The sequence below is a fragment of the Microcystis flos-aquae FACHB-1344 genome (genome assembly GCF_014698375.1).
Taxonomy (GTDB): domain Bacteria; phylum Cyanobacteriota; class Cyanobacteriia; order Cyanobacteriales; family Microcystaceae; genus Microcystis; species Microcystis aeruginosa.
In genome coordinates this window covers 57,672-115,342 of record NZ_JACJSW010000216.1, presented here as the reverse complement: position 1 = coordinate 115,342, position 57,671 = coordinate 57,672, and the positions used below count along the sequence as shown (strand labels likewise).

Genomic DNA, 57,671 nt, shown 5'->3' with positions numbered 1-57,671 from the left:
ACCACTGACTTCTGCGAGGCGATCGCCCATGCGCGCTAATGCCCAAAAACCACCAAAGGGAGGCAGTGCGACCAAACTAGCGGCGCCGACGAGATAACAAATACCAGAAACGGGACGACGGGACCATAAACCCCCGTATTGGCTTAAATCTTGGCTGATATTATTCCAAATGATGTTACCCACCACCATGACTAACAGGGACATAGCGATCGCATAAGTAAAGAGTAACACTAAAGCGGTTTCCGTTTGTCCGGTGGCCACAGCGATAAAAATCAGCCCCATGTAGGCGCTGACGGAATAGGAGAGGGAGCGCTTGACATCGATCTGTGCGATCGCAATTAACCCCGCACCGATGGCAGTAACAGAGCCAACAATGATCATTACTTGCAAGGTTAAGGGCGATAATTGCAGCACCGGCTCTAATTTCACCAATAACCAAGCGCCGGTGGAAACGACGACCGTATTCCGCAGAATTGTCGCTGGCATCGGTCCTTCCATCGCCTCATCTAGCCATAAATGCAGGGGAAATTGAGCGCATTTGCCCATCGGACCTGCAATCAATGCCAAACAGAGTAAATTAGCCACATTGGGGTTTAAATTGGCTGTAGCCGCCCATTCTGCCAATTGGTCAAAGTTCCAGGTTCCCGCCAGGGGTAAAAGGGCCACCACTCCCATCAACAGGATTAAATCGCCAATCCGTTTGGTCAGAAAAGCGTCCCGCGCCCCTGTCACTACCAGAGATTGATTGAACCAGAAACCAATCAGCAGATAAGTGCCGAGAGTCAGAACTTCTAGCACACAATAGCTGAAAAATAGCGAATTACAGATAACTAGGGCGCACATACCCCCTTCAAAGAGAGCGACGAGAGAATAAAACCTTGCCCAACCCCAATCCATTTCTAGATAGGCGATCGCATATACCTGCGCGGCGAGGTTTAAGCCAGTAATTAGCAGTAAAGCCCCGATATTAACGGCCGAAATCTGCACATCTAAAGATATGCTTAAATCTGCGGCATTTAGCCAATTAAATGCTATAGATTGGGGCGGACGACCCCAAACGGCGATTAAAGCAAAAAGGCTATGCAAAAAAGCCCAGCAGGTCATGATCAAGTTCAGATAACCGGCCGGTCGCGGGCCGGTTTGCCGGATAATACCGGGAGACCAGGGTAGAGCGAGAAGTGCGCCCGCAAAGGCATAAAGAGGTACCAACCAGATAGTCTGGCTGAAGGACTCGAACATATAACCACCTCAAGAAGAAAAATGATCCTGAATTAAAGTTTAAGGTTTAATGGCTCACTAATAAGCTGTCACCATTTTTTAACGAGGCATTAATCGGGATAGTTTGACTAGCTTCCAGCAGGTATTTTAAAAAAGCATCGGCAATCACGGAAAGTTGTTTTCCGGCCAGGTAACAAACGTACCAATTGCGCTGAATTGGAAACTGTTCCACGTCGAGGATGGCTAATTCGCCGTTTTCCCCTTCCGAGATGAGAGTATGCTTAGATAGTACCGATATTCCCAAACCCCCAGAAATAGCCTGTTTAATCGCCTCGTTACTGCCTAATTCCAAGCGCACCCTAACTTTAATATCGTGGAGATTAAATAATTTTTGTACCGCTTGGCGGGTTCCAGATCCCGATTCGCGCATAATAAAAGGTTGCTGGTTGAGGCACTCAAGGGGCAGATTTTTCTTACCCACCAATGGATGATCTCGTCGCGCCACCACCACTAGGGGATTTTCGAGGAAAGACTGAGAACAAAGTTCCACTTCTTCCGGTGGTTGACTGAGAATATAGAGGTCATCCTCGTTGTTTAACATTCGCTCTTGCAGTTTCTGATGATTAGTCACTTGCAGGGCGATGTCAATACCGGGATACTGTTGACAGAATGCCCCCAGTAATCGCGGTACAAAGTATTTAGCGGTAGTAATCACGCCTAAAGTTAGCTTTCCCTGTCTAGTTCCCTTAATATCGGCCACTTTCATTTGAAAGTTGTCCAATTTCTTAAAAATCTCTTGACAGGTGAACAGTAATTCCTGACCCGCTTCGGTTAAAAATAAACGTTTGCCGATTTGCTCGAATAGCGGTAAACCCACGGCTTTTGTGAGTTGTTTGACTTGGGTTGAGACGGTAGGTTGAGTGATAAATAACTCCTCGGCCGCCTTGGTAAAGCTACTGTGTCGAGCGGTAGCCTCGAAAACCCTTAACTGGTGCAGGGTTGCCTGTATCAAGTTCTTATCCCCTTCTCAATAACAACTATTTGTCACCATCAATCCTAACGCTTTTATAGATTCTAGTCAATTAACTTTTTGATAAATATAGACTTTAATAGATATAACCGCCGCTTAAGACCTTTTGTCAGCTATCAGCTTTTTTCTCCCTTCTCCCCTCCTCCCCACTCCCCCATTACCCCATCTCCCCCACTCCCCAATTCATAATTCATAATTCATAATTTATAATTCATAATTTAATTTCAGCTTTTATTATCGATCAAAATCTTGCTATAGTTGGGTTTCATGCTTCAACCCAACCTACGTTCATCTTATATTTAATTCCACCCACCCAATTAAGATATTTTAATTTCAGCTTTTATTATCGATCAAAATCTTGCTATAATCAGAAAACAACCATCTATTAAAAATAAAAGACAATGGTTAGTTATCTTGATATTGACGACGATCTTCTTTTCCCCGATAGCGATGGTCAACCGATGGCAGATAATACCGAACAATATGAGTGGATTGTCAAAATTAAGGAGAATTTAGAGATTATCTTTGCCGATGACCCTAGGGTGTTTATTGCCGGAGATTTACTCTGGTATCCTCTGCGTTCTACTTTGGTTTCACCGGTTGCTCCCGATGTGATGGTAGCTTTTGGCCGTCCCAAAGGACGAAGGGGTTCCTATCGTCAATGGCAGGAAGAAAATATCGCTCCTCAAGTGGTTTTTGAAATTCTATCACCGAAGAATACAAAAGCAGAGATGAGTCGAAAATTAGAGTTTTATGACACATATAGTGTAGAAGAATACTATTTATATAACCCGATGCGCTGTCGTTTACAAGGATGGCAAAGACAGGGAAAAACTTTAAGAGAAATTATCCCCATCAATGACTGGATAAGTCCCCGTTTAGGTGTGCGTTTTATCTGGAATAAATCTAGTTTAGAATTGTATCGTCCTGATGGAGAGAAATTTTTAACAACTGTTGAGTTAGAGTCTCAAATGCGTCAAGAAAAGAAACGTGCCGATAAAGAAAAGAAACGTGCCGATAAAGAAAAGAAACGTGCGGATCGACTAGCGGAACGCTTACAGGCGTTAGGATTAAGTTTAGAAGAAGAATAATACCATTTTTCTTTATTCGTAGCAGGCATGACCATCTCTGTCGTTACTTTGGAAAAATGGTATTTAGATCAGGTTTTTTTCATAAGTTATTAGTAAACAGTAATCAGTGAAATGATTACTGTTTACTGATAGCTAAAAAAATCTTTAAACTTCTAATAAATTTTCTAGGCGATCGAGAACGATATCGGTGATACACTTAATCCGGTATAAACAGGCTTTAGTATCTGTGGAGTTGAAAGTGCCATTTTCCCAATATTTGTTACTACCGGCACCACCCCCACAAACCCCAAAATAATCGCATTTTTGCCGACACAAATCGACTCCACCGCGCATATCAGCGTAAATTTGTTGAAATTTCTCGGTTTCACAGATAGATTCTAGGGAATCGCTCAAAACATTACCAAAGATAAAATCACCGTAGGGTTGGGTTTTAATCGATAGTAATTCCGGATCAAAGGTGGAAAAATTACCTTGATTATCAAAATTGACAATCATAAAAGGTCGATTCATATCGGTATTTTCTAAGCGTTCATCGGCATAAATCAAACTACAGATCGATTCAAATTCCCGCAGCTTAAATTCTCCTTGTTTGGCCGTGACTAACTCCCAAAATCTGGCAATAAACTGGCGATAACGTTGTTCAATACCTAATTTATCTAAGGAAGATTGTGAATGAATACCCTCGGTTTCTTCCATATTAAAAGCCACATCGGTAAGGCCATGATCCCAAAAAAAGTTAAAAATTTCGTCGGGATAGTCGAGGGAATCTTCTGTTAAAACAGCGATGATACTGACATCAATTTCATGTTTTTGTAAGAAAGAAATCCCCCGCATTGTAGCAGCATGACTGCCAGTTCCCTTGCGGTTTTGCCGGTGGATATCGTGAATAAAGGCCGGTCCATCAAGACTGACTCCCACATAAACATCATGCTTTTTAAATAATTGACACCAAGCATCGTTAATATAAGTGGCGTTAGTTTGTACTGAATGACGAAAACAGTAACCCTGCTGATTATATTTCTCGCTAACTTCCGCAATTTTGGCGAAAGCACTTTCATAAAAACTGATGGGAACTGCTAAGGGTTCGCCGGCGTGCCAGCAAATGGTAAAATCATCTTGGAGAAAACGACTACTAAAAACCCTCTGAAAAATCGGCTCGATTAAATCTAAGGATAAGGTATTTTTTAAGTGGCGATCGGGTAAATAACAGTAATCACAATTGAGATTACAAAAAGAAGTCGGCTGCACGACTACTAAAGTAATTGGACCACAATCCGACCAATCTATATTTGTGTTTTTTTCCATCATTCTATTTTTAAAATTCTCCCTTAAATATGATAACCGATAACCGATTCTGGCAATTGTATCTTAATTCTACCTATACTATTTCCTATTCCCTCAATAATAAATAATATAATTGACCGGGAGTATTAATTAAACCGGCTCGCTCGCCCGCATTTTTTCCTGTTCCCATAAAAATATCGACCCTCCCAGTACCTTTAATCGCGCTGCCAGTATCTTGATCGAGAACATAGCGACTAACTAATTTTTGATTAAGATTTCCCTGGGGAATTTCTGTCTCAATTACAGCTAAAGCACCAGGGGGAAAAATACTTTTATCTGTAGCGATCGATCTTTCTGGTAAAACCGGAACTCCAAGACTACCAGTGGCAGGTGTGCCGTGGGTTTCTCGAAAGAAAATAAACCGATTATTGCGGGGAATATAATTCTTTAATTGCTCGGGATTATTTCTGAGAAAATCCAAAACCATTGGTAAGGTTAAACCCTCAGCAGGAAAAATACCATCGGCAATCATTTCTTTTCCCAGACTTGTGTAGGGATGCTCGGTATTGCCATCAAAACCGATGCTCATAATTTGACCATTAGGTAAACGTAATTTTGCCGAACCTTGCACATGAACTAAATAAGCTTCTAAGCGATCTTTTAACCAGACTAATTCGTATCCCGCTAGACGGCTATTTTCCGCCAGTAAACCATCTTTTCCCTCTAATTCTACCCTAGCCGGATGGGGTTTAGACCAGCGAGAAAAGTTAGCAGGTCGGCGATAGAGAGGATATTTATACTCGGCGTTTTTTTGCCGACTTGCTTGATAAATTGGCTCAAAATAACCAGTAAACTTAACATTTCCCTGGCTATCATTACCCAAAGAACGATACCAAATAAATTCTTTTTTAACTGCCTTTTGTAGAGCTGCTGGAGTGGGAGAATTATGCACTAATTGACGAAAACGTACTAAGGAACGCTGCACTCGCTGACGAGTTATTTCTGGAATAGGATAGTTTTGATAGGCGCGGATTGCTGCCGAGCTATTCAGATAACGTAAACTATGATTGATCGCTTGTAGGAGGGTTTTTTTGTCCGTTAGCAGTCGTTCATCGTATCCCGTAGATGTTCCTAATTCTGAGATTTCAAAACGTTCTAGGGGCAAATTTGCGGGGGTGAGGGCAATTAATCCCAAGCTGAGGGGGATGAGTGTCAAAAGGTGTTTCATGGTGATAGGAGTGGGCAGCTATTGACGCGATTAACAATCAAGAAGGATCAATGAAAAAAGTTGTTTCTTATTTATATCATGAGGATAATTGTTGTCGATAAATTTTAATTTGTTCCAAGCGAGGGCCGACCTTAGAAATAATGGTAAATTCTAAATTTTGGTAATATAATTGTTCTCCCACCTTCGGTATTTTTTGCCAATGATGGAGGACAAAACCAGCTAGGGTTTGGTATTCATCGGCCAAGGGTAAACTTAAATTTAATGCTTTGTTCACGTCCTCTAAATTCATTTGTGCTTGTACGAGAAAAGTCGATTCATCGAGGAGTTGATATTTTACTGTTCCCGATTCATCACTAGGGGAAAAAGTTCCCAGAATCTCGCCGATTAAATCTTTCAGGGTTAATAAACCGGCTGTTCTGCCAAATTCATCCACAATGATAACCATCTTTAAGAATGATTCCTGCATCACTGTCAGTAATTCATTTAAAGGGGTAGTTTCGGGGAAAAAACGCACAGGTTTTAACCAAGATTTAATCGGGGTTGTTAAATTTAACTGACCTTCGGCAAGGGGTAAAGCTAAATCTTTAAAATCGATCAGACCACGGATATCATCACCGGAATCTCCTTCCACAGGATAACAAGAATAGCCACTGTTAACTACTTGGAGCAATAATTCCTCAAAAGTTGCGGTCGAGGAAATAGCTATTAAACGGTTATGGGGAACCATGATTTCCGCGGCAGTGATTTCGCTAAACTGGAAAACATTATTTAAAATTTTCCTTTCCGCTGCTTCTAATCCCGTTAATTCCCCTTCCATGCTGATAATTAATTGTAATTCCTCGGAAGTTACCCGACTAGAACGCTGTAGATCCACTTCGGGGATACGGGTTAAAACCAATAAAAAACGAGTTGATTGATTAAGAATACCGATAAAAGGCTTAAAAATCCGGGAAATAACGCCAATAGGTGCCGCTAATAACCGCGCCATCGGTTCGGCATAAATTAAAGCTAGGGATTTGGGATAAAGTTCCCCAAAAACTATCTGGAGATAGGCCACGATTAAAAAAGCTAGACAAAGAGAGAAACCATGGGAGAGCAGATTTTGCCAGTTTAAAGAAAAGGGTAAAAAACTTAGTAATTTCCTCACAAAAACGGTCATGGTACTCTCCCCGATCCAACCTAAAGCTAAACTAGAAAGGGTGATGCCTAATTGGGTAGTGGAAAGTAAGCGATCGAGACTTCTTTGTAGAGATTGGACCGTCTGCGCTGGCACATCTCCCGCAGCCACTAGCTGACTGATGCGGGTACGACGGACAGACACGAGCGAAAATTCGGCCGCTACGAAAAAAGCATTGAGGACGATTAGTAAAAAGACTAAAATTAAACGAGTCAATAAATCCTGATTATCCATAGCGAAAAGGCAAAATTCGCCTTTTTTAAAGCCTATCCTTTGGTTTCATCCTTTGATTGCGGTTGGTTTTTCTGTTGTTGCATATAAACTCTCACTCTTTTCAGCACCTCTTCTTCTTTCACGGGGATAAAAGTTTGATTGCGACCATAACTGGTGCGATCGTTGGTAAACTTTTTAGCGGGGTTGATATCCGGTTGACTGACTCCTTTTAGGGAGGCGATTCCCAATTGATAGGCTACCCAACCGCTACCGAAGCCGGCGGCTAACATGGCTACCATCAAAAGGAGTCCTAACTGCAAGGAGGTGCTGATTGAAAATTTTTTCATCTTGGTGGGGCTGGATTTTCACGTTCGGAGTGATTACCGATCTATAATGAGTTAATAGTATAACCCAGGGTTGGCCGAGCGGTTGAGGCAACGAACTCATAATTCGTGCTAGGCAGGTTCAACTCCTGCACCCTGGATAGTTTTGATGGCTTCAGGCGATCAGCTTTGACTGCACTAGAGTAGGCGGCGGTGACAGATTACCTGACCATTTTCAGCTGCTTTGAGAACAGAAGTACAATAATTAATTTTATCCTTTTCATTTTTCAGGAAAGCTAAAAAAACACAAGAATCCCAGTAGTGTAGCTTTTTTGTTGGACGAATCACTTACTTCCTCCCCAAATTCCGATCATTTCCTCAATGGTAGGTAAATCTTTTTCCTGAGGAAAAAGATCAATTGACTCAACTTTAATATCGATTTTTTCCCCATCTTCTCTAGAGGTAACTATCCCCGATACAGAGACTCTTTTTTCTAGATATTCTTTGATATTATCAAGTAACTTTGTTTCAAAGTAACATTTAACACTCTTATTAGTCAATAAATTGTAAACTCTAAAAATAGGTTGACGACTTACATCAATAGCTTTAAGCACACCTTCTACAGTACCAAAACTTTGATATTTTCCCCCGATAATTTCATCAACATTAGCAATCAAAGCTTGATTCAAGTCGATACACCTCGAATCAAAGCCCAATTGCACCATAAATTCATCTCTTTTTTTCAATATTGCTAATGATCGCGCACTTTCTAAAGCTCGATCAGAAAAATAATTAGGGCGAATCGGATGTTCTAAAATTGTTACTATTCCCCTTTCTACAGTCTTAATAACTTCAGAAATTTGACTAGGTGTAATCTGATCTTGAGGCATTCCTTCTAAAGTAAGATGAATGCTGCCACTATGAATTTGAGAGATTCTCCAATTTATCAGGTGGCGATTTTTGTTAGCAAGGGTTTTATCTACTTCATGGAGTAGTATTGCTAATTGTTCTTGAGCCTTGATAAATTTATCAAAAGACAACAGTGAGCCTTCTATATCTAATGTTAGGCTCTTGATTGTTTCCTTCGATATAGGGCTTTCCCCTTTAGTCATGGCTCTAGGAATCGTGATAATTATCTCAAGTGTAAAGGTTTTGGCTAACTACTAAAGCTTCCTACTTTACATTTTTACATGAACTAAGCCTAAAGCCTAAACTATGTTAACCTATAACCACACAAAAAAAACCGCTTGCCCGGGCTTTTTCCACAAAACCAAAGTTTTAATTAACCTAACAACGCTTTTGCCTTCGCTACCACGTTATCCACGGTAAAACCGAACTTCTCTGACATTCCTAGATAAAATATCGTAATTTTGTTAAAATAATCTCAAAGAAAAGCCTCTAAAATCAAAGGTAATGTCCAAAATCGCTAAAAAACTTAGTAATTCTCCTTTTCGTTATCCTGGCGGTAAATTTTATGCCCGTAAGCTAATCTTAGCTTGTCTTCCTAGTCACCATAAATATTGTGAACCTTTTGCGGGGGGAGCATCTATATTCTTTGCTAAGGAAAGTGTAGCAGAGAATATTCTCAATGACAAAGATGAGGAATTAATGAACTGTTATCGACATATCAAAGATCATCTTGATAGTCTAATTGAATTATTAAAAGATCTAAACGCTACCAAAGAATTACACAATTATTATAAAAATGAATTTCAACCAGCCAATGACCTAGAAAGAGCCATGCGTTGGTATTATCTAAATAGAACTTCCTACTCAGGAATTATGAAACTTGAAAATTGTTATTGGGGCTATGGTGATAAGTATTCTATGCGTCCTGAAAATTGGCCTTCTCACCTAAAAACCACTTCGGAAAAACTGCAAAATGTCAATTTATCTTGTTTAGATTTTGAAGATTTAATCAATCAATTACCCGATGATTACTTTTTATTTGTCGATCCTCCTTACTTTCAAGCAGATCAAAATAAATTCTATTCCTGCTTCTTCAGTCTAGAAGATCATGAAAGGTTATGTAAGACGTTGAAAAAACATCAACATCGATTTAAATTTCTTTTGACTTATGATAATTGCTCCGAAATTAGAGAAATGTATGATTGGTGTATTTCTTTACAAGATAATGAATGGAATTACACTATTAATCGAACTGATGATCAAAAAAATGGTTTAAAATTAGAACATGGTTATCAGAGTGAAAGACGCAAGGGCAAGGAGGTATTTATTGCTAATTATGATCTTGAGAAACCTGCAAGATTTACACCTCTACAATTAAGTTTATTCGATGTATCTTGATTCCTAATTTTAATCAAGTAAATCCTCTATTTTTTTGATCGGGAGCCATGGTTGTAGAGGTTCAGCCGTATTAACATCAAAGAAAATTTTGGGATAATTAGGGATGAAATTACAGTTTTGATCCTGGCATTTATGGCGAGAACAATTGATATTATTGGTTTGATTTGCTGTTAAATCTTTACTTCTGGCAACGTACATTTTTAAAAGGGCTTCTTCTTGATTATTAATATTAATTTTGCTTAAAAATATTTGCTCTTTTGGTGTGGGATTCCAAACAAATAGTCCTGTTTCTAAATTGGTCTGAAAAAAAGCATTGGCAAGAGATGTAATCACTAAATCAAAATCTGTTTCAATATATTGATCTTTGTGAATATGGCTCTTCGTTACTTGGTATGATTCGATCAGGGGGCATAAATCGACTAAATCCTTATCCGGCAAGAGACTTAATTGATTAGCTCGTTCTAGATCGAAAACAATTGACAAAAATCGCCAAATGTCTTTCTATATAAGGGTTTCATCCCTTATAAACCCCCTCCATTGCATAACACAAACCGAAGAACCGTGAATATTTAGGCTTGTTGAAGGTATTCCTATCAATTTAGACCTTTGTTCTGCCGCTTTGTCTCCTAAGGTTCTTGATCTCATACATTTGACTTCAATAAAAGGTCTGATACCTCCCTGAAGACGGAAACTACCTTTTTTGGCTAACTTACATTCAGCAGAGTATTTTTTGGCGTTTTTTTGATTGATAATAGCTACGTCTGTTGTGAAAAGCTGATAACAATCAATCATATAGTCATTTCAAAACAGATCGAATCATTAAAAATTTGATTTCCCCAAAACTTTGCGCTTTAAAGCTAGAACACGAGGACGCGCACCTTGACTAGAAAATCCTAACCCTTCACGGAATATTTCGGGCATATAATAACGAACTGCATCTTCTTTATCCTTGTCCTCGTAAATTACTCCCATTTGCTCAAGAACATTGACTGTAGTAGCATCCAGAGCAAACTGTTCTAGAGAAAAAGGAATTTTTTTATCACTATATTGGGTTAAACTTTTTTGTACCCAGCTTTCAAATATAGGATATTCTTCTTTTGCTTCTCTAACTTTTTCCTGACTACAGGGTTCAAGCGCTCGTCGAATCGCTTGGGGAGGCAACAGTCTAGTATTCAACCATTTAGGAAATTGTACTTCTTCTGTTTTTTCTACAGTAACATTCGCAGCATAATACAAAAATCTCACAATATCCCTAGCTTGCAGTCTCCCATTAAAATCAGTTAAAGCCGCAAAAATCCAATTGGCTGACTTAGCTTCTTTGGAATTATCTAAACCTAATTTTTTGCCCCAAAGTAGTTCTAATTTTTCTTTTAAATCTTCAATTGAACAATCGAATAAATCCTGAGAGCGAGCATTAATAACTGATGATTGTATGCAGAGCCAATAGGAAAGTTTAATGAACGATTCTAGATTCCAAGATAGATCATAATCACGATATAAGCCTTCAAATTGTTGCAAGTTTTGTGTGATGATATGTTGGAGAAAATCTCGACGCAGAAAAATTATTAACCCAATATGAGAGTCTCGGATATCCCACAACTTATTCGGTAAATTTTCAATCAAAGCTTTTAAAGCTTTTTGCTGCTGGTTATCCGTAGCTATATGAGGAAAATTATCTTCTAAACCATCGAATAAAAATATAACTCTTGAATTTTTATCCTGAAGATAATGATTGAGTTTCTGAAGATTTGTATCGGGATCATTATAACCCACCACAGTAGAAATTTCTCTGATCCAAAAATTTGCCCAATTAACCTCATTCCAATCTTTATTAGATAGGGATTGAGTTATTTTATCTTCTAAGTCGGAAGCAGTAAAATGGTATTCTTGATTATCTATTGATTTCATTACATTTTCTCTAGCTTCCTTGAGAATATTTTTAGCATTTCCATCTAACTTTTTCGATTGTAGTAGGGGAAATATTAAACCGAGATTTTCTCGGTAATTTTCTTGATTTTGAGGATCAACTTTATTTAAAAAATTTTCCCAAGACTGTAGGCGAGATAGCTGAATATAATTAAAGGTTTTTCCCGCACCTTTAGCACCAATTGAGATAACATTAGGTAGTTTATCTTGAAAATTACGAGCCAGATTTTTTAATGGCTCGGTAATGAGTAAATCTTCCCCTTGTCCCCTTTCTGCATAAATATATTTATTGCAAGTATCCCTGAGTTTTTTCACATCATCTAAGGAGTTATCTGAAGGTGTGGCTGATGCAATGCTATTATTAGATGATTTATCTTCTGCCCATTGTCTTGCCAGTTCCATCAAGGAAGTTGAACTTAATTTGTTTTGAGCTTCGTCCCAATTGTTAACATATAGCAACTCTTGGGCGAAATAAGTTTCTTTAATATCCAGTCTAGTAGTATATAAACTCTCATTTTTGGGTTGAACATAAGCCGACTGTAATTGCTCTAAAATATTCTCAAATGCTGATAAATTTCTGACTTCTGGGGTTAAAAAACTAATAATTATCGAAGGATCATAATAATTATCATCCTTTACTTTTGAATCACTGGGAGCTAGTAAGCCAATTTTTTCTAAAACCATCCTGACACCTCGCCAAGATTGCTCATTAACTGTTGTTACTAAAAATCTTTGGATTCTAGAGTCAAATAAAATTGGGCTAGAAATTTCACTTAATCCTGCTCTTAAATCAATAAATATATAATCTACTGCTAATTTTTGCCCTAATTGATAAATTGCATCCCCTACCTCCCAAGCACCCGATGGATTTCTAGCTAAATTTTCTGGCAGTATAGGAGTATCTAAGAGTTCTTCTTCTTCAATAAAAGCGGGGAGAAAATATAAAGTTGATTTATTTTGCTGTTTGGCAGTTTTCTTAATTTCTTGAGTTACCCAAGAGAGTGCCACCTCTAGAGATGGCTTGGGATATTGATAAACTTCCAAAAAATTGCTCAAAGATACGGTTGCCTGTTGATTTTCATACCTTTGCCAATAGGTTAACCCCGGAGCCTCTAAATCTGAGTCAATAACTAAAATTTTAATTGGTTTATTTATATCTTTTGCTCTTGCTAAGAGAGCAAGAATATAAGCGGCTAAATGTAGGGTTCTTCCCACACCACCTTTAAAAGAATAAAAAGCAATAATTTCTGGCTTATCTTGATAAGCATTGGGTAAAAAATTATCCGATTGCTCTGAATCTGTATTTTCTTTTAAATAAGCGACTTCCTGCCAAAAAGGTCGAATCGATGGAGAAAAATAAGAACTATTATCTATTAAAATAAATTCTACAGGAATAGAAGCATTATCAATATCTAGCTGAATAATTTGTTCTGATTCTTGATACCAATCTCCGAACCATTCTTTTAATATTGAGTTAGCTTTTGGTTGATCATCTTGATTTTGAATACCAATCTCTAAAGCACTACTAAAACAACTAATTTTAACAATACTATCAGGTAAGTCATTTCCGTTAGCGGTTTCGCGAGCAATTTTTCTTTTAATATCAAACCAAGTTAGTAATGGTCGTCTTCTCATAGTCCCTGCAACTCCTGTGCAATCCAACTTAATATATCTAACAATTTTTTTTCTAATTCATTATCCTTAATATTGTCACAGCATCCCCCATATCGCCACATTTGATTAATTTCAGCGCAAGAAAACTTTCTCTCTTGATTCTTTTTTAAAGGGTTCATACTTAATTGTGAGGGAAGTTTTAGGTTTTCTCCCGCACGCAGTTTGTCTAGTAACTTATTTATATCATGCTGTACCTCAACTAATTCTGGACAAGAATCGGTGCAATCTTTGCTTTGTCTTTTCAGTAAAACTGCTTTGAGACCACATTCAACGGAGTAAAATAGCAATAAACGATGAGCGTTAGTTATGGTTTTGACCTTTGCCGCTCGTTGATTTTCTCTCCATGCTTTTTGTAGTTCTCTGTCTGTAAAAGGAATCACCCAGTCAACCCTTTGCACGATATAGTTCCATCTTAAACACAAAAAACCCGCTTGCGCGGGCTTTTTCCACAAAACCAAAGTTTTAATTAACCTAACAACGCTTTTGCCTTCGCTACCACGTTATCCACGGTAAAACCAAACTTCTCTAGAATCACACCCCCCGGAGCAGAAGCGCCGAAGGTATCAACCCCCAACACATCCCCCTCATCGGTGATGTAGCGATGCCAACCCATGGTTGAACCCGCTTCCACTGCGAGACGTTTTTTCACTGCTTTCGGCAATACCGATTCTTTGTATTCTGCCGATTGTTCCTCGAATAGCTCCCAACAGGGCATAGAAACCACGCGGGCTTTAATTCCTGCTTCTTTTAACACCGCAGCCGCTTTATCGCAGAGATACAACTCGCCACCCGTACCGATGAGAATGACATCGGGAGTACCTTCACAATCGGTGATAATATAAGCACCTTTGGCCACACCCGCAAGGGAAGTTCCCGCTAAATTGGGCAGATTTTGACGGGAGAGAGCCAATAAAGTCGGGCGTTTCTTTTCGCTCACCGCTACTTTATAAGCGCCGGAAGTTTCCGTACCATCTCCCGGACGCATGACTAAGAGGTTAGGAATAGCGCGCAGAGAAGCAACGTGTTCCACGGGTTGGTGAGTCGGTCCATCTTCCCCTAGGGCAATGGAATCGTGAGTCATTACCCAGATGACGCGGGTTTCTGACAATGCCGATAAACGGATAGAATTCCGCATATAGTCGGTGAAAATCAGGAAAGTCGCCCCGTAGGGAATCAATCCCGTGTTATGGAGAGCAATACCGTTACAAATCGCCCCCATCGCGTGTTCCCTTACGCCAAAATGGACGTTACGCTCCTGATAACTGCCTTTTTGGAAATTACCAAAATGCTCTAATTCGGTGTAGTTAGAGTGGGTTAAATCCGCCGAACCACCGATTAAACCGGGTAAAACCCCCGCAAGCGCATTTAAGCAGATTTCCGAGTGTTTACGACTAGCGAGCGCCTTATCTTCGGGTTTATAAACCGGTAAAGCTTGCTCCCAACCTTCCGGCAGTTGACCGGTGGTTAACTGTTCAAATAAAGCCGCTTCTGCGGGATATTTAGCCTGATATTCGTTAAATAACTTATTCCAGTCCGTTTCTGCCGTCGCTCCCTTGTCCACTGCTTTCCGGAAACGATTTAATACCTCATCGGGAACCACAAACGGCTCGTATTGCCAACCTAGTGCTTTTCGGGTTAACTCGATTTCTGTTGCTCCTAAAGCTGCCCCGTGAACATCGGCGGTATTAGACTTATTGGGGGAACCATAACCGATGGTAGTGGTGATTTTAATCATCGAGGGTTTATCGGTGACAGCTTTGGCAGCCGCAATCGCATTGGCAATGGCATCTAAATCGGTGTTACCATTCTCGACGTGCTGAACGTGCCAACCGTAGGCTTCAAAACGCTTGCTCACGTCTTCGGTAAAAGCGATATCGGTGGAACCATCGATCGAGATATGGTTATCATCGTAGAGAGCGATCAACTTGCCTAAACCCCAGTGACCGGCTAAAGAACAAGCTTCCCCGGAAATACCCTCCATATTGCAACCATCACCCAAAATCACATAGGTGTAATGGTCGATAATTTTGGCATCCGGTTTGTTGAAACGGGCCGCTAAATGGGCTTCTGCTAGGGCCAAACCCACACCATTGGCAATCCCTTGACCCAGAGGACCAGTGGTCACTTCCACCCCTTCGGTGACGAAATTTTCGGGGTGGCCGGGGGTTTTCGATTTCCACTGCCGGAATTGTTTAATTTCCTCTAGGGGGACGCTATCGTATCCGGTCAGGTACATCAAAGCATACTGCAGCATACAACCGTGACCGGCGGAGAGAACAAAACGATCGCGATTGACCCATTGGGGGTTTTTCGGGTTAAAACGCAGGAATTGATCCCAGAGGACAAAGGCCATGGGTGCGGCCCCCATCGGCAGTCCGGGGTGTCCCGATTTAGCTTTTTCCACGGCATCCACCGCTAAAAAACGCACCGCATTAATACAAAGTTCTTCGAGGGATTGGGAGGCGACAACCATAATGTTTTTTAGAATGAACTACAAAAATAAGACCAGGTTAAAGAGGGAGCCACTCAAAGATTACTCTTTCGGGGGCATCGACTCAAGCATATTTTCTAAAAGCTAAGGTGACGTTATGGCCACCAAATCCAAAGGAGTTGGAGAGGGCAGCGTTAACTATCTGCTGACGACTTTCGTAGGGGACGTAATCGAGATCGCAATCGGGGTCAGGATTGTCCAGGTTGAGAGTCGGGGGAATCCGATCATTAGCGATCGCCATTACCGTGGCCACGGCTTCAATGCCGCCAGAACCGCCTAAAAGGTGGCCTGTCATCGATTTGGTGGAACTGACGGGGATTTGGTAGGCCGATTCTCCTAAAGCTTTTTTAATCGCCTTGGTTTCCGTGGGATCATTGGCCCCTGTACTGGTGCCGTGGGCGTTGATATAGCTAATTTCCGGCGGAGTTAAACCGGCATCTTTGATCGCTAATTCGATCGCTCTGGTGGCTCCACGACCATCGGGAACCGGTGCCGTCATGTGATAGGCATCGCAAGTCAGACCATAACCGATCATTTCGCCGTAAATCCGCGCCCCACGGGCCAAGGCCGTTTCTAATTCCTCTATAATCAAAATTCCTGCCCCTTCCCCCATGACAAAACCATCCCGGTCCTTGTCAAAGGGACGACTGGCCCGGGTGGGGTCATCGTTGCGGGTGGACAGGGCCTTAGCGGAGGCAAAACCAGCCAATCCTAGGGGGGTAACGGCGGCCTCCGTCCCACCGCAGATCATCGCTTTGGCCAAACCCCTTTGTACTAGACGAAAAGCATCGCCGATGGCATTGGAACCAGCAGCGCACGCAGTCACGGTGCAGTTACTCGGTCCTTTGGCCCCCGTGTGGATAGCGGTTAAACCAGCAGCCATATTGGCAATCATCATCGGGATCATGAAAGGACTACACCGGCCCGGACCTTTTGTCAAGTAAATTTCCTGTTGATCCTCCAGCACTTTTATGCCACCCACGCCCGTACCAATTAGTACACCTATATCATCGGCATTGAGAGCGTCGATAACTAATTGAGAATCTTGCAGCGCCTGCAAACTAGCGGCAACGGCAAATTGAGCGAAACGGTCCATGCGCTTTGCCTCTTTGCGATCCACATATTCGTGGGGGTCAAAACCCCGCACTTCCCCAGCAATGCGACAAGCGTGACGGGAGGCATCAAAGTGGGTGATTAAACCAATGCCACTTTTGCCGTTGATTAAGCCTGTCCAATAGTCGGCTAGATTATTGCCGAGGGGAGTGATCGCACCCATCCCCGTGATGACAACCCTTTTTAATGGCAATTCTGTCATGTTTGTTCAAAAATAAGGGCAGATTTTGCCCCAGATATTTAATCCTAATTGTCAATTTTCCCGCAATAATTAGGCGGTTGCTCCTACTTTCTCGTTAATATACTCGACAGCTTTGCCCACAGTGTCAATTTGTTCGGCTGCGTCGTCGGGAATTTCAATATCAAATTCTTCCTCTAAAGCCATCACTAACTCGACCACATCAAGGGAATCAGCTTTCAGATCATTAGCAAAGCTTGCTTCGGGGGTAACTGTACCCGGATCCTCTACTTCTAATTGGTCCACAACAATTTTTTTAACTCGATCGAAAATTTCTGCACTCATGGATGTCAATTTTTATCCGCTGGTTTACCGGACTCTAGCCTCTAGGGTCTGGGGAAATGGGGCGGTGTTACCATTTCCGACAATAAATTTCGGTTAGCTTTTTCACTGACCATTTTTCATCTTACTGGAAGTTGTTCCCCTCTTGATGAAGTTTTTTCGCGATCATCGGGGAAGTGGGGTAGTGGGGTAGTGGGGAAGTGGGGAAGTGGGGTAGTGGGGTAGTGGGGTAGTGGGGTAGTGGAGCATTTGGATGAAATTTCCCTAAACCCCTAAATCCCTATCACCCCAAAACCCTATCACCCTGACTCCTATCTCCTGAATAAAAAGCCAAAATATAACGGATAACTCCGAAATTCAGATAATAATCATCGGAAATTTTCGGTCTGAAACCCCGCCGTTCTAGGTTGGCTTTACGTTAGAATTAAAAGGCCAGTCTCGAAAACCAAGTGGACGGCGCAGCACCTTGAAAACTCGGCTTAGGGGGTTCCGACCAGAAAAGCTTGGCCGGGTAAAAAGTCGCGCGCAACAAGTACAAGAAGCTATAGGCGGTCAACGTACCGTGGGACACACGGAATCGGGCTTCTGAAATGGGGCGAAAGTCTGTGGACTCTGTGTAAGACAGTACATGGTTTTTTAACTGTGGTATGCGACGGTGGTGGAAGCAGAAACTTAAATCGTGAGGTTTAGGAATCGCCGCACTTTTAGGGCGGCGAGGATGTCAAGGCTAACCATTACCCCAATTCCAGAATTATCCGTTTTTTTTAGGTTTTCTTGACTACTATTCGGCGGTAGCCAATCCAGCTTCGGTGCTGCCGGTGCTGCGACGACGGGTGAGAGTATTAAAGAGCATAATTCCGATCGCTTTGATCAGATTACCTTCCAACTCTTGGAACATTTTCATGTTCATGCCAAAAGCGGCGTTAGCTTCGGCGACAATGCGATCGGCCATGGCTTGATCCACCGGTAACTCGTCGAGGGTTTGACGATAGTGGTTTTTGTAGGCTTTTTCGTCGGGAATATCTTTGAAATCATAGAAAGCCGTGCCACCAGTTTCCAGATTCATCGCTTTTTCGGCGATTTTTTTCAAGATTTGCCCCCCGGACAGATCGCCGAGATAACGGGTATAGGAATGGGCGACTAATAATTCGGGTTCTTTTGTGGCGATTTCCCGAATCCGGTCAACGTAGGCCTGACCTGCCGGAGATAAAGCGATCTCGTTGCGCCAATTGGGACCATAATAAAAATATAAATCCTGTTCCAGCGCATTTTTGCGATTGAGTTCAGGAAAACAGATTTTAGAAACGACGGGATGACTAGGAAGTTTTTCCATCTCCTCCTCCATGGCCGAATAGACGAAGTAGAGGTTAGCCACCAGTTTGCGATAGGAAGTTTTTTCTACCACACCTTTGAGAAAACACTTGACAAAACCGACGTTTTCTGCCATGGTGTGGGATTTTTTCGTGCCTTCTCGCAGTTGAGTTGATAAATTAACGCTCATATTATGATCACCTGTTGGGATGAGTGGAATGGATCGGGTTCGTTACAGATGCTTACTAAAACCGTCTATTTTGGTAGATTAAACTGAATCGATCGGTAATTTTATTAAGAATTTTTACAGTGCCTCTGGGGGAGCTTAGGGGAGAAATTTAGCTCTAGCAGGACTTGACCGCCGGTTGAAACCGGTATCGATCGAGATGGCGAAATTGTAAAGATTAGTGAAAAACTGCTCCCTAGTTGATCTTGGTGAGAGAGAGGGTGTAGTCTAGCGCCAATATCAATTCTTGCTCGACATTCTTCACACTTCTTAGAAATTCTTAACATTCAGGAGACTTATATCAGCAAAATTTCACAAATTAAAACCGAATTTAGCAATCATGCTTATAATCAGTACAGGATTCTTTATGTTGTGCTAAACTCAAGCCCTTGAGAGACAAAGCCCTAGTTGCGATGTCAGCGAGAACACATTGAGCAACCCCCTACCCAAACCCTTAGTCATAACACTCTGGTAATGCCCCGAATACTTGTAATCGATGATGATCCTGCAATCGCGGAATTAGTCTCCATCAACCTGGAGATGGCGGGTTATGACGTTAATCCCGCAGAGGACGGGATTAAAGGCCAGGCCTTGGCCGTCCAGTTACAACCCGATTTAATCATGCTGGATTTAATGCTGCCCAAAGTCGATGGTTTTACTGTCTGTCAGCGTTTGCGACGAGATGAACGCACGTCCGACATCCCGATTTTGATGCTCACAGCCTTGGGACAAACCCAAGATAAAGTGGAAGGTTTTAACGCGGGTGCCGATGATTACCTGACCAAACCTTTCGAGGTGGAGGAAATGTTAGCTAGGGTACGCGCTCTCCTCAGACGCACCGATCGCATTCCCCAAGCCGCTAAACACTCAGAAATACTCAGTTTTGGACCTTTAACCCTGGTTCCCGAACGTTTTGAGGCGGTCTGGTTTGAAAGTGTGGTCAAGTTAACCCATCTAGAATTCGAGTTACTCCACTGTCTTCTCCAACGTCACGGTCAAACCGTTTCCCCTAGTGATATTCTCAAGGAGGTCTGGGGATATGATCCCGATGATGATATCGAGACTATTCGCGTTCATATTCGCCATTTGAGAACGAAACTAGAACCCGATCCCCGCCACCCTCGCTATATTAAAACCGTTTACGGTGCGGGTTATTGTCTGGAGTTACCCACCAATGAACAGGTGGTGCTTGATTCATCGGTGGCAACAGTTTAAACAGGGAGCGGATAGGCAATAGGGACAATTGTTTCCTCGCTCCTCCTCCTGTTCAGATTGAGAAGGTTTGACCGGGGGAAAACACCCCCAGCAAGTCAGGACAATGGCGAGAGTAACTACTGGTTTAAGGTAAATCCGTCGCCCCCATCAAAAAGCGATCGCATTCCCTGGCGGCCCCGCGGCCTTCATTAATCGCCCAAACCACCAAACTTTGACCACGACGACAATCCCCTGCGGCGAACACTTTCGGTAAGCTAGTGGCAAATTGACCGTGTTCGGCCTTGATATTGCTGCGGGCATCCTTTTCTAAGCCTAAATCATCGAGTAAAGGCTGTTCTGGTCCCAAAAATCCCATGGCTAATAGAACTAATTGTGTCGGGATGAATTTTTCGGTTCCTGCTACCGGTTGGGGGATAAACTGCCCTTTTTCGTTGCGTTGCCATTCCACCTGTACCGTGTGAATCCCTGTGACGTTGCCCTCGCTATCCCCCTCGAATTTAGTCGCTGTGGTGGTATAAACCCGGGGGTCATCGCCAAAACGCGCGGCCGCTTCCTCTTGTCCATAGTCCAGACGGTAGATTTTCGGCCATTCGGGCCAGGGATTATCGGCGGCCCGTTCTCGGGGCGGTTGCGGCATGATCTCTAATTGGGTGACGCTACGGCAGTTATGACGCAGAGAAGTCCCCACACAGTCGGTTCCCGTGTCGCCACCGCCGATAATTACCACGTCTTTACCCGCGGCCGAGATAAAATCCTCCCCGGGCTGTCCGTCTAATAGTGCCTTTGTATTAGCGGTGAGAAACTCCATGGCGAAGTGAATGCCCTTTAATTGGCGACCTTCGATGTTTAAATCCCGGGGTTTGGTGGCCCCGGTACAGATAACCACGGCATCGTATTCGTTTAATAGGTCTTGGGCGCTGATATCCTTGCCCACTTCCGTGTTACAGACCATTTTTACCCCTTCCTGTTCGAGCATCTGGAGACGACGCAGAACGACTTCTTCCTTATCTAACTTCATGTTGGGGATACCGTACATTAATAGACCCCCGGGACGGTCGGCCCGTTCATAAACTGTCACCCAGTGACCAGCTTTATTTAACTGGTCGGCGGCTGCTAATCCCGCAGGTCCGGAACCGATCACGGCCACTTTTTTGCCGGTACGGATTGCGGGGGGATTGGCAGTAATCCAACCGGATTCCCAACCTTTGTCAATAATCGAACATTCAATATTTTTGATCGTAACGGGGGGATTATGAATACCGAGAACACAGGAACCCTCACAGGGAGCGGGGCAGACTCTACCGGTAAATTCGGGGAAATTATTGGTTTTATGGAGGCGATCGAGGGCTTCTCGCCACAATCCTCGATAGATTAAATCATTCCATTCGGGAATCAGGTTATTAATCGGGCAACCACTGGCCATGCCACTAATTAGCGTTCCCGTGTGACAAAATGGTGTACCACAATCCATACAACGGGCGGCCTGATTGCGGAGTTTATCTTCTGGCATGGGAAGATGAAACTCATCCCAATTATGAAGGCGATCGAGGGGGGTAAGTTCGGAAGGAAGTTCACGCAGGAATTCGATAAAGCCAGTCGGTTTGCCCATAGTCTTTGTTATCTCTGTCGTTTATTCCCTATCTTCCTTCACAGTTCGATCGATCCCCGCAACTTTACCGATTTCTTTAATCTTATCGGCAGCTCAGTGGACTAACAGGCGGTAATTTTGACAAATTCGGGAATTAACTATTGAGTTAAAAACAGGCGATTTCAAGAGGAAGGGGGCAATTCTAAGGGGATAGCCCCGATGATTCCCTTACGAAAATCATTGAGTAACTGCATGGCTGCCCTTTCTTTATCCTCTTGATATTTGAGATTGGCCAATTTTTCGATAAAATCTTCCCCGGTTATGTCTAGGGTATTCAACCCATAACGAGATTGTAAAAGACCTTCATAGTGTAATTCTACTAATAAATCGACAAAAGCCGCCGCTATCCTTTGGTTATCATAACCAGCATCCCCAATATCCTCACAGATAGCTAATTTCACCGCATCCCTTTGATTATCTAAACGGGAAGGGATCACCCCCGGCGCGTCTAATAGTTCTAAGGTGTCGGAAATTCGTACCCATTGTAATTGTCGCGTTACTCCGGCCCTGCGGGCGCTGGCGACGACTTTTCGCCCTAATAAACGGTTAATCAGGGCAGATTTGCCCACATTGGGAAACCCGATCACCACGGCGCGCACTGGACGCGGTAACATTCCTCTTAGTTGACGTTTTTGGTTAATTTCATCGCCAATTTTTTCCGCCGCTTTGATAATTGCTTTAACTCTTTCTCCCTGTTTAGCGTTAGTAAAATAGACGGTTTTTCCTTGACTTTTAAACCATGTTACCCATTGTTGATGGGCAGATTCGGGAATCATATCGAGACGATTTAAGATTAACAAGCGCGGTTTATTGCCAATCCAATCGTCCACCTGCGGATGATGGGAAGCTAAGGGAATGCGAGCATCACGCACTTCTAAGACCACATCCACGAGTTTAAGATGTTCCTTGAGTTTTCTTTCCGCTTTGGCAATATGACCGGGATACCATTGAATTAACGACATGGGAGATGGGAGTATAAAATTAAATCTTATCAGGAATAGTCCCTAGATAGCTATAATTATCTGAGAAAAAGTTTAGTAATTTCACTGCAATTATAACAGGATTGTCGATGACTAATTTAAAAAAATGGCAAATTATTAAATCCGAGCTAGTTTTTCAGAATCGTTGGTGTCAAGTCCGTCAAGACGCGGTGAAGTTATCCTCTGGACAAGTTATCGATGATTATTTCGTTAATATTCGTCCTGAAATTGTTTTAGTTGTTCCAGTTACTGGGGATAATCAATTGGTTTTTGTCCGTCAATATCGTCACGGAGTTAAGGAAATTTTATTGGAATTTCCCGCCGGAGCAGTAGATGCGGGTGAAGATGATATTACTGCGGCAGCGCGTCGGGAATTCGAGGAGGAAACCGGTTATCAAAGTGATTCTCTAATAGCTCTGGCTGTTTTGTACGATAATCCTGTTAAAGATACTAACAGAATTCATATTTTTTTGGCTCTTAATGCTACTCCCACAGGTCAACAAAAGTTAGATATTACCGAGGAAATTGAAGTTATTCTTCGACCTTTAAAGGAAATTAATCCACAGGAAATTACCGTCTCTGGTAGTTTAGCTGCTTTCTATCTAGCGAGGGATTTTTTAAAGCAAAATTAAGGAGTTATAGCAGTTATATTAATGGGGAGGTAGAAAGTTTTCGTTTATTCCCACTTCCCCACTTCCCGCTCTCCTACCTCTGCGCTTTTCTCTACTGTTTGAACGGGATTTGTATTACTTTAAGTTTTATTTTTTTCACTTGTCTATGAGTAATTTTTTGATGATTGCTGGCTTTATCCTATCAGCTTATGCGATTGTTGCCAACGATTCCCTACAAACTTTAGGGACTTTTTTAAGTGCCAATGAAGAACGTCCCTGGTGGATTTTATGGCTGTACACCAGTATAATCTTAGCCTCGATTTTTATCGCTGGTTGGTATATTAATCAGGGAGATGTGGCTTATAATCGACTAGAAATGATTCCCTTCCCAGAAACTTTTACTTGGATTTATATCGTTCCTCCCTTAGCAATTTTAATTCTCACCACTTGGGGAATACCCGTGAGTACAACCTTTTTGGTTTTAACAGTTTTTGCTCCCCAATCTCTAGATGAAATGCTAGTTAAATCCGCTTGGGGTTATGCTCTTGCTGTTATAGTGGGGTTAGTAATCTATCGAATTATTTATCAATTAGAAAACTTTTTCCTAGAAACAGTTAATCAAGAACCTCAAAAAATCTGGGTAGTTTTACAGTGGTTATCCACCGGGTTTCTCTGGAGTCAATGGTTAATGCAAGATTTTGCTAATATTTTCGCCTATCTTCCCAGAAAGTTAGCGGCAACATGGTTAGTTTTATCTCTAACAGTTATGCTACTCCTGCAAACCATCATTTTTATTAATCACGGTGGTCAAATCGAGAAAATTGTCACTAGCAAAACTAACGCCCATGATCTGCGTTCTGCAACAATTATTAACTTAATTTATGGTCTAATTTTACTGTTTTTCGTTGGCTATAATCATATTCCCATGAGTACCACTTGGGTATTTTTAGGTTTATTAGGAGGTCGAGAAATTTCTCTGACTTTAACCAGAGAAAAACCTAATTTAGCAGCCACGGGTAAACTGGTTTTAGGGGATGCCTTGAAAGCTTTTATCGGTATGATAGTTAGTGTTACTATCGCTCTTGCTTTACCTCTACTCGCTCAAAAAATTAACTATCTATAGGAAGTGGGGTGTGGGGTGTGGGGTGTGGGGAGATGTAAATTAAGAATAACAAGATTGGGCAGATAGGCGATCGATTGTTGACCCGGAGTGATAAAGTTTTCTATTGCTGATAATCTCGAAATTATCATTCAACCAGATTAAAGATGCTTCTGTGACTAGACCTTCTTCAAGAGTGACTAGGGAAAAATTGCGAGATTTACCCGTATCGGAGTGGAGAATGCGAGGGACACTGGCAGCATTCAGATAAACAGTTCCCATCTCGGAAGTGACCACGGGATTGCGTAAACGGGAAGTAGTATGACGGAGACGGTGGTGCATATGACCGAAACTGACGAGAGAAACCTGTTTTCCTAATAGCTGTGCTTGTTCGATGGCCGCCGCTAAATCGGGATCCCCGTGGTCCCCTCCCAAAGGTTGCCAATCGCGACCACAGATAGCTTCCGCTTCCTTTCCTAGTCCGGCCGGACCATTGTGACCTAAAAAAATCAGGTTATTATAGGCAGTATCTTGAATATTAGCGATAATTTTGGCGGTAGATTCGGCAAAACTGCTGATATTATAGCGTTCTTGAAAAAATTCCCCATTTTTCCACTCGGATCCCCCCCAAGTAAAAGGACGACCCCCAACAATCGAAAGCTCTAAACTGGGTAGGTCTAGTTTTGAGTAACCCACATGGGCAACCCCTAATAATTCTAACTGGGCGGTGACACGATCTTCTTGATTGCGATCGTAGGGACATTGTTTTCGTCCCCAGGGGGTGGCACTATACCAAGCGTCATGATTACCGAGAATAACGGCTTTTGGTAAGGACAAACTGGCAATCCGACCGACAATTTCTAGGGATTCATTGCCAAAATCGCCCACAAATAGGGCTAAATCCACTTGTAAAGCTTCTAGAGCTAAATTATCTTCTATTTCCCATTGGTCGTGAACGTCACCGATGACGGCGATTTTATAGGTGCGAGGGAAAGAACTTACCATTACCAGTTATCAACTATCATTTACCATTAAAGATCATAACTAGGGTTTGCGGCAAAAAGTACGGGCGAAGCATTCGGATAGAAAATCTCCGGTTTCAGCGATAGGTTATTGCCCGAATGCTTCGCCCCTACAGGACGCGGGCCGATGAAGACGCAAGGTTTTGAACCACGATTCTCTCAAAATCTTGCATCTGTGGGGGCGAAACAGAACCCTAAAACCCTTACTTCGTCTATATTTCACATTTATTCAGCAAACCCTAACTAGGATTGGTAGTCGAAAACCGTGGGCAAGAAAGAGAGATTTTTTCTCAAACTACCAATGAAAAGGTAAAGATTTAAAACAAAGTTACCCACAGTCATCGGTTTGTTTGTAAATTTAGATACAGAATTATCAGGGTGATCTGTGTATGTCTTTACTACAATACCGCACTACTGCCGTTGTTACTCGCCCCCAAGCAAACACATGGGTACAACTCAGAATGCTCCCCTCTCCATACAGCTTTGATGAAGCACTACTACTCTGTGAACAGGATCAGGGCCGTTGGGTGGCATGGATTCCCGATTTTGGCGAAATTATCTTGATCGAAGGGCAATTTGAGGGATAAACTAACTCTTGCTCACAATTAAAGCAGATAAACAGCGATCGATCACTTGTTTTAATACTAGAGCCGTCCAATCGATATCGGCCGCGCTGGTGTCCCTTCCCAGGGTTAAACGAATTCCCGCTAATGCTTCTCGATCGCTGTAGCCCATAGCTTTTAAAATTGGACTGGGGGAAAGTTTGCCACTATGACAGGCGGACCCAGAACTAATACCGATTCCTGCTAAATTAAGCTGACGAACTAGCTGTTTTCCCGTGATTTGACTGTCATCGTCCGGACGAACAATAAAGCTGACGTGGTGGGGTAAACGATAGAATCGGTCTCCTGTGGGCAGCAGATAAGGATAATCGGCTAAGAGGTCAAATAATCGATCTCGCAGGGCTATTAAACGCATTTTTTCGCTAATTAAATCTTTTTGGGCTAATTCGGCCGCTAAACCGAAAGCAGCGATCGCTGGTACGGCTGGGGTTCCCGATCGCAGACCTTTTTCCTGACCACCGCCCCGCAGTAATGGTAGAATATCGACACCGGCTCTGACGTATAAAGCTCCCGATCCTTGCATTCCATAAATTTTATGGCTGGAAAGAGATAATAAATCTACGGGCAGTTTTCGCACATCAATATCGCATCTTGCCGCCACCTGCACCGCATCGGTGTGAAAAAGAACTCCCCTTTCTCTGGCAATGCTGCCCAATTCTTCAATCGGTTGTAGGGTTCCCACCTCGCTTTGTCCGTAAATAATGGAAATTAAGACCGTATCGCTTTGAATTGCGGCTTTTAAGTCTAAAGGATTAACTCTACCTTGACGATTGACGGGAAGACGAGTAATTTGCCAACCTTGCTGCTCTAATTGTTTACAGGGTTCAGCGATCGCAGAATGTTCCACACTAGAAATAATAATATGACGGGGGCGGTTATACTGTTGAGCGACCCCGATAATCGCTAAATTATCGGCTTCTGTGCCGCCAGAAGTGAAGATAATCTGGTCCGGATTGGCATTAATTAACCCTGCCACCTGTTCTCTGGCCATTTCGATGACTGTCGCCGTATCCTGTCCCCAAGTGTGTAAACTGGAGGGGTTGCCCCCATGATACTGGAGAATAGTGGCAACCCGCTCGATTACTTGGGGATGAGTGGGGGTAGTGGCGCTATAGTCAAGATAAATTTGCATTATTTTACAATCTGGCCGATAAGAAGCAAAGACAAGCAGCTATTTTCAGTTTAGCGGCTTAAGGATGAGAAAGCGGGTTTCTGAGTTGATGAGAAACCCGTTTTCTGGTGCGCTGGAAATCTACAAAAACAACCAGTATAACCATAGCAGTAATCCTAATCATCACGGTGCGCTCAACACTACCTTAGATGAATTGTTTAAGAAGTTAACACCCCAAAGGGTTGCTTCTCTGACGAGATTTCCCTTCATCCTTGATGCTCTATCTGCACTGAATACAATTTAATTTGGTATTCCAAAGCATAACAGAGATTGTCTCAAGCTGGTCGCGTCGCTAATACTTGCGGCGATTTTTCAGTAATCGGTAAACATTAACCGGTAATCAGTGAACGGCAAACTCAAATCTGATAACTGAGTCAAGATAGCTAAAAAACCCCCATCGCCCCACCATGCGTTTCAGACAAATTTTTATGCTTTTATTACATGGCTGACAATATTTTGTAACAATCTATACTATCTTTCCCGTTGAAGACTGTAAATTTAAGTTAATTGCTTCGGTGATAACCCTGAAATAAAGTGATCTTTCTAGCCCAGATGACTAAAAACCGCCCCTATCTATCGACTCCTCAAAACTGTTATGCTTCCGGAAAAAATCTCTTAGACAAAAACTATTGCTAAATCTCCCTAGATGGAGAAGCAAAAGCGATCGAGAGATAAAAATAGTTAAAGCCTCCTTACTGAATCAACAGTTACTTTCAAGAAATTTTCTCGGTTATCACCGCAGTCAGTTAGGGGAAGTAATGAGAATTTTTCACCGTTTCATCACCTTTGTTTAGTTTCTAATCACGATTTTTTAGTCCATGAGTAAACTTTCTAGACGTAGATTTATCTTCACTGCCGGGGCAACTGCCGTAGGAACAGCAATTCTCCACGGTTGCGCCACTCCCAATAATACCGCGACCAGTCCCTCCCCGGCCGGCAGTCCTGCCGCTTCCCCCGTTGCCGGTGGAGAAACTCCCGAAGTCACCACCGCTAAACTAGGTTTTATTGCCCTGACTGACTCTGCACCTTTAATTATTGCTAAAGAAAAAGGTTTATTCACTAAACACGGGATGCCCGATGTACAGGTGATGAAACAAGCCTCTTGGGCTGCAACCCGGGATAACCTCGAATTAGGTTCTGCGGGAAACGGTATCGACGGGTCCCACATCCTCAGCCCCATGCCCTACCTAATGACCTTGGGCAAAATTACCAAACAGCCCGTACCGATGTATATTCTGGCACGTTTGAATATCAACGGTCAGGCCATATCGATCTCCAAATCCCACGCGGATTTAAAACTCGACCTCGACAGTTCTAAACTCAAAGAAACCCTCACCAAAGCGAAATCTGCCGGCAAAGAAATGAAAGCTGCCGTCACCTTTCCGGGGGGCAACCACGACCTGTTCATGCGTTACTGGCTATCTGCGGGCGGCATCGATCCCAATAATGACATCTCCCTCATCGTCGTTCCCCCGCCGCAGATGGTGGCCAATATGAAAGTCGGCACGATGGACGCGTTCTGTGTCGGCGAACCGTGGAACGCCCAAATCGTCTCCAAAGGCCTCGGGTACACTGCCCTGATCACTGGAGAATTCTGGAAGGATCACCCTGAAAAAGCTTTCGCTTTACGCGCCGATTGGGTGGATAAAAATCCCAAAGCGGCAAAAGCTTTAACCATGGCTGTTCTGGAAGCGCAACAATGGTGCAACGATCCCGCTAATGTTAAGGAAATGTGCGAGATTATTTCAGGACGGGAATGGCTGAAAATTGACCCCGCCGATATCTTGGGAAGAATGCAGGGTAATATCGATTTCGGTGATGGTCGCAAAATCGAAAATAGCCCCGTAGCCATGAAATTCTGGGCTGATAACGCTTCCTACCCCTACAAGAGTCATGATACTTGGTTTGTGACTGAAGACATCCGTTGGGGCTATATTCCCGCCGATACGGACATTAAAGCTTTAGTTGATAAAGTTAACCGGGAAGATATCTGGAGAGAAGCCGCCAAAGCCCTCAATGTTCCGGCTGATCAAATTCCCACCTCTACCTCTCGCGGTGTGGAAACTTTCTTTGATGGTGTGAAATTTGACCCCGAAAATCCCCAAGCTTACCTGAAATCTCTCAAGATTAAAAAGGTTTAAATCAGTGAGCAGTGAGCAGTGAGCAGTTAAAGATGATTCTCTGATAGCTGATAACTGAACCACTGATAACTGAACCACTTAACCACTGATAACTCAACCACTGATAACTGATAACTGATAACTGATTATGGCTGTTTCTATTTCTCGTCGTTCTCAAGGTCAAAAATGGGTAAAAGACCTGCAAAAAAAATTACCCAAACTAGCAACTTCGGCGATTGCTTTATTAATTTTCCTTCTCCTCTGGCAAATTCTCTGTTTTAGTCCCGATGCCCCCCTTCCTAGTCCCACCAAAGTGGTTAGCGATACCTGGGAATTAATTATTAATCCCTTTTTCAATAATGGTGGCACGGATGTGGGGTTATTCTGGCAAATTTTCGCTAGTTTACAACGGGTGGCCGTCGGTTTTACCCTTGCCGCTATTGTCGGCATCGCCGTAGGAATTTTAATCGGTAGTAGCGCCCTAGTTTATGATGCGATCGATCCGATTTTTCAAATCCTGCGTACCGTTCCCCCCCTAGCTTGGCTACCCATCTCCCTAGCGGCTTTTCGTAATAACGAACCTAGTGCCATATTTGTAATTTTTATTACAGCAATTTGGCCAATTATTATTAACACAGCCGTGGGAGTACAACAGGTTCCCCAAGACTATAAAAACGTCTCTAGAGTGTTGAAATTATCCAAAGTTGAATATTTTTTCAATATTCTTTTTCCCGCCACCGTTCCCTACGTTTTCACGGGATTAAGAATCGGTATCGGTTTATCTTGGTTGGCGATTGTAGCGGCGGAAATGCTGATCGGTGGCGTGGGAATTGGCTTCTTTATCTGGGATGCTTGGAATAGTTCCATGATCAGTGAAATTATCCTCGCCCTGATTTATGTGGGTATTGTTGGTTTCCTACTCGATCGCCTCATGGCCTACATCGCTAAATTAGTTGTACCCGAAGAAAATAAATAGGGTTTGCGGCAAAAAATTTTTCGGTGGGGGCAGGGTGTGGGGAGCTTTTTAAGTAAACAGTAAACAGTAAACTAAAAACTCACATCTGATAACTGATAACTGATAACTGATAACTGATAACTGATAACTGATAACTGAAAATGTCTGCATTTATTGAAGTCGATCACATTGATAAGGTTTTCCCTCTGCCCGATGGCCGTCAATATATCGCCCTGAAAAATATCGATCTCAGCGTTACTAAAGGGGAATTTATCTCTTTAATCGGTCACTCCGGTTGCGGGAAATCCACCCTCTTAAATATGGTCGCCGGACTCGATCGCCCCACGGTGGGGGGGGTGATTTTAGAGGGAAGAGAAATTAAAGACCCCGGTCCCGATCGCATGGTGGTGTTCCAGAATTATTCGCTGCTGCCCTGGTTAACCGTCCGGGAAAATATCGCCCTAGGAGTTAACCGTGTGCTGCGTCATCTGCCGGCCGCTGAACGCAAAAGTGTCATCGAACATAGTATCGATATGGTACACCTGCGCCATGCCGCCAACAAACGACCGGGAGAATTATCGGGAGGCATGAAACAACGGGTAGCGATCGCCCGCGCTTTAGCCCTACGGCCAAAAGTCCTGCTACTCGATGAACCCTTTGGGGCGCTAGATGCGTTAACCAGAGGCAATTTACAGGAACGTTTGATGGAAATCGTCGAGGAAAGCCACGTTACCTGTATCATGGTCACGCACGATGTGGATGAGGCGCTATTATTATCCGATCGAGTGGTGATGTTAACCACCGGACCGGAGGCCCATATCGGTCAGATTCTCGATGTTCCCATTCCCCGACCCCGGCATCGTTTGGAAGTGGTTAATCACCCCAGTTACTACTCCCTGCGTAACGAGATCGTTTATTTCCTCAACCAACAGAAGCGAGCGAAGAAAGTCGGTCAACCCACGGGAGCGGTGACGGTGATCGGCCAAGCTACCCGACTGAAAACCAATCCCACCATCGGTTTTATCCCCCTCACCGATTGCGCCCCGATTATTATCGCCAAAGAGAAAGGTTTCTTCGCCGAGGAAGGATTAGAGGATGTTATCCTGCAACGGGAACCCAACTGGAAAGCGATCGCCCAAGGAATAGCTACCGGTCGTCTCGATGCGGCCCAGATGGTGGCGGGAATGCCCCTCAGCATGACCATTGGGGCCGGCAATAAGCCCTCTGTCCCCGTGATTAGCGCTTTGGTACTCGGTCGCAACGGTAACGCCATCACCCTCAGCAATAAATACAGGGAATTGGGGGTAGAAAAACTCGAGGACTTAAAGGAGGCCCTCCTGCAAAGTCCCGACCAAATCGCCACTTTCGGCATGGTTCACCCCGCCTCCATGCACAATCTGCTGTTACGCTACTGGTTAGCTAGTGGCGGCATCGATCCCGATAGTGATGTGAATTTAACCGTAATTCCGCCGCCTCAGATGGTTTCCCTACTAAAAGCGGGTAAGATCGACGGTTATTGTGTGGGGGAACCCTGGAACTCCTACGCCGTTCAGGAAAAATTAGGCTACGTTATCGCCACCGATCTTGATATTTGGCCCGGACACCAGGAAAAAGTCCTCGGAGTCAAGGAAACTTGGGCAGCGAAACATCCCGAAACCCATATCGCCATGGTGAAAGCTTTAATTAAAGCCTGCGAATACTGCGATGATCAGCGTAATCGAGAACATATCGTTAATATTCTCAGTCAGCCCCAGTATGTGGGTGTGGATAGGGCAATTATCCGCCCCGGTTTCCTCGATGGTTATGATCGCGGTTTAGGAACTGCCCCCGAACCCCTATTCCGATTTAATCAGTTTTACGTCGATCAAGCTAACTGTCCGGGCCGAAGTGAGGCCCTATGGACCCTAACTCAGCTTGCCCGTTGGGGTTACGCGCCTTTCCCTCGCAACTGGGTGGAAGTGATTGAACGCGTCCGTCGTCCAGATCTGTTTGGCGAAGCTTGCCGGTCCCTGGGCCTTCCCGATTTGGAACCCGATCGCCACAGTTTTGCCCTCTTTGATCATCTTATTTTCAATCCCGACGATCCGATTGGCTATCTGGAACGTTTTTCGATCCGTCGCGATTATCGCGTCTCGGAAGTTCTCCTCGATGATCCTGTCGCTAATTAATGGTTGTGGTGGGCAAAGCCCACCTTAAAATAAATCTAGGACGAATATGCAAACTTTTACCGATAAGACCGTGAATTCCAGCACCACCACCCAGCCTTTTTTATTAGTTAGTAATGTTGCCAAAGAATACCCCACTCAAGCAGGGGTTTACACCGTTTTAGACGGTGTGGAGCTGCAAGTCAATGAGGGGGAATTTGTCTGCATTATCGGTCACTCCGGCTGCGGTAAATCGACTCTTTTAAATATGGTGGCGGGGTTTTCCTCTCCTAGTCGTGGGCAAGTGCTGCTACAGGATAAAGAGGTTAAGGAACCGGGACCGGACCGGATGATGGTGTTCCAAAATTATTCGCTTCTGCCCTGGAAAACTGCCTTTGAGAACGTTTATATCGGGGTTAATTCCGTTTATCCCCAAAAATCTCAGGCTGAGAAGGTGAAGATTGTGGAAGAAAATCTATCCCTAGTGGGATTGACAGAAGCAGCCCAGAAAAAACCTCCCCAATTATCGGGAGGCATGAAACAACGGGTAGCGATCGCCCGCGCCCTGGCCATTCGTCCCCAAGTCCTCATCCTCGATGAACCCTTTGGGGCCTTAGATGCGATCACCAAAGAGGAATTACAGGAAGAATTGCTGAAAATCTGGCAAGAACACCAGTTAACTGTGTTGATGATTACCCACGATATCGATGAGGCTTTGTTCTTGTGCGATCGCTTAGTGATGATGACCAACGGCCCAAGCGCTAAAATCGGTGAGGTGTTAAAGATGCCTTTTGCTCGTCCCCGGGTTCGTTCCCAAATCACCGAGGATCCCCGTTACTACGAACTCCGCAATGAAGCCCTCGATTTCCTCTACAATCGTTTTGCCCATTCGGAGGATCCTAACGAGGATGCCCCCGAACAACCCCCGACAGAAAATCTCGTGGGTAAAATTGTTACTACTATTGGTGGCATAGCCTTACTCGCTTTTGTCGGTTTTAGTCTAATACAAATGTTCACTAGCAAGACTCCCAATACCGCTAATCCCGCTACCATAGAGGCCCCCAGATAAGTAACAGTTATCAGTTATCAGTTATCAGTTATCAGTTATCAGATTTGAGTTTTAAGTGACAGTATTAAAGAGAAGTTTCCTACTGTCTTTTCACTGATTACTGCTTACTGTTTACTGACCAAAGATAAACCAGAAAGAGATAAAGAACAAAAAGCTGAAAACTGATCACACAAAAGACAAGAGAGGCATTTAGATACGCGGGCAGCTGACTTAATTTCCCGAATATTTTCCGATTAATCTCTGGAGAGTTCATCCATGATTAAGATGTTCAAATACCGATTTATCACCGATATCGTTGGGGAGAGGTTGGCTTAACTTTCCCAGAGCAAAGATAACGAATAAAGTCGCCCAGAGAATTAATAGCCCCTTCTCCCAATTTAAGGGCAATATCCCCAAAAGATGACCGAGTAAAAGGGTGGGAACTAGAGGGGTTAAAAACTTGGTTTCTAGACGATTAAAACAAAAAGCTTCTTTGAAATAAATCCCCGTGAGACTAGCAAAAATAAAGCCCACACCGAATAAACTCACCGGGTGGTGATAGACAAATTCTAGGGGAGAAAGGTGAGAATAGAGGCTGAAAATTAGGGAAGTAATCGCCCCAATTAGCCAAAAAACTTGCAGGAGACGATGAAGGGGAATTAAATATATATGGATAGTCAATAAACTGATGCCTAACCCCAGACAAAAACCAATGTATAAAAGGTTGGTTAGGGGCAATAATTGCGGTCGGGTGAGAACTATAATTGTAGCGACAGCAAAACTAAAAGCCGCTAAATTTAACCCCAGACGGTAGAGACGCACACCTAGGCGATCGCTATCCGTAATCGTAAACTCTCCGAATTGACCTTGATAAACTCGATCGACAGTAGAGGAAGTCATAAGCTCTAAAGAAAAAGGGAAGCTTAGAAAAGATCGACTACAAATCATCTTAAGCTTAAATTATGCCAGTAGCCTCACTTCTTCCCCCTCTCGGCTGACTAATTGCGATTTTAGTAGTCAATCAAGCTAAAAATTATGATTAATTGGGATAAAAAGACTATATATCTTATTTTACTACGTTTTTCTTTTTCTAACTTCTAATTCCTTTTCATTTCAGTAATTATTTTTGGTGTCAGAGACTTTATGAACTCAACTAGCGAAATTTTGATCGTGGGCGGTGGTATCATCGGATTAGCGATCGCCGTCGATTTGCAATTGCGCGGGGCAAAAGTTACCCTCCTAGTTCGAGATATAGCTCAGGCCGCTAGTCGTGCGGCTGCGGGAATGTTGGCCCCCCATGCGGAGGGGATTCCCCCGAGTCCCTTTCTCGATCTTTGTCTGCAATCGCGCTGGCTATATCCAGAGTGGAGCCGCAAAATCGAGGATTTAACGGGGATAAACAGCGGTTACTATCCCTGCGGTATTCTTGCTCCCGTTTACGAGCTAGATCAGCCCGTTACTACCGAGGAAGTTAATAAAATTTGGTTAGACAGCAATGCAGTTCACCTTTACCAACCCGGACTAGGTAAAGATGTGATCGGTGGTTGGTGGTATCCCGACGATGGACAAGTGGATAACCGGCAGCTAGTGACTGCGCTGCAACAAGCGGCCGAAAATTTAGGGGTAGAAATTCGCCAAGGCATCGAAGTCCACGCCATACAGCAAAAGCAGGGAAAAGTCAAGAGTATTTATACCTCAATTGGGGAATTAGAAGCAAAAATTTACATTTTAGCGACGGGAGCCTGGACGAGTCAACTTTTACCCCTCCCCATCCATCCCGTCAAAGGTCAAATGGCCGCGGTAAAAATGCCCCCTAACCAGACCTTAGCGAGAGTTTTATTCGGTCCGCAAACCTATCTGGTTCCCCGTCGCAATGGTCGTTTAATTATCGGGGCCACTTCCGAAAAAGTGGCCTGGCAAACGGGTAATACACCCCAAGGACTACAAACCCTTTTTGAGCGCGCTACCCGTCTCTATCCCCCTTTAGCTGACTGGGAAATCGAGGAAATGTGGTGGGGATTCCGCCCGGGTACAGCGGATGAATTGCCCATTTTAGGCTGCAGTAGCTGTGATAACCTGATTTTAGCCACCGGTCACTATCGTAACGGCATTTTACTCGCTCCTGTCACTGCTTCCTTGATCGCTGACCTGGTGATTAATGACAAAGTTAATCCCATTTTGACCCATTTTAGCTGCGATCGCTTTAATCAACCATCCCCCGTTACTGTTCCACCTATGTCCTTAACTATCCTTGAGAATAAACCCCAAGCGCTTTTATCGCCCCAGAATGATCGCCTCACCATTGCCGGGAAAACCTTTCACTCCCGCTTGATGACTGGGACTGGCAAATATGCCAATCTGACGACTATGCAGGAAAGTATTAGTGCCAGTGAATGTCAGATTGTCACAGTTGCCGTTAGACGAGTACAAACGAACGCACCCGGTCATGAGGGATTAGCAGAGGCGATTGATTGGTCGAAAATCTGGATGTTACCCAACACTGCCGGTTGTCAAACGGCCGAAGAAGCGATTCGGGTGGCTCGTTTAGGGCGAGAAATGGCCAAATTATTGGGACAGGAAGACAATAACTTTATTAAACTCGAAGTTATTCCCGATCCTAAATATTTATTACCCGATCCGATCGGAACTTTGCAAGCGGCGGAACAATTAGTTAAAGAAGGTTTTGCCGTACTGCCCTATATTAATGCCGATCCTCTCTTGGCCAAACGTTTAGAGGAGGCTGGCTGCGCCACGGTTATGCCCCTAGGATCGCCGATCGGGTCGGGACAGGGCCTTAAAAATGAGGCAAATATCGCGATTATCATCGAATCGGCCAAAATTCCCGTGGTGGTAGATGCCGGGATCGGTACACCCTCAGAAGCAGCCCGGGCCATGGAAATGGGGGCCGATGCTTTATTAATTAACAGTGCGATCGCTATGGCGGCCAATCCGGCTATGATGGCGCAAGCCATGGGAATGGCGGCAAAAGCGGGACGTTTAGCCTATTTAGCGGGAAGAATGCCGATTAAGTCCTATGCTAGTCCTAGTTCCCCCTTGACGGGAACGATCGCCTAACCCAGTGATCTTAAGCTGGCAATGGGCTGTTTTCAGCTATCGTGGGCGGGGCGAGAAAAATTGACTAGAATAAAAGAGGTGGAATCTTGACATCCTCGCCGCCCTAAAAGTGCGGCGATTCCTAAACCTCACGATTTAAGTTTCTGCTTCCACCACCGTCGCATACCACAGTTAAAAAACCATGTACTGTCTTACACAGAGTCCACAGACTTTCGCCCCATTTCAGAAGCCCGATTCCGTGTGTCCCACGGTACGTTGACCGCCTATAGCTTCTTGTACTTGTTGCGCGCGACTTTTTACCCGGCCAAGCTTTTCTGGTCGGAACCCCCTAAGCCGAGTTTTCAAGGTGCTGCGCCGTCCACTTGGTTTTCGAGACTGGCCTTTTAATTCTAACGTAAAGCCAACCTAGAACGGCGGGGTTTCAGACCCAAAATTTCCGATGATCGAGAGTCTGCCGGGTAATTACCGTCATGGCCGCCAATGCTGAGATTACATTTTTTGATCACCGAGGTATTGTAAAGTTTCAATACAAATATGGTCATATATAGTCATTCATGGTAATATGTACAGACAAAACTATCAGACTAGGCAAAAAAAACAGGAATAAGTTATCGAACGGCTTGGAGGTGGTGGAAACAAGGGAATTTAACAGGCTATCAATTGCCTTCTGGTACAATTATCACAACGGATGACAACCCTTCAAAACCCGACGCTGAGTTAAAAGACAACGGACAATAATGTTAGTAGCCGAAAGACACATTATCAAGAAAGGACATCGATTTTGGGCTGAGATAGATAATTTATCTTGGCAGTCTAAAAATCTTTACAACTCAGCCAATTATTTAATCCGACAAAACTTCATTTATGGCCATGGCTATTTGACCTATAATCAGATGGCCTCTCTGAGGTCAAAGACAGAACAGTATCAAGCTTTACCCGCTAAAGTTTCCCAACAAGTTTTAAGAGGATTAGACCGGAACTGGCCATCATTTTTTGCCGCTTCATCGGAGTTTAAAAGTCACCCCGATAAATTTCTGGTCAAACCCAAAATCCCTGGCTATAAGGAGCCAAAAAAAGGACGAAATCTCTTAGTTTACACGATTCAAGCTATAAGCAAAGTAGGTCTTAGGCAAGGAATAGTCAAATTATCAGGTACTTCAACGCCTTGCCGACGAGAGTGGCTGAGGGCATAGTAGAAGTCAGAATAGTTCCTAAATGTGATTGTTATGTAATCGAGGTAATTTATGAGAAAACTGAACAGTTCTTAGCTCCTAATGAAAAGATAGCTGCGATAGATTTAGGCATAGATAATTTGATGGCTGTAACTTCAAATCAACCGGATTTTATCCCTTTGTTGATTAATGGCAGACCGTTAAAAAGCCTGAATCAATTTTATAACCAACGTCGAGCTAAGTTACAATCTCTGTTAAAAGGCAATCGTCAAAGTTCCCAGAGGATTCGCCGTTTAACTCGCTCTCGAAATCAGAAAGTAGATAATTATCTTCATAAAGCTAGTCGTTATTTGGTTAAGCTCTTAGTTGACCAACAAATTACTACTTTAGTTATTGGTAATAATCCAGGGTGGAAACAAGAGGTAAACTTAGGGAAAGTCAATAATCAAAAGTTGGTAACTATTCCTCATGCTCGATTAATTGAGATGATTAGTTATAAATGTCAGTTAGCGGGAATTAAAGTGATTATTCAAGAAGAATCCTATACCTCAGCTTCTAATTTTTTGAATGACGATCCTCTCCCCGTTTATGGACAGATAACTGAAAAGCCAGTGTTTTCAGGAAAAAGAATTTCGCGAGGGTTATATCGTACAGATAAGGGGATTCTGGTTCAATCTGATGTCATAGGTTCCTACAATATTTTACGAAAAGCATTCCCAAATGCGTTTAACCGCTATGGGATAGAGAGGTGCGTAGTTCACCCAAGGAGAATTAATCTCTCGAAGTAAAAGTGAAGGGAATTTCTGAAATGGAATTCAGTCTGTCTATATTTGACTATACTTTTACTAACTATATTGGCGATGATCACTAAAAATTCTTTATTATCAGGTTTGTTTCTGGGTCTGGGTTGGGTTGGCGTTAGCGGCAACCTAGTCTTGGCCCAATTGCCTATCAGTGAGCGTTGTTTAGCGGGGGCTGAATCCTGCGCTTACCAAAAATATCCCCAATACAATCAGCAATTAAACTTTCGCACCAGTCCCCAAATCGAGCAGCGGCGACTGAACACGCTCGAAAATCAATGCGGTAGCATTAATTCCTCTCGTTGTCATAATCTGCGTCCGCAGGTGCAAGAGCTACAGAAAACTCCCACCATGCAGCAATTGCGGGAACAACAGATTAGAATTATCCAAACTCGTTAAAATAGGGGAGATTTGGCTATCTCCCCCCACACCACACCTCGATAAATCCCACAATTAACGCACTTCAAACAAACGATTATCCGGTAAATTACTAATCGCTCGCTGGAGACTATTCAAGGATCTATTGTAATCGACGATCGCCTGTAGATAACGGCTTCTGGCATCGGTTAAATCCCGTTGGGAGTTGATCACATCCGTTTGGGTTCCCACACCCGCCTGAAAGCGTAAACGGGCTAATCGCAGACTTTCCGTGGCGGATTCAATGCTTTTTTGCGAAGTTTTGATGTTTTCTTGGTTAGAAATCAAACTATAGTAGGATTCCTCCACTTGAAGGCGAATTTCATTGCGACGGAGGGAGAATTCCGTATCGGCGCGATCGATATTTCTTTCCGCTTGACGAGCGCGGGCAAAAGCACGACCACCATCAAAGAAAGTCCAACGAATCCGGCCACCGACGCTAAAACCATCGCCAAAACCAGCAGCATCACTGAGATCGTTGAGGACATTATACTCGCCCAGAAGGTCCACTTGGGGAATCACCGCCGAAATAGCGATCGAGCGGTCTTCTGCGCTAATTTCCCGTTGTAAGAGTTGTTGTTCTAATTCCGCGCGATTTTTGTAGGCCAAAACGATACTATCATCAAGACTCAAGCCCCAAGTTCCCGCCTCGCGAATCTCATCGGCAGCGGTTAACTCGATGTGTTGGCCGACACTCAATATCTGTGCCAGTCGCCGTCGGGAAATACGCTGGGTAGAAATCGCCCGGGTTAAGTCTTGGTTAGCGTTGGCTAGGTCAACTTCCGCCTGTAGGACAGCAAATCGGGTTCCTAGTCCCGCTTGCTCCAATAATTGAGCATCTCGTAAACTTTGACTAGCATCTTCGATCGAGGCTTGGGCGATCGCTACTTGGGCATCACCCCTCTGTAATTCATAATAGGCATCGGTGGCATCAAAACGAGTTTGTTCCGAGACTCGTTCCACCTCTAATTCCCGTTGCCGGATGACCTTTTCGGCCCTTTTGATCTGGGCTGCCCGTTCACCCCCTGTATAAACCCCATAGACAATCCGAACACTACCCTGAAGGTTGGTACTATCTTCGGGTGTAACTGCTGGGATGCCCTGTTGACGAGCTAACTCATTCTGTCTTTGGGCAGCTGCCGATTGATCCTGGGTGAGACTGGCCTCTGCGGAGGCAGTGGGCAATAAAGCGGCCTGTTGTTCCTTTAATTGGGCGCGAGCGATTTCTAAATCGACCCTGGCGGTCTGTAAGGTCTGATTATTTTTTAAAGCTAATTCGATCGCTTGATTTAAGGTGAGCGGTTGTACTACCCTAATATTCACCTCGTCCGGTTTGGTGGGAAAAATTAGGGGATTGCCACTAGGATTAAGATAATTAGGGGCCTTGGTATCCGCTTCCGTGGTTGCCGGTGCCGCCGATGGACCAGGCAATTGAGAAACTGGATTGGCAGTAGGTCGGGGTTTCTTCAATAAATCGGCAGCGGACTGAGTTTGTGCCTTAACCGAGGATTCAGCCAAGAAAATCAACCCAAGCACCGCACTCACGGTAATACCATAACGCAAGAGCAACATGAGTATCTCGAAAGTAAACAGTAAACGATAAGAAGTAAACAAGCTCACACCACTATGTTGGCCGATTACTAATTACCGATAGTAACACGGGAGCATGAAAGCCACCGTCTTTTAAGCACCGGCTACAATCAGATTCGATTGATTTGGAACGAGACATCAAAACGGCATTAGATTTAGCCCAATACTGATAGGAGGTTCTCTATGGCTACAATTCAGACTTATCCTTGGGATGCAGCAGATCATTTGAAAACAAAAGAAGATATCGCTGCTTATCTGGAAGCTGCCCTCGAAGATGGCGATCCTAGCTTAGTAGTGGCAGCATTAGGGGATATTGCCCGTTCTCAAGGGATGACTCGTATTGCTCGTGAGACGGGTTTGGGACGGGAGAGTCTCTACAAATCTTTGTCGAATCAGGGTAATCGGTGAGTTTGCTACAGTTCTTAAGGTTTTGCAAGCACTTGGGTTACGCCTGCAAGTTGTACCCATTACCTAAAAATCCCTAATCACTAATCCTACTCCATCCCGACGCGGATCGCCCGTAGCGGTTAATTCCCCCCGATCATTCACTGCCACCCCATGCACACCCCCAAAAAACATATTTTGTTCTTGCCACCGGGATACTTGAGTATTTGCGGGTAAAACCAGATTTTTGAGCATATTTTCCCGATCTTCTAAAGGTTCAATTCCTAATTGTTGATTTTCCCAATGTATGCGCGATGCGGTGATCGCAGCGGCTAAAGATTGCCGAAAATCGATTAAATTGCTAATAACCTGCAAGATAGCGGTGCGAATGCGATTGGAACCCCCAGAACCGAGAACAAATCGCGGCTTTCCTTCCTCTAAAATCATCGTCGGGGACATCATTGAGGATAAACGACGATCAACCGGCCAATTGTGAAAACCAAAGGGATTTAAGTCCGCTTCCCCGATCATATTATTGAGCATAATTCCCGTCCCCGGCACGGTATAAGCCGATCCTTCCCCGTTGGAAAAGGTGGCACTGGCGGCATTACCTTCCCCATCGATAACACTAATATGGGTGGTACTGCCCCATTTATTGGGATATTTGCCTAAAAATTCCGACGAGAGGAATTGCTCTTCGATTCCCTCCTGATGGATAAAATTATCGTAGCCTTGAGCGCGCGCTTGATTGGTTAAGGCCATCACTTCCGTTAAAATTTGCAGATGTTTGGCTCCCAGATGCTCTAAAGCCGATAAATTGACTGTTTCTAGTAATTTTAGGGCAAAAGCCAGGAGAATTCCTCCAGAACTAGGAGGCGGATTAGTCAGGATTTCGTAACCTCGATATTGGCTTTTTAGGGGTTTTCTCTCAATGACTTGGTAATGACTTAAATCCTCTAGGGTAAGATAACCGCCCTCCTGCATATCTTTGGCGATTTGGTGGGCGATTTCTCCCTCATAAAAGTCTTTTACACCTTTTTTGCTTAATTCCTCTAAGGTGTTGGCAAAATCCCTCATCACACAGCGATCGCCAGCTTGGAGGAGTTTTCCTTGGGGAGCATATACTTTTAAACCCTCTCTATCTTTGAGCAGGATCGAAGCGAGTAAACCCAGGCAAAAGCCGTTATATTGGCTCAAAATGTAGCCTTGACGAGCATATTCGATCGCTGGTTCCGCTACCACGGCAAAGGGCAATTTTCCCAGTTTTTTCTGCACTGTTTCCAATCCCCGTAATGCTCCGGTCGTAGCGATCGCACCTCGGCCAATGTGAAAATCTTGACTAGCACCACCAAAATCGATCGCCACTGGGTAAAAGTCGATATTTGTCAAGGGTTTTTTATATTTGGGAGTTTGACAAAAAAAATCAAAAAGGGTATTGACTTTTTCTTTGGTATGTGCTAGTAAAAAACCGCCGCCCCCCGCCGAAGCGAGGGTGAATTCGACCACGAAAGCCGCTAAAATCGAGCCAACTATCCCATCGAAGGCATTTCCGCCCATTTCTAAGATTAATTGTCCAGCTTCGGCAGTTTTTGGATGTCCTGCGGCGATAGCGCCCTTGCTTTTGCGAGTCACTTTGATTCAGTTATCAGTTATCAGTTATCAGTTATCAGTGGGGAGATGGGGGTGTGGGGTGTGGGGAAGTGGGGAAGTGGGGAAGTGGGGAGAAGGGAGAATAAATAGAAATAATCTCCTGTCTCCTGTCTCGGAGTCTCCTGTCTCCTGTCCCCTGAATAGGGCTATTTTTTAAATTGCTTAACCGCTTGATAGATTTCGGGTAAACGCTTGTAAGCGGCTGCTACCTTGAGGAATAACTTATGCGGCATAGCGGGAGAACCAGAAACCACTTCTCCTGCCCCGATATCGTTGTGAATGCCGGTTTGGGCGGTTGCGATCGCACCATCCCCGATCGCCGCTTGATTGGCAATGCCCACCTGTCCCGCTAAAATAACGCGATTGCCCACTTTTACGCCTCCTGCCATGCCTACCTGTCCTGCTAGGGCGCAGGCTTGGCCAATTTGGCAATTATGGGCAATATGGACGAGATTATCGATCTTAGTCTGGCTACCGATGCGGGTTTCTCCCACTGCCGGACGATCCACGGTGCTATTACAGCCAATTTCTACCCCATCTTCCAAGACCACGATACCCGATTGTTCCATCTTAAACCAGCCTTCGGGAACCGGCACAAAACCGAAGCCCTCGGCACCGATAACAGCACCACTGTGGATAACGCAATCATTGCCGATTTGTACCCGTTCATGGATGGTACAGTTAGCGTGGAGAATTGTGCGATCACCAATATGCACCCCGGGGTAAACAACGGCGTTAGGATGAATGCAAACACCATCACCGAGGGTGACATTGGCTTCTACCACGGCATGGGCCCCGATGGCGACTTTATGGCCGATTTTAGCCGATGGATGCACCACGGCGGTGGCGTGAATGTAGGGTTGGGGCTGAAAGGGTTGATAGAATAATTTGATGGCGTGGGCGAATAAAAGTCGGGGATTGGCACTAGCTAACCAAGGGATGCCGCGTTCGTCGGCCTGTTGTTGTAAATTGGCATCCAGGGGCAGAATTAGGGCAGTAGCCTCAGTTTTGGCGACAAAGGCAGCAAATTTTCCCCCTTCGATATAGCTAATGGTATCGACTAGGGCGGTTTCGATGGGAGTTATGGCTTTAATTTGGGGATTTCTGTCGGGATAGGCAGTTAAACTGTGAGCAGAGACTAAAGGGCTTAATTTTTGGGCAATTTCACTAAATTTCATAAATATATATTGCGATCGAGATAGGGCTTATCCTAGGATAGTTTAAAACTATACTGATAATCTTGTCGTTATTATAGTCAAAAAAGTTGCTAGTTTTTTAGGGAATAATCCCTGTTTTCCATTTCAACAAAGCCGATCTCGATCTGGAGCGGTTTTGGGGATAATTTTGCTCTCTCCAAAACCGATTGGTTTTAGTTTTTACTACTCGATCTAGTTAATACAATTGACCCGAACAGTATTAAGGCGATCAGAGTTGATGGTTCGGGAACTGTTTGAAAATCTAGGTTAAAAATTCCTGACTCTCCCCAAGAAAGGCTAAGATCTACCAGCTTAAAACTGGCTGAATATTTTCCTGGTCGAGAGGCAAGAAACTTCGGTAAAAAGGAGAAGTTATCACCAGTCCCGATCGCATAGATATCGCCAGCATTAGCTAAAATTGTCTTTCCTAAAGAGTTAGCTACTGTTAATCCATCACTAATCTCTAACAGTTGTAAGGATAGGTTGGCATTACCTAACGACCGATTCCACCGTCCCCCAGAACTGTTAAAAAGAGCTTGTTCTCCCAAGTCAGAGGAATTATTAATAGTTGCCACTGATTGCATCAGTAGATTGCTATATTCCTCCCCAGTGGCAGCACTAACAAAACTATTCTGAAAAATTCCTTTTCCCGCAATTAAGGAGAGAGGAGGCAATCCTGTAGAAGTCTCAGGAATGCGATTATTGCTGTTAGTAGGATTAACTACTGGATTACTAGACGGTCCGGAATAACTGTAAGTGCCGATACCGTGAAAATGAGGGGTTCCCTCTCGGTGAGCAACCAGAAGAGTTAACCGGTTATAGTTAGGATTGGCTAATCCCGCATAGATGCCCCGAGTTAAGGTGATTTGATTATCCACCCCGATATAAAATTCGGGCAAACTCTGACCAATGGCAGGCTCTTCAGCCTTAGCCACCGTTACCAGGGCGAAAGAAAGCGATAAAATGAAGCTAACAGCGATAAATGGATATTTAGGGCTTTTTTCGCCGATTTTATTCCCAGCACAAACTAATCCTACCCCAGAGACCTGTAGAACCATGATTTCTCTCCTTAATTAGAACGATAATCATTATCATTCTAGCGAAAAACCCTTGTTCCGATTCACTTTTGCCAACAAAGTTAATTTAAGTTAACGTGAACAATGCTGTCCCAATAAGTTGCCCGAGCATCTAAAGGGGTCGAGGTGGATCAAGGAACAGGCAACGCCAGAACAGCAGCCGGTTCTCTGGGGATGAGGCCAAATCCCGTCAAAGTTTATCTTGATCAAAAAAGATATAGCGTTTCCTAAGCTAGTGAGGTACACCTATTTTTCTTCCCTTTTGCCTTCTGCCTCTTGCATGAGTGCCTAAAACCCATCACTTTTGTACCTCAGCAGACTGAAAAACGCTATAAACAAAGCTGTACTAGATTTTGCAGTGGGGAATGTGGGTTAAAATAGACCAAGAAAGTTAACAAAAAAATTGTCTCGCTCAAGTCGGCGAAAATCAGCTTATGACCCTTGCGGTGGTGATCGAAAAGTTAAAAAAATCCTACGGTCAGACAGCAGCGGTTAAAGATATCTCCTTTACCGTGGCAGCGGGAGAAATCTTCGGTTTACTCGGTCCCAATGGTGCGGGGAAAACCACCACGATTCGCTGTCTTTGCACCCTTGCTAAACCCGATGGCGGCAAAATCGAGGTGGGGGGTGTCGATGCCCTGAATAACCCCAAATCCGCCCGTAAACGCCTGGGTTACGTTGCCCAAGAAGTCGCCCTCGATAAAATGCTCACCGGCCGGGAACTGTTGCAACTACAAGCGGCTCTCTATCACATTCCCGCTCAAAAGTCAAGAGAGCGCATCAAAGAATTAATAAATCTTTTAGGATTAGAGGAATACGCCGACAAAAAAACGGGAACCTATTCCGGCGGCATCAAAAAACGGCTGGATTTAGCGGCGGGATTACTGCATCAGCCAGAAGTTTTGGTGCTAGATGAACCGACTGTGGGACTCGATATCGAAAGTCGTTTGATTGTCTGGGATTTTCTGCGACAATTGCGGGCGGCCGGAACCAGTGTATTAATTACCAGCCATTATCTCGAAGAAATCGACGCTTTGGCCGATAACTTGGCAATTATCGACAATGGTATCGTCATCGCTCGCGGTACCCCCTCACAACTGAAGGAGCAACTGGGTGGCGATCGCATTACCCTGAAAGTGCGGGAATTTTCCCCAGAGGAAGAAGCTTTCCAAGCGAAAGAATTATTATCCCGTCTGCCTTTTGTCGAGGAAGTAATCGTTAATACCGCCCAGGGTAACTCCCTGAATCTCATCGTCACGGCCAATAGCAATCCTTTAAGCAAAATTGAACAAACCCTAGCCGAATCGGGATTACCCGTGTTTAGCATGGCCCAATCCCGTCCTAGTCTCGATGATGTCTATCTAGCAGCTACCGGACGCACCCTGATGGATGCGGAAATTGCCGCCGCCAGCAGTCGCGACCTGAAGGCGGAGAAAAAACAAGCGATGAAGGAATCCTAGTCCGGCGAGAAAGGCGGTAATATTGCCCAATTGTCCCGTTAAATCATCTATAATTGGACAGATCGACTATCTATCAATCAATATGAAAGATAAACGGGTATTGCTGACCGGCGGTACGGGAGGACTGGGTTTAGGAGTCACTCCGGCGGTTTTACACCATGGCGGTCATCTAACCATGACCTATCGGGAGGAAAGGGAGGTGGGTCGTCTGAAATCTCGGCTGAGTGCGGCGGAATTTGAGCGTATTCGCTTTGTCAGGGTGGATTTAACCCAAGAAACTGCCGTGGCTAGATTAATTGATGATCTCGGTCGGGTCGATGTTTTAATTCATCTAGTCGGGGGTTTTACCATGGGGGCGACGGAGGAGTTTAGCTATGAAGATTGGCTAAAAATGTTCGATTTAAACCTCCATAGCACTTTTTTACTGTGTAAACACTGTTTACGCTCGATGAAACTTCATAATTATGGTCGTATCGTCACTATCGGTTCTCGTGGTGCCGTACAACCGGGGGCAAATTTGGCCGCCTATTGTGCCTCGAAAGCGGCGGTAGTGGCTTTAACCCAAGCGATCGCAGAAGAAACCAAACAGACTAATATTACCGCTAACGTGGTTTTGCCCAGCATTATCGATACTCCGGGCAACCGGGAAGCGATGGGAGAGGCAAATGCCAAGGACTGGGTAAGTCCCCAATCTCTAGCCGAGGTGATCTGTTTTCTGGCAGGGGAAGGAGCTAAGGACTTGCGCGGGGCGGCAATTCCCGTCTATGGTTCCCTGTGAGTGGTTTTTTGTCTTCGGGCTGATACACTGATAACGGCGCTCGCTCTTGCTAAAAATTGGGCTTAATTTATGCTTATTCCGATTCTTATCAGTCTTACTATCTTACTTTTATCCTATCTGCTCGGTTCGATTCCCACGGGTTATTTAATCGGTAAATACAGCAAAGGTATCGATATTCGTGACTATGGTTCCGGTTCCACTGGGGCCACCAATGTGTTGAGAACTCTGGGAAAATCTGCCGGGGCGACGGTATTATTAATTGATATGTTAAAAGGAATGGCGGCGGTGGCCCTGGTACGCGGGCTATATTTTATTGATGTCAATCCTCTTCCAGAAAGTTGGTATTACTGGTTAATTATTGGGGCGGGATTGGGGGCAATCATCGGTCATAGTAAATCGATTTTCTTGAATTTTAGCGGTGGTAAATCCGTCGCCACCAGTTTAGGGGTTTTATTAGTGATGAATCCCCTAGTGGCTTGCGGAACTTTGGCGAGTTTTTTAGTTATTCTGGCACTTTTCCGGATTGTTTCTTTAGGTTCGATTATCGGGGCGCTGGTGGTGAATATTTTAATGGTTGTTTTGGGTCAACCTCTCCCCTATATGTTATTTAGTTTGATGGGGGGAATCTATGTGATTGTTCGTCATCAGGGTAATATTAAAAGATTGTTGGCAGGGACGGAACCAAAAATAGGTCAGAAAGTACAGCAATCATCGGAAGTAAGTTAATAACTTTCTCAAGTCAGAATAACCACTGTGAAATGAAGTTGACGGCTCATCAGTTCTTTTATGAATAGGCTAAGACGCATTTTAACCGCCTATCCTTAGATTAGCTAAATCTCCCCCCGACGTCGGGTAGGGTTGGGGGGGTGTTGCCTCTTTCCCCATCTCAACAAGCAATCTTGTCTTTGAGGTTTAATTAAGACTGTCTGCTGTGGTTTTTAACCAAAGGATAAAACTATTAATATCTTCTTGGACTTGTAGCCATGTATTATAATAGTTATTAACCAGATTTTCTAGTTTTTGTTTTTCCAATTCAAAACCGTAGATATTGCGAACAACGTGCCGAAAGCTTAGGTATTCATTAAGTTTATGTACTGTATCTTCTCGTAATACAGCAGGACGATAATCTTGAGGTTTGCTCATACGATTTAATAGCCTTCTATGCCAGTCATAACTAGATGGTAAGCCACCATTTAACTCAGAAGCGATAATTTGAAAAATTCGTTCACATCCTGTATAGAAGTTATGGAGTTTTAGGGCTAAACTTTCGGCACAAATATCGGCTAGTGCCGGGTTGGTTAGCATTTCCGCTTGAACTAAACGCATTTGGCTTTCTAGCCGATTTAATCTATTAACTTCAGTGGCAATATCAAGGGCGATTTCTTGTAATTCACTGGCACTCATCGGACGCATAAAGACATTCTCCTGTTTGCAAAACTCTTTTAAGAAAATGAGGTTCTAAGTCTTCTATAGGCTTTAAATCAATCCAGCGAGCGCTAATTAAATTAACTTTTCCTAAAGCTTGAAAAAAACTTTCTGGGGGTATGCCAGCCACTGCTAGATCAATATCAGAAGTTTCCTGAAATTTACCTTTAACTAGAGAACCAAACAGGATAATTTTTGTAATTGGGAAATTTTCTTTTAAATAATCAATAACTGGCGGGAGATTTTTCCTTGCCTCTTGAGCTAATTTTTGATTATATTCCTGCTGTTCTTTTTGGCGTTTTTGCCAGTATTCAAGATAGGGATTATTGACCGACATAATCATTATAATATCGAGGATTTAGCTTAACTTTCTGCCCATTGTTCAAAGAAAATTTGAATATCTTTTTCTAAGTTTCTGTAGATTTTTCTTGCCCTGTCTAAATTAACTTTCAATTGCTCATAATCAATATTTGTGCCGTAGGCATGACGAAAAAAGTGCCGAAATCCTCGCAAACTATTTAACAAAGCGGCGGTTTCTGAAGAAATAAAAGCAGGACGAATTCCGGGGATAGGGACAGTCATTCTGTCTGTTTAATAAGGCTGTATGCCATTGCCGAGTATCGGCAATATGATTTTCAAAACAGGTAGCCACTATTTTAAGTAAATCCTCAGTGGCACTGTATAAATTATGGATTTGATAGGCAATGCTTTCTAGGCGAATGACATCATCGGGATTAACACCTTCGGCTCTAACAGCAACTTTACCATCGATGGCTTTGATTAACTGTAATTGAGCATTTATATCAGCTTTCAACAGGATTAGTTGTCGGTTGTCCATAAAATTCCTTCTTCCCGAACGCGGTGGGCAAAATGACAGTTTTTCAGCAGAATAATATCCACCTCTCTCCCCAGATAATAGGAAAGAATACTAATAGCCTCAAAGTGCAGTTCGGGATTGATATTTTCGACGGCAATATCCACATCAGAACCGGGGTGAAATTTATAGGGACGAGTCACGGAGCCAAAGATATAAGCTCGATTAATTCCGTATTTTACCGCATTTTCATGAAGCCATTGTTGAGTTTTTGCCAGCAGGGTTTGTCTTTCCTGTTCTCCTTGAATATCTTTTTCTTTGAGGATTTTATCGAGTTCTGGGGTAGGAAAAGCGCTCATGGGCTTATTTTACCATTGAGTTTAAGTAAGTGGTTCTAATTAAATAGAAGATAGATTGTGCCTTCGATCCCCCCTAACCTTGATCAGGGGGGTGCCGAACTGTTTGGTACTTTATTGATGACGACAATGCCCAATTAGCAAAGGTTTGAGCTATTACCACTACCATAAAATCACTACCTATCTTGATTTAGAGGATTTTTTCTAAACCGTAGACGAGGGATTGCAGCTGAGTAACTTTGCGGATAGAGAGGAGAACCCCCGGCATATAACAGGAGCGATCGCTGGTATCATGACGAAGGGTATAGATTTCCCCGGGGGAACCGAAAATGACTTCTTGGTGGGCAATTAAACCGGGTAGACGCACGCTATGAATACGGATGTTCTCAGCAGTTAAACCGCCTCTAGCGCCGGGGATAGTTTCTTTTTCGGAAACTTGGGCAGGATTAAAGGTTTTACCTAATTCGGCCAGTAATTCGGCGGTTTTAATGGCCGTTCCACTGGGTGCGTCTGCTTTTTGATTGTGATGCAGTTCGATAATTTCCACATGATCAAAGTAGCGGGATGCTTGCAGGGCAGCCTGTTGTAGTAAAACCATGCCAATGGAAAAATTGGGGATAACTAAACAGCCGGTGCTGGCTTTTTCGGCAAATTCGGCTAAATCTTGCAGTTGTGCCGGCGATAATCCCGTAGTTCCCACCACGGGACGCACTCCATAGGCGATCGCACTGCGGGTATTGTCATAAACACCGTCGGGATGGGTAAAATCCACCATCACCCCTTGCACTTTTTCCTGAGTTGCCAGGACTAAAACACTCTGCAAATCGTCGAGAATCGGCACTTCTAGGGGTTCACAACCGGCCACTTCCCCCACATCTTGACCTCGAAAAGCTGGATTTCGATCCACTGCACCCACTAAGATCATATCGTCGGCACGAGCAACGGCTTTAATGACTTCCCGTCCCATTTTACCGGCTGCACCGTTGACAACTACAGGAATCGGTCCTCTATTTTCGGTCATGGTTAATTATTCTCCTTATATATAACCTGAGTTCGGGATAAGAAAAGGGAGAAGTGATATGCTGAAAAACAGAAAACCATTCAGCCACCTTGCCCTAGGGTTAGTATAGATGCTTTATTCTGTCCTGTCGATGATTTTTGCCAATAATTTGCACCTCAATGCTCAAAAAGCTTACTTGCTTATGGACTGAAGACTCGACAACGAAAAATAAGCTTATGTCTGGGGGAAATTATGACGATTTTAATCGCTTTTCATACGGCGGATTCAGGCTCAGTCTGGTACATCTTCTAATTTGATTCCTTTTTGCCTCTATCTCAAACATTGCTGCTGATGCGTTTCAAATTTGAATTGGCGTACCAAGATTGGCCATCTCAAAACTTGGAAAACCGCAAAAGCCCTCAATTTTTAGGGATTGTAACATGAGTGATTACCCCGGATTTTCAGTTATTAAATCTAGTTTATCTCAACCCCAGAAAACACCTCAATTAATGACAGAGCAGCACCATGGCGATACCGATACCTAAGCTTAAACCGACCAGCACTTGAAAAGGAGTATGACCAATTAATTCCTTTAAACGTTCCTCGTTAAATTCCTTGCCCTCCTGGAACATTTCATCGATAATTTGATTGAGAATCCGGGCCTGTTTTCCCGCTGCCTGACGCACTCCAGCCGCATCATACATAACAATAACCGCAAAAAGCGCCGCAATCGCAAATTCGGGACTAGACCAACCCATCTGTAATCCTACCCCAGTAGCCAAGGCCCCCACCAGCGCCGAGTGAGCGCTAGGCATTCCTCCCGACGAGACTAGATAGCGCAGACTCACCTTACCATCGCGGATTAACTCAATCAGCGCTTTTAGTCCCTGGGCAGTGAAACAAGCTAAAAGAGAGACTAGCAGTATTTGATTGTGTAACACCTGCTCGAAGTCCTGCATAATCTCATTCGTTTAATTTAATTTTTACGATTAACAATATACTCGGCGATGGCCCGTAAAGGTTCAGCGGCCTCATCGTAGCCACTCAATTCACCGATGGCACTATCTATTAACTGTTGAGCTTGCTGGCGGGACTCTTCTATCCCCCAGAGACTAGGATAGGTGGCTTTTTGTGCCTGTAGATCCTTACCGGCGGTTTTGCCCAATTCCTCCTTTGTCGCCGTGATATCGAGAACATCATCGATAATTTGGAAAGCCAAGCCAATATTTTGAGCGTAACGGGCTAATTTAGCTATATCTTCCGCTTTTGCCCCCGCTAAAACTGCCCCCGACACCACAGAAGTCTCCAACAGGGACCCGGTTTTCTGAGTATGGATAAAACCGAGAGTTTCCGCCGAAATATCGGGTTTTCCTGCGGATTCCAAGTCTAAAACCTGACCCCCCACTAAACCCGCTGCCCCGACCGTGCGACCTAAACGGGCAATTACCTCTAAAATCTGTAGGGGAGGTACATTACGAGTCTGGGTAGCCACATACTCGAAAGCGTAGGCCAGGAGACCATCCCCGGCTAAAATAGCGATATCTTCGCCAAAAACCTTGTGATTGGTTAATTTCCCGCGTCGGTAATCATCGTTATCCATGGCGGGTAAATCGTCATGAATTAATGACATAGTGTGAATCATTTCTAGGGCGCAAGCGGTGGGTAAAGCCATCTCTAGGGAACCCCCCATCAATTCACAGGTAGCCAGACATAAAATCGGCCGCAGACGTTTGCCACCGGCGAGGAGAGAATAGCGCATCGCCTCGTAGATTTTGGCAGGATTGCCGATAACTAAAGAGCTATCTAAAGCTGACTCGACAATTAACCGCTTTTCCTCCAGATAGGAAGCCAGAGAAAAGCTCTCGTTTTTCCTCACTTCTACTCCTCGTTCGCCCCTAGTAACCATGTCTTTTTGTCTTGAACCGACTGCTTTTAAAACTATATCAGGAAACTCCACCTCGATCGGAATTAAACTGGCTGCTCCCTTGTCCCCTAAGCTGTTGACTATCTAAATTACTCCTTCAGACTGCATGGCAGCACCGGAGTTGACAGTCTGAACATTTGTACTAAAATTTCCCAGGCGGAGATGGGCCACTTTTCTTTTCTGATGCCTATTTTCTCTTTTAACCTGAAAAAATACATCCCTCAGCCCAGTCCAGGAATTGGCGAAAAACGGGCGATATAATTGAATTTCACCGCAGTTATCCCGGGAGATGCTAAAGTTTTGATGATTCGGTCAAACTTCCGTTTTCTTAGCTTGCGGTTGAGAAATTTCTCGATTAGCCTAGAATTAGGATTATCCTAGGAATATATTGTATGCTGCCAGAGCAAATTTTAGGCGATCGATACCAAATCCAAAGTCAGTTAGGTAAACAAACCGGAAGACGCACTTTTCTCGCCCAAGATCTAAAAACGGGTACTACTGTTGTCGTCAAATTATTAATCTTCAGTCCCGATTTTGAATGGACAGATTTAAAACTTTTTGAACGGGAGGCCGCAACTCTTAAACATCTAGATTGTCGCTCGATTCCTGAATATATCGACTATTTTGAAGTTCGCACCGATACCTATCAAGGTTTTGCCCTTGTTCAGAGTTATATCGAGGCTAAATCTCTCAAGGAACAGGTAGAAACCGGTCGCAAATTTACTGAAGCAGACCTACAAGAATTAGCTAAATCTATCCTAGGTATTTTAATTTATCTCCATGGACTTAACCCGCCAATTATCCACCGGGATTTGAAACCTAGTAATATCTTATTAAAAGATCGATCGGGCCATAGTATCGGCAATGTTTATTTAATTGATTTTGGTTCTGTCCAGACTGTTGCCCAACAGGAACAGGCTACTTTAACTATCGTCGGAACCTACGGTTATATGCCCCCTGAACAATTCGGTGGTCGCACCGTTGCCGCTTCTGATTTATACAGTTTAGGAGCGACTTTAATCTATCTAGCTACAGGCATTCATCCCGCCGATTTACCCCAAAAAGATGGCAAAATTCAATTAAATAATTTAGCCAATTTAAGCCCTGCTTTTGTTCATTGGTTGGGGCAGTTAATTGAACCTAGTATCGAGAAAAGGTTTATTTCAGCACAGGCAGCAAATCAAGCTTTAAATACTCTCCACGAAATTCAATTAACTTCCTCGAACCTTGAAAAACCCGCAGGGAGTCGGGTACAGTTGCAAAAAAGCGAGGAGAAAATTAAAATATCTTTACCTCCCGAAGGTTTTACCCCTAAATTAATTTTTCTTGGAGCTTTTGCCATCGCTTGGAATGCTTTTTTATTAGTATGGACAGGAGGAGCAGTTTCCATTCCTCTGTGGATAAGTTGGTTTTTTCTGCTCTTTTCCTTGCCTTTTTGGTTTGTAGGTTTAGGAATGCTTTACCAGATTATTTATTGTCTCAAAGGGGAGGAAATTATCACTATTAATAGTCAAGAAATTGTTGCCATTCAGCGAATTTGGGGTTTGACACTTCCGGGCAAAAATAAAATGGCACGGCAACATATTAATAAACTGGTGAAAGCTGATAGTTATCATAGCCAAGATGGTGATGGCGATCGAGTTTATGTACCGATGGCTTTAACTATTTGGGTGGGGACTAAAGAATATACTATTAGCAGTAAGACAAAAGCCTATCTGAGTCAACCCGAAATTGAATGGTTAGCAGCGGAATTAAGCCAATGGCTAGGAATGCCAATTACTAATAAGTAGCCAGTTACAATCAGCTTTTTTCTCCCTTCTCCCCACTCCCCCACGGATTACTGTTTACTGCTTACTGATAACTGAAAAATCTCCCCACTCCCCACTTCCCACCCCCTGATATGGACGAACTGTCTGTGATCGGTGTAAAATTTTATGAAGAGTCTCGGCTTTTTTCTCCCTTTTCCTGAGAAATCCCCCAGAGCCAGTGACTAAGATCAAAATTGTGCATCCCATCGATAATTAAGTTTATGAGCGCCACTATTACCGTAGAAAAACGCAAATTAGAAAAACCCCCTTTAGAACTGCATTATCTCGGCGATCGAGTCCTGCGTCAACCGGCCAAGCGGATTGCTAAGGTCGATGACAGCATTCGCCAATTAGCCAAAGAAATGCTGCAAACTATGTATAGTTCCAATGGTATCGGTTTAGCGGCTCCCCAAGTGGCAGTCAATAAACAATTGATTGTCATCGATTGTGAAACCGATAAACCGGAAAATCCGCCCCTAATTCTGATTAATCCCCAAATTATCGGTTATAGTCGGGAATTGTGCAAAGCGGAAGAGGGTTGTTTGAGTATTCCCGATGTGTTTTTAGATGTCATCCGTCCCCAAGCGATCGAAGTGAGTTATAAAGATGAACAGGGGAAACCGCGAAAACTGCAAGCTAACGGTTTACTAGCGCGGGCAATTCAACACGAAATGGATCATCTTAATGGTGTCATGTTCGTCGATAGAGTAGATAACGATTTGGCACTCAATGAAGAATTAAAAAAACACGGTTTTTCCGTGCAAGCGGTGAAACCCGTCGAGAAAGTGACAAAATAAAGGCATTAGTTAATTTAGGTGAGGAGTGAAGATGACCCCGAAAAGCGGCGTTTTATTGTTATTATCCTGTATTGCAGCGATCGCTGGTGTGGGTTGTGTCTTTGAAATTAGTTCGGGAGAACCGGATTTAGGCAATACCACCACTGGCCTAATTCTAGCGGCAAGTGTACCATTAACAGCCCTATTTTTTTGGGCGGCGGTTAAAGACACGAGAGCCAATTACAAATAGAATAACTTCCCCTCGGTTGCAGAAGAGAGAATTTATTTCTCTCTTTTGTTTGTTTTAACTACAGGACAAATTGCCAGAAAAAGTTACTACTTTTGAGGACTTTAAGTAGCTGGTTATAATTAAATTAAAAATAGTTTTTAGGTTCGATACCCCCTTAGTACTAGGGTTGATTCATAGTAGGGTTGATTCATGAATCAACCCTACCCTTAGTCCCCCGTTGATAAGGGTGGTGTCTGATAATTTTTAACGCCTACCTACTTATCATCTTTCATGACAATCAATTATCTGCCGACCGGTGAAAATCTGATTAGGTAAAGATTTCCCCCCTCTCTCCTCTATCCGCAATCTAGAATGATAAAATAGGTGAAGTTCAAAGCATCATTCATTAGCTATGACCACAACCCACAAAGTAGAAATTTCTCATTTAGGAAAAATACAAACGATCGAAGTTAGGGAAGATCAAACTATACTACAAGCAGCCTACGATGCGGGGATTGACTTACCCAGTTCTTGCAATGCGGGCGTATGTACTACCTGCGCCGCTCAACTTTCCCAGGGTAGCGTTGAACAAGGTGAGGGCATGGGATTATCCCCCGACCTGCAAAAAGAAGGCTATGCTTTGTTATGTGTGGCCTATCCTCGCTCGGATATTAAACTGGAATCTGGCAAGGAAGAAGTAGTTTATCAACGTCAATTCGGAAAACCCTAGGCCAAACTGGGGTTAAGATGAGAAATTTTCGGGGGTTTCCCCCCAAAAAAACAGATTTTGAGCCAATAGAACCAGCAAACCCTAACTAATAGCCGAATGCTGACTAATAAGGGGGAACTTTTCCTCTCTACCCTTGAGGGCTGCTTTCATGAAACCAGAAAAGAGAGGATGAGCTTTATTGGGACGAGAGCGAAATTCGGGGTGAAATTGGGTAGCAATAAAGAAAGGATGTTTTGGTAGTTCGATAATTTCCACCAAACGACCATCAGGAGAAGTGCCACTCACCAGATAACCAGTCTCGAAAAAGAGACTACGATAGGCATTATTAAACTCGTAACGGTGACGATGGCGCTCATAGATAACCTCTTGACCGTAGAGGGAGAAAGCCAGACTATCGGGATTTAAACGGCAGGGATAGAGACCTAAGCGCATTGTTCCCCCTAAATCCACCACATCTGCCTGTTCTGGCAGTAAATTAATCACTGGATTGGGTGTATCCTCTTCAAATTCGGAACTATTGGCCCTTTCCAATCGGGCCACATTGCGACCCCATTCGATAATCGAACACTGCATCCCTAAACAGAGACCCAAGAAAGGAATATTATTGACCCTAGCATACTCGATCGCCTTAATTTTGCCATCCACACCCCTAATACCAAAACCACCGGGTACAACAATACCGTCAACACCGCTTAAATGAGCTTCGGCCGAATCGTTATCCACATCTTCAGCACTTACCCAACGCAATTCTATCTCGCTATCAAGGGCAATAGCAGCGTGTTTCAAGGCCTCTACCACCGAGAGATAAGCATCCCCCAACTGCACATATTTACCAACGATAGCTATCTCTAATTTTTGACTAGGGGATTGCATCTGTCGGATGAGATTTTCCCACTCCTCCAGATGGGGGTATCGGGGACCCAGGTTTAATAATTCTAGGGTTTGTTGCGCTAATCCCTCTTTTTCCAGATTAAGAGGCACTTCGTAGATACTGCTGGCATCCTGAGCAGTAATCACCGATTCCACCGGCACATCACAGAAAGCTGAGAGTTTTTCTTTTAACCCCGGTTGTAGGGGTAGATGACAACGACAGACTAACACATCCGGTTGAATGCCGATCGATCTTAATTCCTTGACCGAGTGTTGCGTCGGTTTAGTTTTCATCTCCTTAGCGGCCGGAATCCAAGGAATTAGGGTAACGTGCATATAAACCACGTTATTTCGACCTACATCCTTCCTAAAT

At 43.8% G+C, this 57,671-nt stretch carries 55 protein-coding genes, 1 tRNA gene and 1 pseudogene (2 of these 57 cut by a window edge); 23 read left to right on the top strand and 34 right to left on the bottom strand.

Features of this window, described 5'->3' with window-relative positions:
• Positions 1-1,239, bottom strand: the 5' portion of a protein-coding gene (locus H6G48_RS22840; RefSeq protein ID WP_190723349.1) for an NAD(P)H-quinone oxidoreductase subunit F. 615 nt of this gene lie to the left of the window's left edge; the window shows 1,239 of its 1,854 coding nt (coding positions 1-1,239); it begins with the start codon at positions 1,237-1,239; the stop codon falls past the left edge of the window.
• A gap of 46 nt (positions 1,240-1,285) precedes the next feature.
• Positions 1,286-2,230, bottom strand: a complete 945-nt coding sequence (locus tag H6G48_RS22835) for a LysR family transcriptional regulator (RefSeq protein WP_190723347.1) — start codon at positions 2,228-2,230, stop codon at positions 1,286-1,288.
• A 419-nt stretch (positions 2,231-2,649) separates the two neighbouring features.
• Here H6G48_RS22835 and H6G48_RS22830 point away from each other — a divergent pair, with 419 nt between their 5' ends.
• Positions 2,650-3,339, top strand: a complete 690-nt coding sequence (locus H6G48_RS22830) for a Uma2 family endonuclease (protein WP_190723345.1) — start codon at positions 2,650-2,652, stop codon at positions 3,337-3,339.
• A gap of 144 nt (positions 3,340-3,483) precedes the next feature.
• Here H6G48_RS22830 and grrM read toward each other — a convergent pair whose 3' ends face one another.
• The 4 genes from grrM to H6G48_RS22810 all read right to left on the bottom strand — a co-directional run bounded on the left by grrM (position 3,484) and on the right by H6G48_RS22810 (position 7,588).
• Entirely contained in the window at positions 3,484-4,644 is a 1,161-nt protein-coding gene (gene grrM / locus H6G48_RS22825; RefSeq protein WP_149987374.1) for a cyclophane-forming radical SAM/SPASM peptide maturase GrrM/OscB, read from the bottom strand.
• Between the two features lie 85 nt (positions 4,645-4,729).
• Positions 4,730-5,851, bottom strand: a complete 1,122-nt coding sequence (gene mltA / locus H6G48_RS22820) for a murein transglycosylase A (protein WP_190723343.1) — start codon at positions 5,849-5,851, stop codon at positions 4,730-4,732.
• Between the two features lie 76 nt (positions 5,852-5,927).
• Positions 5,928-7,262, bottom strand: coding sequence for a hemolysin family protein (locus tag H6G48_RS22815; protein ID WP_190723341.1), 1,335 nt, complete (start codon positions 7,260-7,262; stop codon positions 5,928-5,930).
• A 32-nt stretch (positions 7,263-7,294) separates the two neighbouring features.
• Positions 7,295-7,588, bottom strand: a complete 294-nt coding sequence (locus tag H6G48_RS22810; protein ID WP_046662652.1) for a hypothetical protein — start codon at positions 7,586-7,588, stop codon at positions 7,295-7,297.
• A gap of 64 nt (positions 7,589-7,652) precedes the next feature.
• On the opposite strand from H6G48_RS22810, the gene H6G48_RS22805 reads away from it, so the two are divergent.
• A tRNA-Ile gene (locus H6G48_RS22805) sits at positions 7,653-7,725 on the top strand.
• A 183-nt stretch (positions 7,726-7,908) separates the two neighbouring features.
• Here the strand turns inward: H6G48_RS22805 and H6G48_RS22800 are convergent.
• Positions 7,909-8,676: a hypothetical protein gene (locus H6G48_RS22800; protein WP_190723340.1), complete on the bottom strand. Its 768-nt coding sequence runs from the start codon at positions 8,674-8,676 to the stop codon at positions 7,909-7,911.
• A 301-nt stretch (positions 8,677-8,977) separates the two neighbouring features.
• Here H6G48_RS22800 and H6G48_RS22795 point away from each other — a divergent pair, with 301 nt between their 5' ends.
• Positions 8,978-9,871, top strand: a complete 894-nt coding sequence (locus tag H6G48_RS22795) for a DNA adenine methylase (protein ID WP_016515558.1) — start codon at positions 8,978-8,980, stop codon at positions 9,869-9,871.
• 9 nt (positions 9,872-9,880) lie between these two features.
• On the opposite strand, the gene H6G48_RS22790 is transcribed toward H6G48_RS22795, so the two are convergent.
• The 8 genes from H6G48_RS22790 to H6G48_RS22755 all read right to left on the bottom strand — a co-directional run bounded on the left by H6G48_RS22790 (position 9,881) and on the right by H6G48_RS22755 (position 19,096).
• Complete coding sequence (locus H6G48_RS22790) at positions 9,881-10,354, bottom strand: hypothetical protein (RefSeq protein ID WP_242034751.1); 474 nt, start codon at positions 10,352-10,354, stop codon at positions 9,881-9,883.
• 18 nt (positions 10,355-10,372) lie between these two features.
• On the bottom strand, positions 10,373-10,663 hold the full coding sequence (locus H6G48_RS22785) for a hypothetical protein (protein ID WP_242034750.1): 291 nt from the start codon (positions 10,661-10,663) through the stop codon (positions 10,373-10,375).
• Positions 10,664-10,690: 27 nt separating this feature from the next.
• Positions 10,691-13,432, bottom strand: a complete 2,742-nt coding sequence (locus H6G48_RS22780; protein ID WP_190723338.1) for a KGGVGR-motif variant AAA ATPase — start codon at positions 13,430-13,432, stop codon at positions 10,691-10,693.
• The gene (locus H6G48_RS22775; RefSeq protein ID WP_239698037.1) at positions 13,429-13,851 is read right to left on the bottom strand and encodes a hypothetical protein; all 423 of its coding nucleotides are present in this window, start codon (positions 13,849-13,851) and stop codon (positions 13,429-13,431) included. The genes H6G48_RS22780 and H6G48_RS22775 overlap by 4 nt, the downstream gene beginning before the upstream one ends.
• Positions 13,852-13,937: 86 nt before the next feature.
• The gene (gene tkt, locus H6G48_RS22770) at positions 13,938-15,944 is read right to left on the bottom strand and encodes a transketolase (RefSeq protein ID WP_190723336.1); all 2,007 of its coding nucleotides are present in this window, start codon (positions 15,942-15,944) and stop codon (positions 13,938-13,940) included.
• Positions 15,945-16,026: 82 nt separating this feature from the next.
• The gene (gene fabF / locus H6G48_RS22765; RefSeq protein WP_190723334.1) at positions 16,027-17,277 is read right to left on the bottom strand and encodes a beta-ketoacyl-ACP synthase II; all 1,251 of its coding nucleotides are present in this window, start codon (positions 17,275-17,277) and stop codon (positions 16,027-16,029) included.
• A gap of 69 nt (positions 17,278-17,346) precedes the next feature.
• Complete coding sequence (locus tag H6G48_RS22760; protein ID WP_190723332.1) at positions 17,347-17,598, bottom strand: acyl carrier protein; 252 nt, start codon at positions 17,596-17,598, stop codon at positions 17,347-17,349.
• Between the two features lie 778 nt (positions 17,599-18,376).
• The gene (locus tag H6G48_RS22755) at positions 18,377-19,096 is read right to left on the bottom strand and encodes a biliverdin-producing heme oxygenase (protein ID WP_190723331.1); all 720 of its coding nucleotides are present in this window, start codon (positions 19,094-19,096) and stop codon (positions 18,377-18,379) included.
• A 510-nt stretch (positions 19,097-19,606) separates the two neighbouring features.
• Between H6G48_RS22755 and H6G48_RS22750 the strand changes: the two genes are divergently transcribed.
• Positions 19,607-20,347, top strand: coding sequence for a response regulator transcription factor (locus H6G48_RS22750; RefSeq protein WP_002768502.1), 741 nt, complete (start codon positions 19,607-19,609; stop codon positions 20,345-20,347).
• A gap of 124 nt (positions 20,348-20,471) precedes the next feature.
• Here the strand turns inward: H6G48_RS22750 and H6G48_RS22745 are convergent, their stop codons facing one another.
• Entirely contained in the window at positions 20,472-21,956 is a 1,485-nt protein-coding gene (locus H6G48_RS22745; RefSeq protein ID WP_190723329.1) for a glutamate synthase subunit beta, read from the bottom strand.
• A 161-nt stretch (positions 21,957-22,117) separates the two neighbouring features.
• Positions 22,118-22,957 carry a ribosome biogenesis GTPase YlqF gene (gene ylqF / locus H6G48_RS22740; protein ID WP_190723327.1) on the bottom strand — a complete coding sequence of 280 codons (840 nt, stop codon included), beginning with the start codon at positions 22,955-22,957 and terminating at the stop codon, positions 22,118-22,120.
• A 107-nt stretch (positions 22,958-23,064) separates the two neighbouring features.
• Between ylqF and H6G48_RS22735 the strand changes: the two genes are divergently transcribed.
• On the top strand, positions 23,065-23,607 hold the full coding sequence (locus tag H6G48_RS22735; protein WP_190723325.1) for an NUDIX hydrolase: 543 nt from the start codon (positions 23,065-23,067) through the stop codon (positions 23,605-23,607).
• A gap of 160 nt (positions 23,608-23,767) precedes the next feature.
• Positions 23,768-24,709 (top strand): hypothetical protein, encoded by a 942-nt coding sequence (locus H6G48_RS22730; RefSeq protein ID WP_190723419.1) that lies wholly within the window; start codon positions 23,768-23,770, stop codon positions 24,707-24,709.
• Positions 24,710-24,748: 39 nt separating this feature from the next.
• Here H6G48_RS22730 and H6G48_RS22725 read toward each other — a convergent pair whose 3' ends face one another.
• On the bottom strand, positions 24,749-25,690 hold the full coding sequence (locus H6G48_RS22725; protein WP_190723323.1) for a TIGR04168 family protein: 942 nt from the start codon (positions 25,688-25,690) through the stop codon (positions 24,749-24,751).
• Positions 25,691-26,096: 406 nt separating this feature from the next.
• Between H6G48_RS22725 and H6G48_RS22720 the strand changes: the two genes are divergently transcribed.
• On the top strand, positions 26,097-26,294 hold the full coding sequence (locus H6G48_RS22720; RefSeq protein WP_002784450.1) for a hypothetical protein: 198 nt from the start codon (positions 26,097-26,099) through the stop codon (positions 26,292-26,294).
• 1 nt (position 26,295) lies between these two features.
• Here H6G48_RS22720 and H6G48_RS22715 read toward each other — a convergent pair whose 3' ends face one another.
• Positions 26,296-27,462, bottom strand: a complete 1,167-nt coding sequence (locus H6G48_RS22715) for a cysteine desulfurase family protein (RefSeq protein WP_190723322.1) — start codon at positions 27,460-27,462, stop codon at positions 26,296-26,298.
• Positions 27,463-27,550: 88 nt separating this feature from the next.
• Between H6G48_RS22715 and H6G48_RS22710 the strand changes: the two genes are divergently transcribed.
• The 5 genes from H6G48_RS22710 (at position 27,551) to H6G48_RS22690 (ending at position 33,789) form a co-directional block, all read left to right on the top strand.
• Positions 27,551-27,745: a hypothetical protein gene (locus tag H6G48_RS22710; protein WP_190723320.1), complete on the top strand. Its 195-nt coding sequence runs from the start codon at positions 27,551-27,553 to the stop codon at positions 27,743-27,745.
• Positions 27,746-28,319: 574 nt separating this feature from the next.
• Positions 28,320-29,642, top strand: a complete 1,323-nt coding sequence (locus H6G48_RS22705; RefSeq protein ID WP_190723318.1) for a CmpA/NrtA family ABC transporter substrate-binding protein — start codon at positions 28,320-28,322, stop codon at positions 29,640-29,642.
• Positions 29,643-29,769: 127 nt separating this feature from the next.
• Complete coding sequence (gene ntrB, locus H6G48_RS22700) at positions 29,770-30,597, top strand: nitrate ABC transporter permease (protein WP_190723316.1); 828 nt, start codon at positions 29,770-29,772, stop codon at positions 30,595-30,597.
• 140 nt (positions 30,598-30,737) lie between these two features.
• Positions 30,738-32,744, top strand: a complete 2,007-nt coding sequence (locus H6G48_RS22695) for an ABC transporter ATP-binding/substrate-binding protein (protein ID WP_190723315.1) — start codon at positions 30,738-30,740, stop codon at positions 32,742-32,744.
• Between the two features lie 46 nt (positions 32,745-32,790).
• Positions 32,791-33,789, top strand: coding sequence for a nitrate ABC transporter ATP-binding protein (locus H6G48_RS22690; protein WP_190723313.1), 999 nt, complete (start codon positions 32,791-32,793; stop codon positions 33,787-33,789).
• Between the two features lie 249 nt (positions 33,790-34,038).
• Here H6G48_RS22690 and H6G48_RS22685 read toward each other — a convergent pair whose 3' ends face one another.
• On the bottom strand, positions 34,039-34,668 hold the full coding sequence (locus H6G48_RS22685) for a DUF2301 domain-containing membrane protein (protein WP_190723311.1): 630 nt from the start codon (positions 34,666-34,668) through the stop codon (positions 34,039-34,041).
• A gap of 243 nt (positions 34,669-34,911) precedes the next feature.
• Here H6G48_RS22685 and thiO point away from each other — a divergent pair, with 243 nt between their 5' ends.
• Positions 34,912-36,843, top strand: a complete 1,932-nt coding sequence (thiO, locus tag H6G48_RS26985) for a glycine oxidase ThiO (protein WP_190723310.1) — start codon at positions 34,912-34,914, stop codon at positions 36,841-36,843.
• A gap of 389 nt (positions 36,844-37,232) precedes the next feature.
• Here the strand turns inward: thiO and H6G48_RS22675 are convergent, their stop codons facing one another.
• The gene (locus tag H6G48_RS22675) at positions 37,233-37,385 is read right to left on the bottom strand and encodes a hypothetical protein (protein ID WP_190723309.1); all 153 of its coding nucleotides are present in this window, start codon (positions 37,383-37,385) and stop codon (positions 37,233-37,235) included.
• 195 nt (positions 37,386-37,580) lie between these two features.
• Between H6G48_RS22675 and H6G48_RS22670 the strand changes: the two are divergent.
• Positions 37,581-38,803 (top strand): annotated as a pseudogene (locus H6G48_RS22670) (RNA-guided endonuclease InsQ/TnpB family protein).
• Positions 38,804-38,875: 72 nt separating this feature from the next.
• Positions 38,876-39,214, top strand: coding sequence for a hypothetical protein (locus H6G48_RS22665; RefSeq protein WP_190723308.1), 339 nt, complete (start codon positions 38,876-38,878; stop codon positions 39,212-39,214).
• Between the two features lie 54 nt (positions 39,215-39,268).
• Here the strand turns inward: H6G48_RS22665 and H6G48_RS22660 are convergent, their stop codons facing one another.
• Complete coding sequence (locus H6G48_RS22660) at positions 39,269-40,804, bottom strand: TolC family protein (RefSeq protein WP_190723417.1); 1,536 nt, start codon at positions 40,802-40,804, stop codon at positions 39,269-39,271.
• A gap of 201 nt (positions 40,805-41,005) precedes the next feature.
• Between H6G48_RS22660 and H6G48_RS22655 the strand changes: the two genes are divergently transcribed.
• The gene (locus H6G48_RS22655; RefSeq protein WP_242034742.1) at positions 41,006-41,230 is read left to right on the top strand and encodes an addiction module antidote protein; all 225 of its coding nucleotides are present in this window, start codon (positions 41,006-41,008) and stop codon (positions 41,228-41,230) included.
• Between the two features lie 63 nt (positions 41,231-41,293).
• Here H6G48_RS22655 and ggt read toward each other — a convergent pair whose 3' ends face one another.
• The 3 genes from ggt to H6G48_RS22640 form a co-directional block, all read right to left on the bottom strand.
• Positions 41,294-42,838, bottom strand: coding sequence for a gamma-glutamyltransferase (gene ggt, locus H6G48_RS22650; protein WP_190723307.1), 1,545 nt, complete (start codon positions 42,836-42,838; stop codon positions 41,294-41,296).
• 164 nt (positions 42,839-43,002) lie between these two features.
• Positions 43,003-44,034: a UDP-3-O-(3-hydroxymyristoyl)glucosamine N-acyltransferase gene (gene lpxD, locus H6G48_RS22645; protein ID WP_190723305.1), complete on the bottom strand. Its 1,032-nt coding sequence runs from the start codon at positions 44,032-44,034 to the stop codon at positions 43,003-43,005.
• 191 nt (positions 44,035-44,225) lie between these two features.
• Positions 44,226-45,110 carry an all3515 family Zur-repressed PEP-CTERM protein gene (locus H6G48_RS22640; protein ID WP_147073440.1) on the bottom strand — a complete coding sequence of 295 codons (885 nt, stop codon included), beginning with the start codon at positions 45,108-45,110 and terminating at the stop codon, positions 44,226-44,228.
• A gap of 452 nt (positions 45,111-45,562) precedes the next feature.
• Between H6G48_RS22640 and H6G48_RS22635 the strand changes: the two genes are divergently transcribed.
• The 3 genes from H6G48_RS22635 (at position 45,563) to plsY (ending at position 48,092) form a co-directional block, all read left to right on the top strand.
• Complete coding sequence (locus tag H6G48_RS22635) at positions 45,563-46,588, top strand: ABC transporter ATP-binding protein (RefSeq protein WP_190723303.1); 1,026 nt, start codon at positions 45,563-45,565, stop codon at positions 46,586-46,588.
• Positions 46,589-46,670: 82 nt separating this feature from the next.
• Positions 46,671-47,366 (top strand): 3-oxoacyl-ACP reductase FabG, encoded by a 696-nt coding sequence (gene fabG, locus H6G48_RS22630; RefSeq protein ID WP_002798601.1) that lies wholly within the window; start codon positions 46,671-46,673, stop codon positions 47,364-47,366.
• A 69-nt stretch (positions 47,367-47,435) separates the two neighbouring features.
• Positions 47,436-48,092, top strand: coding sequence for a glycerol-3-phosphate 1-O-acyltransferase PlsY (gene plsY, locus H6G48_RS22625; RefSeq protein ID WP_190723301.1), 657 nt, complete (start codon positions 47,436-47,438; stop codon positions 48,090-48,092).
• A 186-nt stretch (positions 48,093-48,278) separates the two neighbouring features.
• On the opposite strand, the gene H6G48_RS22620 is transcribed toward plsY, so the two are convergent.
• The 8 genes from H6G48_RS22620 to crtE form a co-directional block, all read right to left on the bottom strand.
• Positions 48,279-48,779 (bottom strand): ribonuclease toxin HepT-like protein, encoded by a 501-nt coding sequence (locus tag H6G48_RS22620; RefSeq protein WP_002767902.1) that lies wholly within the window; start codon positions 48,777-48,779, stop codon positions 48,279-48,281.
• A complete protein-coding gene (locus tag H6G48_RS22615) occupies positions 48,757-49,134 on the bottom strand; it encodes a nucleotidyltransferase family protein (protein ID WP_004159483.1) in 378 nt (125 codons plus the stop codon). Before H6G48_RS22615 ends, H6G48_RS22620 begins: the two co-directional genes overlap by 23 nt.
• Before the next feature lie 20 nt (positions 49,135-49,154).
• Positions 49,155-49,373 carry a ribonuclease toxin HepT-like protein gene (locus H6G48_RS26625; protein ID WP_341275525.1) on the bottom strand — a complete coding sequence of 73 codons (219 nt, stop codon included), beginning with the start codon at positions 49,371-49,373 and terminating at the stop codon, positions 49,155-49,157.
• Positions 49,306-49,629: a ribonuclease toxin HepT-like protein gene (locus H6G48_RS22610; protein WP_242034740.1), complete on the bottom strand. Its 324-nt coding sequence runs from the start codon at positions 49,627-49,629 to the stop codon at positions 49,306-49,308. The genes H6G48_RS26625 and H6G48_RS22610 overlap by 68 nt, the downstream gene beginning before the upstream one ends.
• Positions 49,611-49,964 carry a nucleotidyltransferase family protein gene (locus H6G48_RS22605; protein WP_190723299.1) on the bottom strand — a complete coding sequence of 118 codons (354 nt, stop codon included), beginning with the start codon at positions 49,962-49,964 and terminating at the stop codon, positions 49,611-49,613. The genes H6G48_RS22610 and H6G48_RS22605 overlap by 19 nt, the downstream gene beginning before the upstream one ends.
• Positions 49,965-50,151: 187 nt before the next feature.
• Positions 50,152-50,982, bottom strand: coding sequence for a 4-hydroxy-tetrahydrodipicolinate reductase (dapB, locus tag H6G48_RS22600; protein ID WP_190723297.1), 831 nt, complete (start codon positions 50,980-50,982; stop codon positions 50,152-50,154).
• A 485-nt stretch (positions 50,983-51,467) separates the two neighbouring features.
• The gene (locus H6G48_RS22595; RefSeq protein ID WP_002733310.1) at positions 51,468-51,920 is read right to left on the bottom strand and encodes a divergent PAP2 family protein; all 453 of its coding nucleotides are present in this window, start codon (positions 51,918-51,920) and stop codon (positions 51,468-51,470) included.
• Between the two features lie 17 nt (positions 51,921-51,937).
• Entirely contained in the window at positions 51,938-52,867 is a 930-nt protein-coding gene (gene crtE, locus H6G48_RS22590) for a geranylgeranyl diphosphate synthase CrtE (RefSeq protein ID WP_190723295.1), read from the bottom strand.
• A gap of 410 nt (positions 52,868-53,277) precedes the next feature.
• Between crtE and H6G48_RS22585 the strand changes: the two genes are divergently transcribed.
• The 4 genes from H6G48_RS22585 (at position 53,278) to H6G48_RS22570 (ending at position 56,428) form a co-directional block, all read left to right on the top strand.
• Positions 53,278-54,675, top strand: a complete 1,398-nt coding sequence (locus tag H6G48_RS22585; RefSeq protein WP_190723293.1) for a serine/threonine protein kinase — start codon at positions 53,278-53,280, stop codon at positions 54,673-54,675.
• Positions 54,676-54,914: 239 nt separating this feature from the next.
• On the top strand, positions 54,915-55,490 hold the full coding sequence (gene def, locus H6G48_RS22580) for a peptide deformylase (protein ID WP_190723291.1): 576 nt from the start codon (positions 54,915-54,917) through the stop codon (positions 55,488-55,490).
• A gap of 31 nt (positions 55,491-55,521) precedes the next feature.
• Positions 55,522-55,719 (top strand): hypothetical protein, encoded by a 198-nt coding sequence (locus H6G48_RS22575; protein ID WP_002731987.1) that lies wholly within the window; start codon positions 55,522-55,524, stop codon positions 55,717-55,719.
• A 391-nt stretch (positions 55,720-56,110) separates the two neighbouring features.
• Positions 56,111-56,428, top strand: coding sequence for a 2Fe-2S iron-sulfur cluster-binding protein (locus tag H6G48_RS22570; RefSeq protein WP_002732025.1), 318 nt, complete (start codon positions 56,111-56,113; stop codon positions 56,426-56,428).
• An 81-nt stretch (positions 56,429-56,509) separates the two neighbouring features.
• Here the strand turns inward: H6G48_RS22570 and pyrG are convergent, their stop codons facing one another.
• Positions 56,510-57,671, bottom strand: the 3' portion of a protein-coding gene (gene pyrG, locus H6G48_RS22565) for a glutamine hydrolyzing CTP synthase (RefSeq protein WP_190723289.1). 479 nt of this gene lie beyond the right edge of the window; 1,162 of the gene's 1,641 nt are visible here — the last part of the coding sequence; its start codon lies beyond the right edge, outside the window; its stop codon occupies positions 56,510-56,512.

Coding starts and splice junctions, on each gene's coding strand:
- H6G48_RS22830 (WP_190723345.1), top strand. CDS start 2,650: ATGGTTAGTTATCTTGATATTGACGACGATCTTCTTTTCCCCGATAGC.
- grrM (WP_149987374.1), bottom strand. CDS start 4,644: ATGGAAAAAAACACAAATATAGATTGGTCGGATTGTGGTCCAATTACT.
- mltA (WP_190723343.1), bottom strand. CDS start 5,851: ATGAAACACCTTTTGACACTCATCCCCCTCAGCTTGGGATTAATTGCC.
- H6G48_RS22815 (WP_190723341.1), bottom strand. CDS start 7,262: ATGGATAATCAGGATTTATTGACTCGTTTAATTTTAGTCTTTTTACTA.
- H6G48_RS22810 (WP_046662652.1), bottom strand. CDS start 7,588: ATGAAAAAATTTTCAATCAGCACCTCCTTGCAGTTAGGACTCCTTTTG.
- H6G48_RS22800 (WP_190723340.1), bottom strand. CDS start 8,676: ATGACTAAAGGGGAAAGCCCTATATCGAAGGAAACAATCAAGAGCCTA.
- H6G48_RS22795 (WP_016515558.1), top strand. CDS start 8,978: ATGTCCAAAATCGCTAAAAAACTTAGTAATTCTCCTTTTCGTTATCCT.
- H6G48_RS22785 (WP_242034750.1), bottom strand. CDS start 10,663: ATGATTGATTGTTATCAGCTTTTCACAACAGACGTAGCTATTATCAAT.
- H6G48_RS22780 (WP_190723338.1), bottom strand. CDS start 13,432: ATGAGAAGACGACCATTACTAACTTGGTTTGATATTAAAAGAAAAATT.
- tkt (WP_190723336.1), bottom strand. CDS start 15,944: ATGGTTGTCGCCTCCCAATCCCTCGAAGAACTTTGTATTAATGCGGTG.
- fabF (WP_190723334.1), bottom strand. CDS start 17,277: ATGACAGAATTGCCATTAAAAAGGGTTGTCATCACGGGGATGGGTGCG.
- H6G48_RS22760 (WP_190723332.1), bottom strand. CDS start 17,598: ATGAGTGCAGAAATTTTCGATCGAGTTAAAAAAATTGTTGTGGACCAA.
- H6G48_RS22755 (WP_190723331.1), bottom strand. CDS start 19,096: ATGAGCGTTAATTTATCAACTCAACTGCGAGAAGGCACGAAAAAATCC.
- H6G48_RS22750 (WP_002768502.1), top strand. CDS start 19,607: ATGCCCCGAATACTTGTAATCGATGATGATCCTGCAATCGCGGAATTA.
- H6G48_RS22745 (WP_190723329.1), bottom strand. CDS start 21,956: ATGGGCAAACCGACTGGCTTTATCGAATTCCTGCGTGAACTTCCTTCC.
- ylqF (WP_190723327.1), bottom strand. CDS start 22,957: ATGTCGTTAATTCAATGGTATCCCGGTCATATTGCCAAAGCGGAAAGA.
- H6G48_RS22735 (WP_190723325.1), top strand. CDS start 23,065: ATGACTAATTTAAAAAAATGGCAAATTATTAAATCCGAGCTAGTTTTT.
- H6G48_RS22730 (WP_190723419.1), top strand. CDS start 23,768: ATGATTGCTGGCTTTATCCTATCAGCTTATGCGATTGTTGCCAACGAT.
- H6G48_RS22725 (WP_190723323.1), bottom strand. CDS start 25,690: ATGGTAAGTTCTTTCCCTCGCACCTATAAAATCGCCGTCATCGGTGAC.
- H6G48_RS22720 (WP_002784450.1), top strand. CDS start 26,097: ATGTCTTTACTACAATACCGCACTACTGCCGTTGTTACTCGCCCCCAA.
- H6G48_RS22715 (WP_190723322.1), bottom strand. CDS start 27,462: ATGCAAATTTATCTTGACTATAGCGCCACTACCCCCACTCATCCCCAA.
- H6G48_RS22710 (WP_190723320.1), top strand. CDS start 27,551: ATGAGAAACCCGTTTTCTGGTGCGCTGGAAATCTACAAAAACAACCAG.
- H6G48_RS22705 (WP_190723318.1), top strand. CDS start 28,320: ATGAGTAAACTTTCTAGACGTAGATTTATCTTCACTGCCGGGGCAACT.
- ntrB (WP_190723316.1), top strand. CDS start 29,770: ATGGCTGTTTCTATTTCTCGTCGTTCTCAAGGTCAAAAATGGGTAAAA.
- H6G48_RS22695 (WP_190723315.1), top strand. CDS start 30,738: ATGTCTGCATTTATTGAAGTCGATCACATTGATAAGGTTTTCCCTCTG.
- H6G48_RS22690 (WP_190723313.1), top strand. CDS start 32,791: ATGCAAACTTTTACCGATAAGACCGTGAATTCCAGCACCACCACCCAG.
- H6G48_RS22685 (WP_190723311.1), bottom strand. CDS start 34,668: ATGACTTCCTCTACTGTCGATCGAGTTTATCAAGGTCAATTCGGAGAG.
- thiO (WP_190723310.1), top strand. CDS start 34,912: ATGAACTCAACTAGCGAAATTTTGATCGTGGGCGGTGGTATCATCGGA.
- H6G48_RS22675 (WP_190723309.1), bottom strand. CDS start 37,385: ATGACCATATTTGTATTGAAACTTTACAATACCTCGGTGATCAAAAAA.
- H6G48_RS22665 (WP_190723308.1), top strand. CDS start 38,876: ATGATCACTAAAAATTCTTTATTATCAGGTTTGTTTCTGGGTCTGGGT.
- H6G48_RS22660 (WP_190723417.1), bottom strand. CDS start 40,804: ATGTTGCTCTTGCGTTATGGTATTACCGTGAGTGCGGTGCTTGGGTTG.
- H6G48_RS22655 (WP_242034742.1), top strand. CDS start 41,006: ATGGCTACAATTCAGACTTATCCTTGGGATGCAGCAGATCATTTGAAA.
- lpxD (WP_190723305.1), bottom strand. CDS start 44,034: ATGAAATTTAGTGAAATTGCCCAAAAATTAAGCCCTTTAGTCTCTGCT.
- H6G48_RS22640 (WP_147073440.1), bottom strand. CDS start 45,110: ATGGTTCTACAGGTCTCTGGGGTAGGATTAGTTTGTGCTGGGAATAAA.
- H6G48_RS22635 (WP_190723303.1), top strand. CDS start 45,563: ATGACCCTTGCGGTGGTGATCGAAAAGTTAAAAAAATCCTACGGTCAG.
- fabG (WP_002798601.1), top strand. CDS start 46,671: ATGAAAGATAAACGGGTATTGCTGACCGGCGGTACGGGAGGACTGGGT.
- plsY (WP_190723301.1), top strand. CDS start 47,436: ATGCTTATTCCGATTCTTATCAGTCTTACTATCTTACTTTTATCCTAT.
- H6G48_RS22620 (WP_002767902.1), bottom strand. CDS start 48,779: ATGCGTCCGATGAGTGCCAGTGAATTACAAGAAATCGCCCTTGATATT.
- H6G48_RS22615 (WP_004159483.1), bottom strand. CDS start 49,134: ATGATTATGTCGGTCAATAATCCCTATCTTGAATACTGGCAAAAACGC.
- H6G48_RS26625 (WP_341275525.1), bottom strand. CDS start 49,373: ATGACTGTCCCTATCCCCGGAATTCGTCCTGCTTTTATTTCTTCAGAA.
- H6G48_RS22610 (WP_242034740.1), bottom strand. CDS start 49,629: ATGGACAACCGACAACTAATCCTGTTGAAAGCTGATATAAATGCTCAA.
- H6G48_RS22605 (WP_190723299.1), bottom strand. CDS start 49,964: ATGAGCGCTTTTCCTACCCCAGAACTCGATAAAATCCTCAAAGAAAAA.
- dapB (WP_190723297.1), bottom strand. CDS start 50,982: ATGACCGAAAATAGAGGACCGATTCCTGTAGTTGTCAACGGTGCAGCC.
- H6G48_RS22595 (WP_002733310.1), bottom strand. CDS start 51,920: ATGCAGGACTTCGAGCAGGTGTTACACAATCAAATACTGCTAGTCTCT.
- crtE (WP_190723295.1), bottom strand. CDS start 52,867: ATGGTTACTAGGGGCGAACGAGGAGTAGAAGTGAGGAAAAACGAGAGC.
- H6G48_RS22585 (WP_190723293.1), top strand. CDS start 53,278: ATGCTGCCAGAGCAAATTTTAGGCGATCGATACCAAATCCAAAGTCAG.
- def (WP_190723291.1), top strand. CDS start 54,915: ATGAGCGCCACTATTACCGTAGAAAAACGCAAATTAGAAAAACCCCCT.
- H6G48_RS22575 (WP_002731987.1), top strand. CDS start 55,522: ATGACCCCGAAAAGCGGCGTTTTATTGTTATTATCCTGTATTGCAGCG.
- H6G48_RS22570 (WP_002732025.1), top strand. CDS start 56,111: ATGACCACAACCCACAAAGTAGAAATTTCTCATTTAGGAAAAATACAA.